The organism is Catellatospora sp. NPDC049609 (assembly GCF_040675365.1).
Taxonomy (GTDB): Bacteria; Actinomycetota; Actinomycetes; order Mycobacteriales; family Micromonosporaceae; genus Catellatospora.
Genome location: NZ_JBFAOU010000020.1, coordinates 1 through 57435 on the forward strand (window position 1 = coordinate 1; position 57435 = coordinate 57435).

Genomic DNA, 57435 nt, shown 5'->3' on the forward strand with positions numbered 1-57435 from the left:
CCCGGCGCGGCGTGGCCCGGCGCGGCGTGGCCCGGCGCGGCGTGGCCCGGCGCGGAAGGCGTGGGAGGTGGGTTGGGTCAGGCGGTGGCGGGGGTGTCCCAGTCGATGCGGTGGTCGAACTGCCAGGCCATCTTCTCCGGCTTGGCCAGCAGCTTCATCGCCGTCGGCAGCAGCAGGTCGCGTAGCACCCGCGCGATGGGCCCGGCGGCCTTGTCGCTGTTGGTACGCGCCGCTGCGGCGATGATCTTCTCCACCCGCTCCCGGCGCAGCCCTTCGTACACGGTGAACGCCTGCTCGGCGGGCAGGTCGCGCAGGCAGCGGGCGAGCTGCACCGCGCTTTCGGCGGCCAGCGACGCGCCCTGCCCGGACGACGGCGACGTGGCGTGCGCGGCGTCGCCGACCAGCACCATCCGCCCACGATGCCAGGTCGGCACGCGCGGGATGTCCTCCATGCCGCCGATGGCGACGAACTCCGACAGGTCGGCCTTGCGCAGGATGTCGAGCACGGGCATCCGGTCGTCGGCGAACGCGGCGGTGAGCACCCGCAGCCACTCGGCCGGGCTGGTCCGGTTGGCCTCCGACCAGGACATCGGTCTGGGGTGCGGGAGGTTGGCGAACCAGCCGCAGCGCCCGTCGTCGAAGACCTGGTAGCCGAAGAACGCCCGCTTGCCGAACATCATGTACATGGCGTCGCCCGTGGACGGCAGGCCGGTGTCGTCGGACCAGCAGCCGAAGCCGATCAGCCCGGTGTAACGCGGCTGCGGCGCGGCCGGGTCGATGATCGTACGCACCGTGGAGCGGATGCCGTCGGCACCGATGAGCACATCGGCCTCGGCGGAGGTGCCGTCGGCGAAGTGCGCCCGCACCCCGGTCGGGGAGCCCTGCGGGCCGAGGTGCTCGGCCGAGACCAGGCGCTTGCCGTGCGCGACGGCGATCCCGCGGCGCGCCGCCTCGGCGTAGAGCGCTCGGTAGAGGTCGGGCCGCATCACGAACCGCTGCGGCTCCATGCCACTCGGGCCGCCGAACGCGGCCAGCCGCTTGCCGGTCCAGCTGTGGATCACGATGGTGTCCATGGGTAGCCCGACGGCGCGCACCGCGTCGTCGGCGCCGATCACCGACAGGGCCCGCAGCCCGTTGGGCGCGATGCTCAGGCCGCCGCCGACGCCTTCGGCGGTGCTGTCGTACGCCTCGTACACCGTCGCCTCGATGCCCGCCTGCCGCAGGGCCATCGCGGCGACCGGGCCGGCGATGCCGCCGCCCACGACCAGGGCGGTCTTCACCTTCGTCATTGTGTTCTCCCAGGGGTCATTCCGCCGGTCACGGTTGACCGGCGCCGGTATGGACTCGTGCGCGTCCGAACCGCCCAGGGGGAACCCGGCTATCCTTGCGGTTGCCACCTCTCGTGGCCGGTCCCTGGTGGTTCGGTGCGAGGGTCGAGGTCTCCGGCGGGGTGTTGGCGCACCGCGCCGGAGACCGTCTCTGTTCGGGGCTACTGCGGGTGCAGCCCCCTCTCCATCAGCTCCGCCAGCTCGGGCGGCACCTTGCCGGTCTCGCTGAACGCCTGCCAGTCCGCCAGGCCGGGGAACTCGCCGCTGGTCAGCTCGCCGAGCAGCCCGCGCACGAAGGCCGTCTCGGCCCCGGCCACGGCCAGCTCGTACTCCTCCTCGACCAGGAACAGCCGGGGCACCTCGCGGGCGGCCTCGGTGAGCGCGGCGCGCTTGTCGGCCAGCTCCCGTTCGAGCACGGTCAGCCGCTGGGCCAGCAGCTCGGCGGCCTCGCCCGGCGACAGCACCGCCATCACCGACAGCCCGGCCGTGAACCGGGACTGCTCCGGCTCCGGGGTGGAGATCAGCTCGCGCACCCAGTCCACCAGCTCGGCCCGGCCCGCCTCGGTGATCGTGTAGACCGTGCGCTCCGGGCGGGCGCCCTGGCGGACGGTGTCGGTCGCCTCGACCAGGCCGTGCTTCTCCAGGTTCTGCACGACCGTGTAGAGCGAACCCCACTTGATCTTCATGTTGCGGTCCTTGCCGTGCTCTTTCAGGACCGAGGCCATCTGGTACGGGTGCATCGGCTGCTGGACGAGCGCGGACAGCACCGCCAGCGCCATCAGGTTGCCCACCGCGCGCCGCTTCGCCACTGCCCCCTCCTCTGCCGCTACTTAGTCAGACTTGACTACTCGCAAACGAGTATACGCATCCGAACGAGCCGTCCGCCAGCACGTCCGGAAAGCGCCCTGCCGGCGGCCGGACGCCGCATCGCCCGTCCGCTAGCCTCCGGGCATGCGGCTTCTGATCCTCGGCGGCACGCGGTTCCTGGGACGGGCCGTGGCCGCCGGCGCCGTGGCCCGCGGCTGGCGGGTGACCGCCCTGCACCGGGGCACGGCCGCCCCGCCCGCCCAGGTCGAGTCGCTGCTCGGCGACCGCACCGACGCGGCTGGTCCGGTCGTGGCCGAGGCTGCCCGGCGGCGGTGGGACCTCGTGCTGGACACCTGGGACGGCCCGCCGGAGGTCGTCGACCGTGCCGCGACCGCGCTCGCCGCGTCGGCCGGCCGTTACGTGTACGTCTCCAGCCGCTCGGTCTACCGCGACCTGTCGGCGCCCGGCCTCGTCGAGGAGTCCGCGCTGGTGGCCGCGCCGCCGGCCGGCACCGCACCGGAGCGGGCGACGTTCGGGCAGCTGAAGGCCGGCGCGGAGCGGCGGGTGCGGGCCGCGTTCGGCGAGCGCGCCCTGATCGTCCGGCCCGGCCTGGTGCTGGGCCCCCGTGAGCATCCCGAGCGCCTCGTCTGGTGGCTGCGGCGCCTCGCCCGCGGCGGCGACGTCCCCGTGCCCGGTCCGCCCGGCCTGCCTGTGCAGTACGTCGACGTGCGTGACCTGGCCCGCTGGCTGCTGGACGCCGCGGCCGCCGGGCGGGGCGGCACGTTCAACGCGGTGAGCCCGCCCGGCCACACCACGATGGGCGCGCTGCTGGCGTCCTGCCGGGACGCGACCGGCTCGGGCGCGCGGCTGCGCTGGGTGCCGCCCGGCGCGGTCCTGGCGGCCGGCGTGCTGCCCTGGTCGGAGCTGCCGATCTGGATACCGGAGGGGTCGCCGGTGCGCGGCCTGCACGAGACCGCCGCCGACCGGGCGTACGCGGCCGGCCTGCGCTGCCGCCCGATCGCCGAGACGGTCGCCGACACCTGGGCGTGGCTGCGCCCGAGCGCCCACGACGGCCCCGCGGGCCTCGGCCCCGACCGGGAAGCTGAGCTCCTCCGCCACGCTTGCTGACCCGCCCATCCTGTGCGCGGCATCTTCCAGGTGGAGCCGCGGTGGTCGAAGGCGGACACGACCTGATGGAGCGCGAACGGATACACCTGCGCGGGGAAGAGCCGACAGGACGCTGCGCGCAGTCGGCCGGGTCGTGGCAGGCGGGTCAGCGCAGCGCGCGCTCCCAGACGGCGCGGTGCTCGTCGAGGTAGGCGGCGGTGTCGCGCCAGTAGGGGCCGTCCTCGGTGAAGATCCGCGCCCAGGGCTGCCGGTTCTCCCGCGCGCCGGTCTCCAGCAGGTCGTACATGGCGCGGGCGCGGCGGCCGAGGGTGGCGGCCAGCGCCGGGCCGTCGGCGGGTTCGAGGCGGTAGCCGTCGGTGAACGCGCGCAGGCGGGCGGCCGCGCCGGCCGGGTCGCGCTCCGGCCGCAGCCCGGCCATGCTCTGCGCGGCGTACGCCAGATCCCACCGGCGGGAGGCGGGCGCGGCGGCGTCCCAGTCGATGAGCACCCAGCCCCGCTCGGCGCGGACCAGGTTCCACGGCGCGACGTCGTTGTGGCAGACCAGGTCGGCGCCCTCGGCAGGGATCGCGGTCTCCCAGCGGGCTCCCGGCGGCGGCGCGAACGAGGCCGCGGCGTCGTGCAGGTCGCGCAGCATCCGGCCGATCTCCCCCAGCTCCGCCGGGGTGAACGTGCCGGTGTGGTCGCACAGCTCGCCGCGCACGTACTCCAGCACCTGGCGGCCCTGCTCGTCGCGGCCCAGCGGGCGCGGCGCGCCGATGAACCCCGCCTCGTGCAGGTGGAGCAGGAACGCGTCCACGCCCTCGGTCCACGGACCGGACGGCCGCCGCACCGTGTCGCCCACCCGCACCACACCGGCGGTCACGTTGCCGGGCAGCGGCTCCTCGATCAGCATTCCCCGCAGGCTAGTGCAAGGGCGGGGACAGCGCGGTGCGGGACGTGATGCGCTAGCCCACCGGCCCGTCGCCGTACCAGGTCGCGGCGGTGTCGTGGCGGAGGGCGGCGCGCTCGGCGGCCGTGCAGCCGGCGAAGACCGCCTCGTACGCCTCGTACGCGTGGGCGAAGCCGCCGCGCAGGCGCTCGATGGGCAGGTCCGAGCCGAGCATGCAGCGCTGCGGCCCGAACGCGTCCAGTGCGGACAGCAGCCACGGCCGCACCCGGTCGGCCGTCCAGTCGCCGAAGACGGTGCCGAGCGCGTCGATGCGGGTGGCGGTGTTCGGCGCCGCCGCCACCTCCCGCAGCGCCGCGGCGTGGGTGCGCAGCCCGGCCTCGGTCAGGTCGCCGGGCCAGCCGAGGTGGTCGACCACGACGCGCACCCGCGGCAGCTCGCGGGCCAGCCGGGCCACCTCGCCGAGCTGGTCGCCGGAGCACTCGACGGTGAGCGTGAGGCCGTGCTCGGCCAGCCCCGCCAGGTGTGCCTTGACCTGGGCGTCGTCGGCTGGCGCCGTCCCGCCGGCGAGCGCCGCGACCAGGCGCACCCGCACCCCGGCGGCGCGGTCCAGCTCGGCGAAGCTGCGGACGAAGGCGGGCCAGCCGGCCGAGGCTGGGTCGGCGAGGGTGACCAGCCACAGCTCGACGTCGTGCCCCTCAGCCTGGTGCTGGGCCCAGGCGGCCGCGTGCAGCGGGTCGGCGGCGCCGGCGTCGGACCAGACCACGCCGCGCACCTGGTGCCCGGCGGTCTCGGCGAGGTAGTCGGCGAGCCGGTACACCTCCGGCAGGCCGTCGTAGTCGCCGAGCATGCCGCGCAGCATGGTGCGGTCGGCGAGCCAGAACACCGGGTCGTCGCGCTGGTCCCAGAGGTGGACGTTGCAGTCCATGATCGGCCCCACCGGACGACGGTACCGACCGGGTGGCCGCGACCGGGACGGACACGCGAATCGACTCCTGGATTTCGACATGGCACGTGCAATTTCTGCGTGATGCGTTGACAGCAATCGCTTCACAGGTGCAAATTTGTGACTGCTTCGAAACATCGGTGCTTTCCGAAGTCCCGTGCTCCGCCTCCCCTCCGGGGCCGCTCACCCGCGCCAGGGGTTTCCGCCGTCCGTCCCCGACGAGGAGACTCTCCATGCCCCTCGCGTCACCGTCCCTGCATCCACCCCTGGCCAGGCTGCTGCGCCTGCTCGTGATCGCCGTGCTGGTCGCGGCCGGGCTCGCCGCCACGCCGCAGCGCGCCGACGCGGCGCCGTACTCGGTGCTGGTCTTCTCCAAGACCGCAGGGTTCCGCCACGACTCGATCCCGGCCGGTGTCACGGCCATCCGCAACCTCGGCACGGCCAACGGGTTCACCGTCGACGCCACCGAGGACGCGACCGTGTTCACCGACACGAACCTGGCCAAGTACGCGACCGTGGTGTTCCTGTCCACCACCGGCGACGTGCTGGACGCCAACCAGCAGGCCGCGTTCGAGCGCTACATCCGGGCCGGCGGCGGCTACGCGGGCGTGCACGCCGCCGCGGACACCGAGTACGGCTGGGCCTGGTACGGCAGCCTGGTCGGCGCGTACTTCTCCAGCCACCCGGCCGAGCAGACCGCCACGGTCAAGGTCGAGGACCCGGCGCACCCGTCCACGGCGCACCTGAGCCCGACCTGGTCGCGCCTGGACGAGTGGTACTCGTTCCAGACGAATCCTCGGACGAATGCGCACGTGCTGGCGAGCCTGGACGAGCGCAGCTACGCCCCGGGCGGCTCGGCGATGGGCGCCGACCACCCGGTCGCCTGGTGCAAGCCGTACGACGGCGGCCGCTCCTGGTACACCGCGCTCGGGCACACCATCGCGTCCTACAGCGACACGGCCTTCCTCAACCACCTGCTCGGCGGCATCCGCACCGCCGCCGGGCAGGTCGCCGGCGACTGCACCGCCACGCGGCCGCAGAGCTTCCAGAAGGTCACGCTGGACAGCAACACCAACAACCCGATGGAGCTGGACGTGGCCCCCGACGGCCGCGTGTTCTACATCGAGCGCGACGGCCGCCTGCAGATCATCAAGCCGAGCACCGGCACCACGGTGACCGCGGCGACCCTGCCGGTGTTCACCGGCAACGAGGACGGCCTGCTCGGCATGCGCCTGGACCCGGCCTTCGCGAGCAACGGCTTCATCTACCTGTACTACTCCCCCACCAGCGGCTCGGCCCGCAACCAGCTCTCGCGGTTCACCGTCACCGGCGACACCGTCAACCTGGCCACCGAGAAGGTGCTGCTCCAGGTCGCGACGCAGCGCAACACCTGCTGCCACGCGGGCGGCTCGATGACGTTCGACGCGGCAGGCAACCTCTACCTGGCCACCGGCGACAACACCAACCCGTTCGAGTCCAACAGCTACTCGCCGCTGGACGAGCGGGCCGGCCGGTCCGACTTCGACGCGCAGAAGAGCTCGGCCAACACCAACGACCTGCGCGGCAAGGTGCTGCGGATCAAGCCGCAGGCCGACGGCACGTACACCGTGCCGGCGGGCAACCTGTTCGCGCCGGGCACGGCGCTGACCCGGCCCGAGATCTACGCGATGGGCTTTCGCAACCCGTTCCGCATCGGCACCGACCCGGCGACCAGCACGCTGTACGTCGCCGACTACGGCCCCGACGCGGGCGCAGCCGACCCCAACCGCGGCCCCGAGGGCACCGTGGAGTGGAACATCGTCGGGCAGGCGGGCAACTACGGCTGGCCGTACTGCGCCGGCGCGAACTACGCCTACAACGACTACACGTTCCCGTCCGGCCCGAGCGGGCCGAAGTTCAACTGCGCGGCGCCGGTGAACAACTCGCCGAACAACACCGGCCTGACCAACCTGCCCCTGGCGCTGCCCGCCACGGTGGACTACGACTACGGCGGCAACCCGCTGTTCCCGGAGATCGGCGGCGGCGGCGCCCCGATGGGCGGGCCGGTCTACCGCTACAGCGCCGCGTCGGCCTCGGACCGCAAGTGGCCCGCGTACTACGACGGCAAGGCGATCTTCGGCGAGTGGAACCAGAACAAGCTCTACACCATGCAGGTCACCCCGAACGGCAAGGCGCTGGTCGACATCAACCAGCTGTTCTCCTCCATGAGCTTCCTGCGCCCGATGGACATGGAGTTCGGCCCGGACGGCGCGCTCTACCTCATCGAGTGGGGCACCGGCTTCGGCGGCAACAACGCCGACTCCGGCGTCTACCGCATCGACTACACCGCGGGCGACCAGAACCCGATCGCGGTCGCGACCGGCACCCCGACCTCGGGCGGCGTGCCGCTGACCGTGCAGTTCTCCAGCGCCGGGTCGCGCGACCCGGCCGGGCAGCCCATCACGTACGCGTGGACGTTCGGCGACGGCGGCACCTCGACCGCGGCCAACCCGTCGCACACGTACACGGCCGCGGGCAGCTACACCGCCCAGCTCACGGTGCGCGACCCCGGCGGGCGCAGCGCCGTGGCCAACGTCCCGATCACCGTGGGCAACACGGCGCCGACGGTGACGCTGACCGCGCCCGCCGACGGCGGCTTCTTCGCCTGGGGCGACCCGATCCGGTACACCGTCAGCGTCACCGACCCGGAGGACGGGGCGATCAACTGCTCGCGGGTGACGTTGCAGTACTACCTGGGCCACGACGCCCACGCGCACCCGTTGCAGTCGTACAGCGGCTGCACGGGCGTCGTGCAGACGTCGATGGGCACCGGGCACGGTGACGACGCGGACATCTTCGGCGTCATCGAGGCCGTGTACACCGACCTCGGCGGGCCCGGCGGCGGCGGGGCGCAGACCGGGCGGGCCACCATCAAGCTGCAGCCCAAGCACAAGCAGGCCGAGTTCTTCAACACCACCGGCCGGGCGCCCGGCGCGATCGGCGGCGGCGACCCGGGCGTGCAGCGGGAGACCACCTCCGACCCGCTGGGCGGCTTCCAGAACATCGGCTTCATCGAGGACGGCGACTACTGGTCGTACACCCCGGCCAACCTGCGCAACATCACCGCGGCCCGGTTCCGGGTGGCCTCGCCCGGCGACGGCGGCCGGATCGAGGTCCGCACCGGCGCGCCGGACGGCCCGCTGGTCGGCACCGCGACGTTCGGCGGCACCGGCGGCTGGCAGACCTACGCCGACGCCACCGCCACCCTGTCCACCAGCACCGTGTCCGGCCCGCTCTACCTGGTCGCGAAGAACCCGGTCGGCAACAGCGGCCAGGGCTCGATCTTCAACGTGAACTGGGTGGACTTCCTCGGGCAGGGCGTCGCCGACGGCTCGCAGCTGCAGGTCACGCCGGGCAGCCTGGCGTTCGGCTCCGCCGCGGTCGGCTCCACCACGGCGGCGCAGACCGTCACGGTGAGCAACCCCGGCTCGACCGCCGCCGCGATCACCTCGATCAGCGTCAGCGGGCCGTACACGCAGACCAGCACCTGCACCAGCTCGCTGGCGGCGGGCGCGTCCTGCACGGTCAGCGTGCGCTTCGCGCCGACCGCGGCCGGGGCGCAGCACGGCGCCCTGTCGGTGGCGAACTCCACCACGCCGCAGCCGCTGGCGGTAACGCTGACCGGCACCGGCGTCGACGGCAGCACCAACCTCGCCATCGGCGCGTCGATGTCGGCCTCCACCAGCAACGGCGGCTTCCCCGCCTCGGCCGCCAACGACAACAACACGGGCAGCTACTGGGAGTCCAACAACAACGCGTTCCCGCAGTGGCTGCAGGCGGATCTGGGCAGCGCCAAGCAGGTCAGCTCGGTGACGCTCAAGCTGCCGCCGTCGTCGGCGTGGGGTGCGCGCACCCAGACGCTGAGCATCACCGGCAGCACCGACGGCAGCACCTTCAGCACGCTGAAGGCGTCGGCCGGCTACCTGTTCGACCCGGCCACCGGCAACACGGCCACCGCGACGTTCACCGCGGCGTCGGTGCGCTACCTGCGCGTCACCGTCACGGCGAACACCGGCTGGCCGGCCGCGCAGGTGTCCGAGCTGCAGATCTTCGGTGGCGGCAACCCGCCGGGGTCGGCGACGCTGACCCCGAACCCGACCTCGGTCGCGTTCGGCAACCAGAACGTGAACACGACCAGCGGCGGCCGGACCGTCACCGTGACCAACACCGGCACCGCGACGGCGAGCATCTCCGCGGTCGCCGCGTCGAGCCAGTTCGCGCAGACGAACAACTGCGGCGCGACGCTGGCGGCCGGGGCGAGCTGCACGGTCACGGTCACCTTCACGCCCACCTCGGCGGGCGCGAAGACCGGCACGCTCACGGTGAGCAGCAACGCCACCAACCCGTCCCTGACCGTCAACCTGACCGGCACCGGCACGACCGTGCAGCAGCCGGCCACGCTGGCGGCCAACCCGGCGAGCATCGCGTTCCCCAACACGGCCGTCGGGGGCTCGGTGACGCGGACGACGCAGCTCAGCAACACGGGCGGGACCACCGCCTCGATCTCGTCGGTCACCGTGTCCGGCACCGGGTTCAGCCTGTCGGCCAACGGCTGCGGGGCGTCCCTGGCCGCCGGGGCGAGCTGCACCGTCACCGTCGCCTTCAACCCCGCCTCGGCGGGTGCGAAGACCGGCACCCTGACGGTGTCCAGCAGCGCGTCCAACCCGACGCTGACCGTCGGGCTGACCGGCACCGGCACCACCGCGACCCCCGTCAACCTGGCGCTGAACAAGCCCGTCACCGCCGGTCACGTGCAGAACTACGTGCCCGGCAACGCTGTCGACGGTGACGCGAACTCGTACTGGGAGAGCCCCAACAACGCGTTCCCGCAGGCGATCACGGTCGACCTGGGCAGCACCTCGGCGCTGACCACGGTCGTGCTCAAACTGCCCGCGGCGTGGGGTGCCCGCACCCAGACGCTGTCCGTGCTGGGCAGCACGAACGGGTCCACCTACAGCACGGTCGTGGCGTCGGCGGCGTACCAGTTCAACCCGTCGGCCAACACCGTGACGATCAGCCTGCCCGCCGGCACGTCGGCGCGGTACGTCCGGCTGAACTTCACGGCCAACACCGGCTGGCCCGCCGGGCAGCTGTCGGACTTCCAGGTCATCGGGACGCCCGGCGCGTAACGGGCTGCGCCATCGGTCTTCTCGCCCTGCGCGAAGGGGTGAGGACCGCGTCGCGAGCGGACGGACAGGACCGAACGCGGCGTCATGAGGCCGGGCAGGTGTGCCGGGATTACCCGGACACCTGCCCGGTCGGCCTATGCCCCCGGACCTGGCGTGGCCATAGGAAGGAGGGCACCGACCCAGGGAGGCCTCCGCAGTGGAACCGTTCAGCTTCGTGCTCAGTGTGCTCGCCGGTCCCGCGATCCAGGCACTGTTCACCGGCGGCGCGCTCGACGCGAAGGACTGGTCCGGGGTGATCGGCTCGGTGCTGCAGGCGCTGACGGCGGAGCGGCCCACCACCGAGCAGACGCTGGCGCGGATCGAGCAGTCGATCGCGAACGACCGGGCCGCCGCCTCCGGCGACCTGCTGCGCGCGGGCCTGGACTTCCTCGAGGAGGCGCGGGCCGACTGGTGCCCGCCCGACCACCGCGACCGGCTGCTGCACGAGGCGCTCAACCGGTTCCGGGACGCCTCCACCAAGGCCGTCGACCCGCGCTCGGAGGTGCTCGCGCACTGGCACATCGCCCTGGTGTGGATGCTGAACCGGTCGGTGCCGGGCGCGCTGGCCAGCCTCGACCGCGCGCGGCGCGCGGCACTGCACGGCGCACTGGCGGCCCGCGACGACTGGACCCACCCGGGCGAGCAGAGGTTCGTCGACGCGCTGCAGCAGTCGCTCACCGGTGCCGAGCGGACCTGGCTCAGGCTGGTGGGGATGGGCATGGAGGACCGCCGCGAGGCCGCCGGCCGGCAGCTGCGCCGGCAGCTGGGCGCCGTGCTGGCCGAGGCGCTGGAGCTGGTCGCGATGGTGCAGGCCACCTACGCCGCCATCGGGCGTCCCGCCGCCGAGTGCGCGGCACCGGCCCTGCTGAAGGAGCTTCCGGCCAGCGGTGACTTCACGGACTTCCCGGAGATCGGAGTCTCGCTGGCCGCGGGTGGCGCCCCGCACCTGGTGTTCGGGTACCACCTGGCCGTCCACGAGGTGCGGGTCGCCGACCTCAGCGCGCTGCGCCCGAACGGCCGCTGGCGGGTCGACGTCGAGTGCACGGTCGGCGCGCCCGGCGGCGCCGAGCCCGTGCAGGTCGAGCTGATCCGGCTGGGGGCGGGCGGCCCGCCACAGCCCCCGGGCCCGCTCGCCTACCAGCGGGCGACCGTCGAGGAGCTGCGCCCGCTGCCCGAGCCGCGCCTGCTGCCCGGCGGCCAGGCCGCCGCCGGGCACAGCGTGGTGCGTCTGCCGGACGGCACACACCGGCGGGGCTGGCTGCGGCTGGAGAACGTGCAGCAGCCGGAGGCGATCGGCTTCCGGCTCCGGCCGTACGGCCGCCGCAACGAGCACGACCAGGGCCTGCTGGCGGTGTACGCCCTGCGCTGACGCCACGGCCGCCCGCATGTGGTGCGCGGGGCAGGCCGATCAGGCGGCCACGCCGGTCAGGACGTCTCGTCGGCCGCGCCCTGCCCGGACACCGCGTCCACCAGGTAGACCTGCTCACCGGCGCGGGGGTCGCGGGCGTGCAGGACGTGGCACAGCGGTGACGCGGGGCCGCCGAGGTCGACCACGGTCGCCGCGGCGCCGAGCACGGCCCGTTCCAGGCGCGGCGGCGTGCTCAGGTCGATCCTGGTCACCACGCCGGGCGTCACCCATACCGGCACGCCCGCCAGCAGCCCGGACAGTTGCAGGTGGAAGTGGCCACAGAGGATCGCGCGCACGTCGGAGCCGCGTACGGCCGCGGCGAGCGCGGCCCCGTCGCGCAGGTTCACCCGGTCCATGATCAGCGAGGTGGGCACGGCGAGCGGCGGGTGGTGCAGCACGACGACCGACCCGGCCGGGGCGGGCTCGGCCAGCACCTGCCGCAGCCAGGCGAGCTGCGCCGGGCCCAGCTCGCCGTGCACCTCGCCGGGCACCAGGCTGTCCAGGGTGATCACGCGCAGCCCGCCGACGTGGCTGACGGCGGCGCAGGTGCCGCCGGGCATGGCCTGCCCCCGGTCGGTGCCGTCGGCGGCGAGGTGCCCCGACCCGAAGACCTCGGTGAACGCCGCGCGGGTGTCGTGGTTGCCGGTGCAGTAGACGTGCGGGATGCCGCGCTCGGCGCAGAAGCGGCCGACCTGGTCGCGGACGCCCGCGCAGCCCTCGGCGGAGCCGTCGTCGGCGAGGTCGCCGCTCACCACGACCAGGTCCAGGGCGGGCACGTGGCGGGCGTCGTGCAGCAGGCCGGCCAGGGCGGCTTCGGCGTCGACGGCGGGGTGGCGCAGGTGGGTGTCGGACAGGTGCAGGATGCGGTGGCGGTCGGTCACGGGCGCGGCTCCTCGTCTCGGTGAGGAACGCCCAGGCGGTCGACGTCCCGACCGTCACTCCCCGGTGGTGCTCCACCCGCGCCAGTCGTGTGCGCTCAAGGTACGCCCGGCGCCGATCGCGGGCAACGCGGTTCCCTTCCGGCCGCCCATGGCTCAGGATGGTGCGGTGCGGATGACGTGGCGCACCGCCCTGGGCGGGCTGGCGGGACTGGTCGCGGCGGTGGCGTGGGCGCTCGCGTCCGCGCGGTACATGCCGATCATGCAGCCGACGGGCTTCTGGCTCACCGACGACGGCATGTCCTATCCCAACATCGCCTCCAACAACACGTACTGGCCCCGGGAGATCCGGCACCTGGCCATCCTGCTGGCCTTCGCCGCGGTGGTGCTGGTCGTCGGCTGGTCGGGCCGGGTGCTGGCCGTCGGCGCGCTCGCCTCGCTGGGGTGGCTCGCCGCGGACCTGGCGCTGGACCGGGCCGACGTGTCGGGCTGGTCCGCGGTGGCCGCGCTCGCCGCCGGTGCCGTGCTCCTCACCGCCGCGACGGCCGCCCTCGCCGGCCGGCTGGCCCGCGGCGAGCAGGGCTCCGCCGTGGTCCGGCACGTGGTCGCCGGGACCGCCGCGCTGCTGGCCGTGGCATGCCTGGTCGTGGTCACCCCGTGGGACTCGCCGGCCACGCCGGTCGAGATCCGGACCGAGGCGGAGCTGACCGCCGTCAAGTCGGTGCTGGCCGTGCTGTTCGCGGCGATCGCGGCGGTGGTGGTGGGACGGCCTGCCCGCAACACCGCGCTGGCGCTGGGCGCCGCGGGCGTGGCCACCGTCGCGGGTGCGATCGCCGTGGCCGACGACATGGGCCCGCTGTTCGGGCAGGTCGTGCCCCTCGCCGTCATCGCCTCGATGATCGCGGTGGCGGCGCCGCGGGTGCACGGCGCGTTCCCGCTGCTCGGGCTGACCGTGCTCGGGGTGTTCGCCGTGTTCGCCTCGGTCGCGGTGCTGTTCGTGTTCGGCATGCTGGTGGGCGGGACGATGACGGAGCTGGCGGGCAACCCGCCGGTCAACGGCGCCGACTCCGACATCGCGCTGGGGCCGGCGGCGCTGGGCATCGGCGTGGCGCTGTCGCTGTTCTCGTACCTGGTGACCATGCGGCCCGCGCCGCAGGACGCCCCGGTCGGCCCGGTCCCGGCCGGCCCGGCACCGGCGGATCCCGCCTCGGCCCGGTGACACCACCGCGACGGCGACGACACCGCGACGGTGACACGCCACGGTGACACCGTCACCGGCGGCATCGCTGCCGATACGCTCGGCGCACCGACACGGCGAGGAGAGCGAAGTGATCCGCTGGACGTACGCGTTCATCGACCGGCCCGCCGGCCTGTTCACCGAGGCCGCGTCGTTCTGGTCGAAGGCGACCGGCACCCATCTGACCGCCCGCCGCGGCGAGCGCGCCGAGTTCGCCACGCTGCTGCCGATCGGCGCCGACCCGTGCCTGAAGGTGCAGGCCGTCGGCGACGGCGGCGGTGCGCACCTCGACTTCGCCGTCGACGACGTCGCGGCCCTGGCCGGGCGGGCGCGGGAGCTCGGGGCCGCGGTCGTCGGCGAGCACGCGACGTTCACCGTGCTGCGCTCGCCCGGCGGCCTGCCGTTCTGCGCGGTGCCGTGGCAGGACGAGTTCCGCCGCCCCATGGCGCAGGCCGCGCCCGACGGCGCGCTCAGCCGCCTGGACCAGGTGTGCGTCGACGTCGGCCCGGACGCGTACGACGCCGAGGTGTCGTTCTGGGGCGAGCTGACCGGCTGGGGCGCGTACCCGGGCTCGCGGCCGGAGTTCCACGTCGTGGAGCAGCCCGCCGAGCTGCCGGTGCGCATCCTGCTGCAGCGGCTGCGCGAGCAGCGCCCCACCTCGGCGCACCTCGACCTGGCCTGCTCGGAGATCGAGGGCGTACGCGCCTGGCACGAGAAGCTCGGCGCGACCCACGTGGCCGACGGCGCGCGCTGGGTGGTGATGCGCGACCCGGCCGGCGGCGTCTACTGCCTGACCGCGCGCGACCCGAAGACCGGCGGCCTGCCCGGACGGTGATCGGCGGGGTGGCGCTGCGGGCCATGCGGTATCTTTGGCGGTTCGAGCACAAAAAAGAACGGCACGCTAAAGCGGCTGCCGTTCAGGGCTTCGATTATAGACACGAAGGAGCCGGGTTTGTCAAGCGCCGCCACTGACGACCACCACGACGAGATCGAACGCGAGCAGCAGTACGTCTCCGTCCTCTACGACCGGCTGGACGGCCTGCGCGAGCGTGCCTCGCAGCAGCTGTCGCAGGCGCTGCTGCAGACCGGCGGCACCCTGCAGGAGCGCTCGCAGCGGGACTCGACGATCGCCCTGTACACCGACCGGGTGGCCTCGCTGGGCGCGGTGGAGAGCGGCCTGTGCTTCGGCCGGCTCGACCTGACCGACGGCGTCGCCCGCTACATCGGGCGCATCGGCATCTTCTCCGAGGTCGAGGACGCCGAGCCGCTGCTGGTGGACTGGCGCGCCCCCGCATCCCGGCCGTTCTACCTGGCCACCGCCGCGTCGCCGCAGGACGTACGCCGCCGGCGGCACATCCGCAGCAGCGGGCGCACGGTGACCGCGCTCGACGACGAGGTGCTCGACCTCGCCGACGCGGCCGCCGCGCCGCCCCACCACGAGGGGCTGACCAGCGAGGCGGCGCTGTTCGCGGCGATGGACGCCGGGCGCACCGGCCGGATGCGCGACATCGTCGAGACCATCCAGGCCGAGCAGGACCGGATCATCCGCGCGGACCTGGGCGGCGTGCTGGTGGTGCAGGGCGGCCCCGGCACCGGCAAGACGGCCGTCGCGCTGCACCGGGCGGCGTACCTGCTCTACACGTACCGCCAGGAGCTGTCGACCCGCGCGGTGCTGGTGGTCGGCCCCAACGCCACGTTCCTGAAGTACATCTCCCAGGTGCTGCCGTCGCTGGCCGAGACCGGCGTGGTGCTGCGCACCGTCGGCGGCCTGTTTCCCGGCGTCACCGCGACCGGCGTCGAGCCGGACGCGGCCGCCGAGGTCAAGGGCCGTGCCGCGATGGTCGACGTGCTGGCCGCCGCGGTGCGCGAACGGCAGCGGGTGCCCGACGTCGCGCTGGAGGTCGTCTTCGACTCCGAGCCGCTGCTGCTGGACCGGGCCGTCTGCGAGGACGCCCGCGCCGAGGCCCGGCGCAGCGGCAAGCCGCACAACCTGGCCCGCGAGCTGTTCGACATCGAGATCATCCACGCGCTGTCGCGGCAGGTGGCCGAGCGCATCGGCACCGACCCGTACGCCGACGACCCGCTGGGCGGCGACGACGCGCCGGGCGACCCGCAGCTGCTCGACGAGGCCGACCTGGCCGAGGTGCGCCGGGAGCTGTCCACCGACCCGAACGTGCAGACCGCGCTGGACTGGCTGTGGCCGATCCTGACGCCGCAGCGGCTGCTGGCCGATCTCTACGCCAGTGACGAGCGCCTGGCCAAGGCCGCACCCGAGCTGACCGAGGCCGAGCGCGCCCTGCTGCGCCGCGAGCGCGGTGCCGCCTGGACGCCGGCCGACGCGCCGCTGCTCGACGAGGCCGCCGAGCTGCTGGGCGAGGACGACCGCGACGCCGAGCTGATGGCCGAACGCCGCCGCCGGCAGCGGCTGGCGTACGCCGAGGGCGCGCTGGAGATCCTGCACGGCTCCCGCTCCATCGACCTCGAGGACGAGATCGACCCCGAGATCCTGTCCGCGTTCGACGTGCTCGGCGCGCTGGAGCTGGGCGAGCGGCACGAGGAGACGGCGCGGCTGACCGCCGCCGAGCGGGCCGCCGCCGACCGGCGCTGGGCGTTCGGGCACGTGATCGTCGACGAGGCGCAGGAGCTGTCGCCGATGGCGTGGCGGCTGCTGATGCGCCGCTGCCCGAGCCGGTCGATGACGGTCGTCGGCGACGTCGCGCAGACCGGCGACCCGGCCGGGACCACCTCCTGGGAGCAGGTGCTCGACCCGTACGTGCCGCGCCGCTGGCGGCTGACCGAGCTGACGGTCAACTACCGCACCCCGGCGGAGATCATGGACCTGGCCGGGCAGGTGCTCAAGAGCATCGACCCGGAGCTGCAGCCGCCGCGCTCGGTGCGCCACAGCGGCCACGCCCCGCAGCTGTCCGAGGTGGACGCCGCCGCGCTCACCGAGCGGCTGGCCGAGGTGGTGCGCGCGGAGGCGGCGCTGCTGGGCGACGGCACGCTGGGCGTGCTGGTGCCCGCCGGGCGGGTCGAGGAGCTCGGCGCGGTGGTCGCGGGGGCGGTGCCGCAGACCCGGATCGGGCAGGCCGAGCTGACCGAGGCGGTGACGGTGCTGTCGGTACGCCAGGCCAAGGGCCTGGAGTTCGACTCGGTGGTCATCGTGGACCCGGGCGGCATCGTCGCCGAGTCCCCGCGCGGGCACAGCGACCTGTACGTGGCCCTGACCCGCCCCACCCAGCGGCTCACCGTCCTGCACCACGGCGACCTGTCCCACTGGTGACGTCCGCCATCCGGCGGGGGCGCGGCCCGGCACGCGCTCCCGCCGGCCGGCGGATGTACACCGGCGACGCCCTCTGCCACGCTGCCCTCAACCGATCCGGGAGGTCATCGTGGCGGAGTCGCCGTCCCTCGCAGCCAAGGTCGTGCGCGTGCTCGGCATCGTGGCGCACCTCGTGCTGCTGCCGTACTACCTGGCCAGCGGCCTGGTCGCGCCGCTGTGGGCGGTGATCCTGCTGTTGGCGGTGTGGGCGGCGCTGCTGTTCACCGCGATCCACCTGTGGTCCGCCCGGCCGTTCCTGGTGCCGCTGGTCCCGATCGCGGCCGTGGCCATCTGGTTCGCCGCGATCAGCGCGGGCGAGACCTGGCTCGGCTGGACCGCCTGACGCCGCTGCGCGGCCACCGCCTCGGCGCGCGACGCTGTCGCGTTAGGAAGGGCACCTTCTTATACACATAGCGTTAAGAAGGTGCCCTTCCTTTCGCTTTCGACGGCATCGCGACAGAGGGGAGCCGAACGGGCGGGGGCTTTGCCAACCTGAGGGCGACGTGATGCCGCGGCCTTGCCCGGGGCGGCGGCGGGCGTCGGGAAGGGAGTCGGCGATGAGCCCCACCAGCGCCCGTCCGGCCACCGCCCGGCAGCCGGGGGTACGCATCCTCGGGCCGATCGAGGTGGCCGGGGCCGACGGACCGGCGGCGCTGTCCGGCGCGCGCCAGCGGGCGCTGCTCGCGGTGCTGGCGATGAACGCGGGCACGGTCGTGCACCAGCCGCGGCTCATCGACGCGCTGTGGGGCTGGGATCCGCCGCGCACCGCCGTGAAGACCCTGCACAGCCACATCGCGCGAGTGCGGCAGGCCTTGGAGGCGTGCGGGCTGCCGGACACCCTGCACACCCGGCACGCCGGGTACGTGCTGGACATCCCGGTGCAGTCGGTCGACGCGCACCTGTTCGAGTCCATCGTGGCCTCGGCGCGGCGCCACCTCGGCGACAGCGCACCCGAGCAGGCCGCCCGGGAGCTGCGCGAGGGCCTGGCGCTGTGGCGCGGGGACGCGCTGGTCGACGGCGAGCCCACCGGCTGGGCCGCCGCCGAGGCCGCCCGGCTCAACGAGGTGCGCCTGTGCGCGGTCGAGGAGCTGTGGGACGCCGAACTGCGGCTGGGCCGCCACCACGCCGCGGTCGGCGAGCTGGAGCGGCTGCTGGTGACGCACCCGCACCGGGAGCGCCTGGTCGGGCTGTCCATGCTGGCCCTCTACCGGTGCGGCCGGGCCGCCGACGCGCTGGAGGCGTACCGGCGGCTGCGCGCGCACCTGGCCGACGAGCTGGGCACCGACCCCGGCCAGGAGCTGCAGCGCCTGCACACCGCGATCCTGCGCGAGGACCCGTCCCTGGCGCCCGCCGGACCCGCCCACGGCCCTGGTTCCGGCTCCGGTTCTGGCTCCGGCTCCGCGAGCGGGGTCGGGTCGGCCGGTGCCGGGCACCGCGGGCCCACCGTGACATCGCGAGGGCGGCGCCCGGCGGCAGGATCGGGCGCGGCCACGTCCGCTGCGGGCACGGCGGGCGGGTACGCCGAGCCGGTGCCCGCGGAGCTGCCCAGCCCTGCCGGGCACTTCACCGGGCGCGAAGGAGCCCTGTCCACCCTGGACGAGCTGCTGTCCCAGCTGGGGCCGCAGCCGCGCATCGCGTTCGTGGCGGGGCCGGCCGGCATGGGCAAGTCGGCGCTGGCCGTGCAGTGGGCGCATACCGCCGCCGGGCACTTCCCCGACGGGCAGCTGTTCGTGGACCTGGCCGGGCACGACCCGGCGCACGCGCTCACCCCCGCCGACGCGCTGGCCCGCGTGCTGACCAGCCTCGGCGTGCCGGCCGGGCGCATCCCGGCCGAGACCTCGGCCCGGTCGGCGCTCTACCGCACCCTGCTGCGCGAGCGCCGGGTGCTGGTGGTGCTCGACGACGCGGGCGGGGCCGAGCAGGTGCTGCCGCTGGTGCCGCCGACCCCGTCGAGCCTGCTGCTGGTGACCAGCCGCAGCCAGCCCACCGCGCTGAGCACCCACCACGCGGTGCACGCGGTCGGCCTGGACGCGCTCGACCGGCACGAGGCCGTCGCGCTGCTCGCCGAGGTGATCGGCCGCGCCCGGGTCGAGCGTGAACCCGCCGACGCCGCCCGCCTGGCCGAGCTGTGCGGCGGGATGCCGCTGGCGCTGCGCATCGCCGCGGCCAAGCTCACCGCGCGCCCCGGCCGCACCCTCGCCGAGCTGACCGCCGAGCTGGCGTGCGAGGACCGGCTGGACGGGCTGTCGGTGGCCGGGGACAACCGCAGCGTGCGTACGGTGTTCGCCTCGGCGTACCGGGCGCTGCCTGCCCCGGCGGCGCGGCTGTTCCGGCTGCTCGGGCTGCATCCCGGCCCGTCGTTCACGGCGCACCTGGCGGCGGCCGCGGGCGGGGTCACGCCCGCCGCCGCCCGGCGCGTGCTGGACGAGCTGGTCGCCGCGCACCTGGTGGGCGAGGTCGGGCCGGACCGGTTCCGCTGCCACGACCTGCTGCGCCTCTACGCCCGCGAGTGCGCGCTGGCCGAGGAGCCGCCCGCGGCCCGCGACGAGGCCCTGGCCCGCATCGTCGACTGGTACACCGCCGTCGCCGACGCCGCCAACCGCCTGGTCGACCCCGGCCGCGACCGGGTCACCCCGGTGCTGGCCCACCCGCCCGCGGTGCTGCCGTTCCCCGCCGACCACCACGCCGCGCTGGACTTCCTCGACCGCGAGCGCGCGGGACTGCTGGCGGTGGTCCGCCACGCCGCCGAGCAGGGCCGCGACACGGCCGCGTGGCAGCTGACGTACCTGCTGACCGGGTTCTTCGACTCGCGCGGGCACTGGGAGGAGCGGGTCGAGCTGTGCCGGTGGGGTGTCGCCGCGGCGGCCCGCACCGGCGACCCCGCCGCCGAGGGCCTGATGCGCAGCGGCCTCGGCGTCGCCCTGATCATGACGCGCCGCTTCGACGAGGCGCTGGACGTGCTGCACTCGTCGCTGACGCTGATGCGCCGCTGCGGCGACGTGCGCGGCGAGGGCCACGTGCACAACAACATCGCGGTGGCCGGCGCCGGGCTGCGCCGCTACGACGACGCGGTGCAGGCGTACCAGCAGGCCCTGGTCCTGCACACGTCGATCGGCAACGCGCTCGGGATCGCGCTGGCGCTCAACAACATCGGCGACGCGTACGTCCGGATGGGACGCGCCGAGCTCGGCGCCGAGTACCTGTCCCGCGCCCTGGCGGCGGGCCGCGAGCTGCCCAACGCCCGCCTGGAGGCGGCCGCGCTGAGCGGCCTCGGCCAGGCCCACCTGGCCCTGGCCGACTACGACGCGGCGCTGTCGCACCTGGGCGCGGCGCTGGCCGTACGCCGGCACAGCGGCGACCGCCGCCACGAGGCCGCCACCCGCAACTGGATCGGCGTGGCGCACCTGCGCCGCGGCGACCGCGCGGCCGCGCTCGACCAGTTCGGGCAGGCGCTGGCGCTGAGCCAGGAGATCGCCGACCGGCACCTGGAGGCGACCGCGCTGGCCAACATCGGCCGCACGCACCTGCGCCATGACGACACCGTCGCGGCGGGCGGCTACCTGCGGCTGGCGCAGGCGGTGCGCACCCGCGCGCCGGACACCTACGAGGCCGCCGAACTGGCCCGCGACCTGGGCGACCTGGCCCACCGCACCGGCGACCCGGCGACCGCGCAGGAGCAGTGGCAGCTGGCCGTGGACCTGTTCCGCAAGGCCGACGCCCTCGACGAGGCCGACCGCCTCGCCGCGACGTTCACCTCCGCCACGCGCCACCTGCGCGGTGCAGGCCCCGCCCGAGCGGCCGGCAAGGGCGGGACCTGCACTCCCTGAGGAGGGTCGGTGCTACGACGCGTCGCGGACGGTCACCTTCGCGGTGGCCTGGATGCGGCCCTCGCGGTCGAGGTACTCGATCAGGAAGGCCTCCTCGCCCTCCAGCTCGCTGTCCCCCTCGACGAAGACCAGCAGGTGGTAGGTGGCTTCCTTGTAGACCGGCAGGACGCCGTCGCGCAGCGGGCGGTAGTCGGCCGGGGCCAGCGCGGTGCCGTCGGCGGTGCGGAACGCCACCGTGAACCCTCCCCTGGGCACGGTGCCCTTGACGTCGAAGGGAACGGTGCACCAGTCCTTCTCCCAGCAGATCGCGTCGCGGTAGATGACCGCGCAGTCCTTGCCGCACGGCATCTGGGCCGCCGCCGCGGGCTGCGGCAGCAGCACGATCGTCGCCAACAGTGCCAGAGCTGAGGCGCTGAGCCAGCGCGCGAAGCGTGTCATGCCCGGCACGCTAGGCCGGGCGGGTTGTGGAAAGGTTGTGTGCCTGGCCACCGGCCCTGCGGCCGGCGGCCAGGCACCTCGCGCGGATCAGTAGAGCAGGCTCCAGCCGTTGACGTTGCCGCTCTCGCCCTTGACCGTGTCCTCCACGACCAGCGCCCATTCGCCCGGCTCGACGACGCCGCCCAGCTTGACCTGGAACACCTCGGTCACATCGGCCTCCCGGTCCTCCCGGTTGGGCGCCTTGAGCAGGTACTCCTTGCCCGCCGGCGAGACCAGCCAGATGCGCAGGTCACCGCGGCGCGGGTGGATGATGTTCACGCCCACCTCGATGGTCTCCAGGGTGCCCTTCTCCTGGATCTTGTGGAGCCACTTGTACGGGCCCGGGTCCGGGATCGGGTTGCGCGGCCACTCCTCCCAGACCAGGTCCCAGATCGGGATGGTCAGGCACTGCCACAGCAGCGACGGGCCGACGCCGACCGCGCTCCACGCCCGCGCGACGCTGCGGTACGTGGTGCCGCACTTGCCGTACAGCTCGGCCGCGGCCGCCAGGGTGTCGGCCCGGGCGTCGGCGAACGACTCGTCGGCGGTGAAGTAGTTCGCCAGCGCGTGGTACCAGATCTTCGCGGCCTTCGTCCGGCCGATGCCGACGATGTCGGCGCCGTTGCAGGTGGTGCTGCTGCCGTAGAAGGTGTTCCCGCTGCCCTGGGCCAGCAGGAAGAAGAAGTGGTTGCCCACGCCCGAGGAGTAGTGCACGTCGAGGTTGCCGACGCCGGGGTAGTAGCAGTCGGCCGAGGCACCGTCCAGCGACGGCTGGTTCATGTACCGCAGCGGCTCGCCGTTGCCGAACAGGTCCAGCTCCTCGCCGATCCTGTAGTCCGCCGGGTCGTTGCTGTTGGCGGCGTAGAACTCGGCCATGGTGCCGAAGATGTCGCTGGTGGTCTCGTTGAGACCGCCCGACTCGCCGCTGTAGATCAGGCCGCTCGGCGGGATCTCGGCCTGGGTCACGCCGTGCGTCATCTCGTGGCCCACGACGTCGAGCGCGACCAGCGGGTGGGCGTTGTCGACGCCGTCGCCGTACTGCATCACCTTCTGGCTCAGGCTCCAGCTGGCGTTGACCCACTCGTCGCCGCGGTGCACGCGTGACTCGACGCCGGTGCCGTCGCCGAAGATGCCGTTGCGGCCGTGCCGGTACTTGAAGTAGTCCCACGCGTTGGCCGCGCCGTAGTGCACGTCCACCGCCGCGGTCTGCGTGGTCAGCGGGTTGCCGTCGCCCCAGATGTTGTTGACGTCGGTGAACGTGGTGCAGGCGCCTGACATCGCGTTGTTCATGTTGCAGGTGCGGGAGTTGCCGCGCAGCGGGTCGATGGTCCGGTAGAGCAGCAGCGCCGACCCCGTGGTGCTGAGGCTGACCGTGCCGCTGTAGACGCTGTGGCCGGTGCCGGTCGCGGTGTGCTCGTCCGGCAGGGCTCGCAGCACCCGGCCCTCGGTCGCGTCGACGGTGGCGTCGGCCAGGCCCTCGGCCAGCGTCACCGGCAGCTGCCAGGCCAGCCGGCCGGTGCCGCCCGCCGCGTCGACGAGCAGCTTCGGGGTGCCGACCTCGATGGCCCGCAGCTGCTCCTTCGCCTTGGCGGCCGCCTCGTCCGCGCTGATCTTCGGCGCGGTGTCGACGGCGAGCGGCTTGTCCAGCCCCACGGAGAACCCGTCGAGGGCGCCCTGCGGGGTGAGGTGCACGACGAAGTCGCCGCCGGTCACCGGCAGGCCCTTGAACGACCGGGTGAACCGCACGTGCGCGAACCCGGTCTCGGCGATGCCGGCCTTCCACACCTCGTACCGGTCGCCCTCGGCGGTGCGTACCGCCTCCGGGTTCTGCTTGATGTAGTCCAGGGCGCGGGCGATCGCCGCGTCCTCGGGCGTGCCCGCCGCCTGCGCGGTGGTGGTGGACAGCGCCACCGCGCCGCTGCACAGCAGCACCGCGGCGAGCACCATGGAGATGCGTCTCATCTCGACCTTCCTTCCGTGACTGCGATGTGCCCACAGGGGTACGCGGGCGCGGCTGTCACGGGGTTGTGGAAGGGTTGTGCCGCAGGTGGTGCGGCACCTGCCGGTGCCGTCGTCAGGGGCACGGCGAAGGGGACCCGGATCCGGGCCCCCTTCGCTCCGCACGGATGTGGACGCGCTACCAGGTGACGGTGCTGCCCCGAGCGATCTTGGTGATGCCCGCCCGGGACGTCGTGCCCTCGGCGCGGTAGGTCCAGCCGAAGTTCAGGTTGCCCTGGCACTCGACCTCGTCCGACCCGTAGCCGCCGAGCGTCATCGAAGAGGTGGTGCAGGTGACCAGTGAGCCGTTCTGCCGCTTGGACAGCGAGTAGCTGAACGACACCGCGCTCGGCGAGGTGTTCTCAAGGTAGAGCACGTAGGTCGCCTTGTTGGGCGACGGCCAGTTCGTGATCATGCAGGCCTCGAAGTCGATGACTCCGTTCGAGACCCAGCCGGAGCAGAAGTAGCCGCTGGGACCGGCCGCTGCCGGAGCCGCGCCGAGCCCCATGGACGAGACCGCGACGGCCAGCACCGCCGCGGTCCGGACAAGCCAACGTTTGAGCACGTCATTCTCCCTCGTGAGCCGCAAGGATGCAGGCTAACAAGCATCCGAATGTCTCACTGCCCCGTATTCGATCATGACAGTCGGCCGGCATCCCGTCCCCGCGTCGTCGGCCGACGTCACGGCCTGCGCCGCCTGCGGGCCGTGTTCCGCCGGCGCGGGCGGGCTGGCATGATCCTCGCCATGACTGACGACGCCGCCGACTCGTACGGCCACATCCGCCTCGCCGTAGTCGAGCCCGACGGCGAGCTCGTCACCGAGGTACTGCCCGCGCGGTCGCTGCCCGGCGGCCTGGTCGAGCTGCTCGGCAGCCCCGGCGTGGTGACCGGCGCGGCCGCGGGCGACGTCGTGGTGCTGCAGTCCAGCGGTTTCCAGGTGGTGCGCCGCGGGCCGAACGACAGCGTGCAGGTGTACGCCGACCCGCCGCTCGACGACCATGCGATGGCCTGGCTGGCCAAGGCCTTCGAGTCGCTCGGCGGCTACGTCGAGGCCCCGCCGCAGCGGCAGTTCGCGGTGGTCACCGTGCCGAGCACGGCCGGGCGCGAGACCGTCGAGGCGGTCATGGCCGAGGCCGGCGAGCACATCCCCGGCATGGAGTGGCAGTTCGGCACGGACTGACCGGGAGTCCGGCGCGCACCTCACCCCTGCCCGACGGCGGGCGCGGCGCGCTGCCCGGACACCCCCGGCGCGGGGTCGGTCAGCCGCCCACCTCGGCGAGCTGCTTGAGCGCCGCCGCGGTCGAGTCGGGGTGCGCGTCGAGCAGCGGCGGGCGCACCGCGGCGGTGGGGATGCGGCCCTGCGCGTGCAGCGCCGCCTTGACCACGGTCGGGTTCGGCTCGGCGAACAGCGCCTTCGACAGCGGCGCGAGCCGGTGGCCCAGCGCCCGCGCCCGGATCGCGTCACCGGCCCGCCAGGCCTCGATGAGCTGCGCGAACTGTGCCGTGGCGAGGTGGGCCGAGGCCAGGATGCCGCCGTGCGCGCCCAGCGCCAGCAGCGGCGAGATGAACGTGTCGTCGCCGCCGAGCACGGCGAAGTGCGGCGGCGGGTCGGCCAGCAGCGCGACCGTGTCCTCGTTGAGGCCGCCGACGGCGTACTTCACCCCGGCCACGCCGGGGATCGCGGCCAGCCGCCGCAGCGCGTCCACGGACAGGTACTGCCCCGTGCGGTACGGGATGTCGTAGGCGACCAGCGGCACGGGGCTCGCCGCGGCCAGCCGGGCGAAGTGGGCCACCACCCCGGCCTCGCCGGGCCGCACGAACGGCGGCACCACCGTCAGCGCCGCCACCACCTCGGGGATCTCGACGAGCGAGGCCAGGGCGTCGGCGGTGGCCGCGCCGACGATCAGCGGGGCGGAGCGCTCGCGGCACACCCGCGCCACGGTGTCGACGACGGCGCGCTTCTCCGGCTCGGTCAGCGAGCCCGGCTCGCCGGTGGTGCCGAGCGCGACCAGCCCGGTCGCGCCCTCGTCGAGGCTCTCCCGGGCGAGGCGCTCCAGCGCGTCGAGCGCCGGCGCACCGCCCCTGCCGAACGGGGTGACCAGTGGGATCCAGAGACCATGCAACGTCGTCATGCCCTCATGCTCCCGGCGCGGATCCGGAAGGACCAGCTCCGATTCCTGAAGTGATCCGTAAGTCGAGCTTCCGTATGCTGGGCCGATGCTCGACGTACGCCGCCTGCGGCTGCTGCGCGACCTGGCCCGGCTCGGCACCATCGCCGCCGTGGCGCAGGCCCACACCTACTCCCCCTCGGCCGTGTCGCAGCAGCTCGCGGCGCTGCAACGGGAGGCGGGCGTGCCGCTGCTGGAACGCACCGGGCGCGGCGTGACGCTCACCCCGGCCGGCACGGCGCTGGTGCGGCACGCCGAGACCGTGCTGGCCGCGCTGGAGGCGGCGGCGGCGACGCTCGCCGCGGCCCGCAGCGGCCTGCACGGCACCGTCCGGATCGGCGCGTTCCCGACCGCCGTACGCACGCTGCTGCCCGCGGCGCTGGTCGCGCTCGGGCGGGAGCACCCGGCGCTGGACCTGATGGTCACCGAGCTGGACCCGGTCGACATGCCCGACGCGCTGCGCGACCGCAGGCTGGACGTGGCGCTGCTGCACGACTACGACCTGGCGCCGGCCACGCCCGACCCGACGGTGGAGTCCGAGCCGCTGCTGGACGAGACGGTCTTCCTCGCGCTGCCCGGCGACCATCCCGTCGCCGGGGACCCGATCGGCGGGGTCGAGCACAGCGACTGGATCGTCAGCGCACCCGGCACGCTGTGCCACACCGTCGCGCTGCGCACCTGCCAGGCGGCGGGCTACCAGCCGCGGGTGCGCCATCACGCCGACGACTTCACCGCGGTGCTGGCCCTGGTCGCGGCCGGGCAGGGGGTGGCCCTGGTGCCGCAGCTCGGCGCCGTCCAGCCGCCGCCCGGCGTGCGCCTGGTGCCGCTGCCCTCGCGCCGGCGCACCCGGCTGGCGTACCGCCGCGGCTCGGCCGGCCACCCCGCTGTCGCCGCCTGCACCGCCGCCGTCCGCACCGCCACCACCACCTACCTCGCCTCCCTCCACTGACCTCCGCCGCCCCGCCCCCGCAAGATCGCCCGACTTGCCTGGCACCTGTGCGTATCTTGGGACCTCATTCGCCCATCTGCCAGGCAAGTCGGACGATCTCGGGGGCCGGGACGGGCGGGGCGTAGCGTGGGGGCGTGCGACTGGTGATCATGGCGGACACGCACGTGCCGAAGCGGGCCAAGGACCTGCCCGCCGCGCTGTGGGCGGCGGTCGACGAGGCCGACGTGGTCGTCCACGCCGGAGACTGGGTCGACGTGGCCCTGCTCGACGCGCTGGAGGCCCGCTCGCGCCGCCTCGTCGCGGTGTACGGCAACAACGACGGCCCGGCACTGCGCGCCCGGCTGCCCGAGGTCGCCCGCGCCGAGCTGGCCGGGCTGCGCCTGGCGGTGGTCCACGAGACCGGGCCGGCGGGCGGGCGCGAGCGGCGTTGCGCGGCGTCGTTCCCGGACACCGACGTGCTGGTGTTCGGCCACTCGCACATCCCGTGGGACAGCACCGCGCCGAACGGCCTGCGGCTGCTGAACCCGGGCTCGCCGACCGACCGGCGGCGACAGCCGCAGCACACCTTTATGACGGCGTGGGTCCTGAACGGCCGCCTCGACGGGGTCGAGCTGCGAGCGCTGCCGCCCATACATGTAAAGAATTCTTGACACAGCGTCGCACGAGGGCCTACCGTGAGGCTGTCAAGAATTCTTTACATGGTGGTGCGCGTCGACCCGCCGCCGCCCCGCGCGAGAGGATGCCGTCATGACCCCCGAGGCCGACTCCGAGCGCGTGCCCATGACCTTCGAAGAGCGCAACACCTGGTGCGCGCTGATCCTCGTCCCGGTCAGCACCCTGGCCTACTTCGCCGTGGTGATCCCGCGGCTGCTGCGCCAGCCGGCCGCCGAGGTGGCCTGGGTCGGGCCGATGCTGTGGTCGATCGGCGCCGTCATCGTCGGCACCATCGTCGGCTCCATCGCGGCGGCGATCGCCACCCGCGATGTCAAGGCCGAGACGGACGTACGCGACCGCGAGATCAGCCGGCACGGCGACCGGCTCGCGCAGGCGATCATGGGGTTCGGCGCCGCCGCGGTGCTGGTGCTCGCGATGCTGCGGGCCGACCAGTTCTGGATCGGCAACGCCCTGTTCCTCATCGGCGCGGTCGGCACCACCTGGGGCGCGGTCGCCAAGATCCGCGCCTATCGCGGGGCGTTCCATGGTTAAGCCCACCCGCGTCACCAACTCCATCCGCGCCCTGCGCGCCGCGCACGGCGACCTGACCCAGGCCGCGCTCGCCGAGCGGATCGGCGTCACCCGGCAGACCGTCATCGCCATCGAGCAGGGCAGATACTCGCCGTCACTGGAGATGGCGTTCCAGATCGCCCGGGTCTTCGGGGTGCCCCTCGACGACGTGTTCCAGTACCCGGACGACGCGGAGTAACAGTCCCCCACCTCACGGTCCACGTGCCCGCGGCACGCGGCCTCCCCTCACCGTGCCCGGAGACGGGCCAAGGAGACGCCATGTCCGACCCCCGGAAACTCGCCCGCCTCGCCGGGCTGCTCTACCTGGCCGTGGCCGGGTTCGGCGGGTTCGCCGAGCTGTACGCGCGCGGCACCGTCCACGTGCCCGGCGACGCCGCCGCCACCGCCGCCAACATCGCCGCGCACGAGACGCTGTTCCGCCTCGGCCTGGCCGCCGACATCGTGATGGCGACCTCGTTCCTGCTGCTCGGGCTCACCCTCTACCGGCTGCTGCACTCCGCGCACCGCCGCGCCGCGACCGCGCTGCTGGTGCTGGTCGCGGCGGGTGCCACGGCCATCCTGGCCAACCTGGCGTTCCACGCGGGGGCGCTGCTCGTCGCGACCGGACCCGCGTACGCGAACAGCGGTGACACGCTCGTCCTGCTGCTGCTCGACCTGCACCGCGACGGGTACGTGCTCGGCGGGATCCTGTTCGGGCTGTGGCTGCTGCCGATGGGGTACGTCGCCTGGCGCTCGCCGCTGTTCCCGACCGCGCTCGGCGTGCTGCTGGTGGTGGCCGTGGTGACGTGGCTCGCCGATCCGGTGCTGGCGTTCGCGCTGCCGGACCTGCCGGGCCTGGTCCGCGACCTGGTGTCAGTGCCGACCACGGTGGGCGAGCTGAGCCTGCTGCTGTACCTGCTGATCGTCGGCGTGCGCCGGGTCGGCGTTCAGCCGTTGGACCAGGTGCGGGTGGACAGCACGAGCCGATAGCCGTCCGGGTCCGCGACGGTGACGCCCCAGCGGTCCCAGTACGGCCCCTGCGACACGCGCCGCCCGCCGGCCGCGACGAGCCGGTCCACCCAGGCCTCGTCCACCGGCCCGGCGAGGTAGAGCACGAACAGGTCCTCGTCGGTCGGGGTCGGCGGCGCGTTGAGATTCGCCCCGCCGACCAGTTCCAGATGCCACGCGGCGCCGGGCAGCCCGACCATCAGCAGGTCGTGCTCGCCCGGCGCCTGCGCCCTCGCCCGGTAGAGCACCGACAGCCCGAGGCCGCCGACATAGAAAGCCTCGGCGGCGGACAGGTCACGGGAGGGCCGGGCCAGGCGCAGGTGGGCCCGCGGGTCGATCGTCATGCCGCCCATGCTGCAACCTCGACCTCGGTTGAGGTCAAGGTCAGTGCGGGATCGGGCGGCGCGCCCGGGTGCGGTCCAGGCCGTCGCGGTACTCCTCGATGGCCAGCGCGACCTCCATCGGGGTCCGCGTGCGCTCCAGGCTGTCCAGGTAGTGCACGTGGCGGGCCAGGCCGTCCAGGTCGGCGGCGAAGTACATCGCCATCAGCGGGTTGACGAACAGCTCGGTGCCGCCGGTGCGCGCGGTGGTGTGCACGTCGCCGAAGTCGCCGCGCAGCGCCGAGGCCACCTGCGTGTTCACGATGCTGGCGTGCAGCGGTGTCTCCCGCGCCGCGTGCGCGACCGCGTCCAGGTACGCCGTCGCCTCGGCGCTGCCCGGCGGGATGGAGAAGGCGCCGAGGTACGCCCCGGCGCGCTGCAGCGCGGCGAGGTTCTCCAGCACGTGCGCGTGGCACACGCCGTGGTGGGAGTCGATGCCGAAGCCGAGGCTGAGCACCAGCTTGACCGGCACGTCCAGCCCGGCGACGGCGGCGAGGCTGGTCATGTCCTCCTCGGGCGTGCCGAGCCCGGCCTCGTCGCCGCGCATCAGGATGTCGGTGCCGCCGTCGGCGAGCACGACCGCGTCGATCCCGAGGGAGGCGACCAGCGCCCGGTACGCGGCGCGCAGCGGGCGCACACCGGTCCGCGCGAAGGCGTACACGACGGGATCGTGGCCCTGCCCGGCCAGCCACCGGGCCAGCGTGCGCTCGGGGAAGTAGCGGTCGTTGCCGGCACTGTCCGGCCGCACCGCGGCCAGTCCGGTGCGCACCCACGCCGCCGGGTGCAGCTGCCCGAGCTCGCTGACGGCGAAGCTCGCCAGGGTGACCCGGGTGCCCGCGTTGCGCAGCGCGAGAGCCAGCGGCAGCCCCGCGTACACGTCGAAGCCGCCGCCCGCGCCCGCGATCAGCACGTGCCGCGCGTCGCGGAGCCGCCGCGAGACCGGGGGTTCGAACAGCGCATGCATGGCTCGGAACGGTAGCCGCTCGCGCGGCCCCCGGCAGCTGCTTATCGCCCGGGACGACCCCGCGGTCACCTAACATGAAATGTGATCTAAAGGGACGAAGGCGGATCTGATGGACGCACTCCGGACGGCCGGCGCGAAGGCGTGGGCGATCGTCGGCATCGTGCTCGCCGTCGTCGCCGCCGTCGTGCTCATACTTCTGCTCAAACCCTTGGTGATCGCGCTGCTGGGGGCGCTGGTCGTGTCCCTGGCGCTGTCGCCCGGCGTCGACGCGCTGGCCCGGCGCGGGCTCAAGCGCGGGCTGGGCGCCGGGCTGGGCGTGCTGCTGCTGATCGGCCTGGGCCTGCTCGTGGTGTTCCTGGTCGTGACCGGCCTGGCCAGCCAGTGGACCGAGCTGATCGCGTCGCTGAACAAGGCGGTGGCCGACCTGCACCAGTGGCTGACCTCGGCCGGGCTGGTCGGCTCGATCGCGGAGTCCGCCCGCGACTCGCTGAAGAGCCGCAGCTCGACGCTGCTGTCCGGGATCGCCCCGGCGCTGGGCAACCTGGCGGGCACCACCGCGAGCCTGTTCATCGGCGGGTTCGTCTTCCTGTTCACCACGTTCTTCATGCTCAAGGACGGCCCGCAGATGGCGCGCGCGGCGCAGCCGTGGATCCCGCTCGGGCGGCCCTGGATGGACCAGGTGGGGCGGATCATCCGCGGCTACGTGGTGGGCCTGACGCTGCTGGGGGCGTTCAACGCCGCCGTGGTGGGGCTCGGCGCGCTCCTGCTGGGCGTGCCGCTCATCGGCACACTGCTGGTCATCACGCTGCTCGGCAACTACGTGCCCTACCTGGGCGCCTGGGTCGCCGGGGCGTACGCGGTGCTCATCGCGCTGGCGTCGGGCGGCCCGAAGACCGCGGTGATCATGATCATCGTGGTGTTCCTGGCCAACGGCACGCTGCAGACCCTGCTGCAGCCCTTCGCCTACGGCGCCGCCCTGCGCATGCGGCCGCTGACGATCCTGCTCTCCACCGTCGTGGGCGGACTGCTCGCCGGCATCATCGGCGTCATGATCGCCGCCCCCGTCGCGGCGATAGTCCAGCACACGGTGCAGCTGCTCCGCACTCCCCGACCCGCCGTGGCCGGCGTACCCGCCGACCAGGATCCCGACGATCTTGCGCGAGCTGTTGACGATAAGCCCGAATAGCGCGTGTCGTACCCACAGTCCACGCAAGATCGCCGGGTGAGGGGGGTCAGTAGGTCAGGCCGAAGCCGTAGGGGAACAGGGGGGTCTTCTCGTCGCCCTTGTTCACGGGTTCCTGGTCGGGGGTGGTGGGCCAGGACATGGGGAGTTTGCCGGTGGGTGGGTGGGCGCCGAAGAGGACGTCGGCCACGCCGGCGCCCTCGGTGCCGGGGAGCCAGGCGGCGAGCAGGGCCTTCCACCGGGGGAGGCGGGCGGTGACGTCCATGGGGCGGCCGGAGACGAGGACCACGACGACGGGTACGCCGGAGGCGCGGAGGCGGTCGAGGGTCTCCAGGTCGGACTGGTCCAGGGTCACGCCGTCGGGGCGGTCGCCCTCGTACTCGGCGTACGGGGCCTCGCCGACCACCGCGATGGCGACGCCGTAGCCGCGGTCCAGGCCGGTGCCGTCGGCGCTGTAGGTGACCGTGGTGGCCGGGTCGACCGTGTCCTTGATGCCCTGCAGGATCGTGGTGCCGTCGGTGATGGCGCCCGGCTCGCCCTGCCAGGTGAGCGTCCAGCCGCCGGACTGGCGGCCGATGTCGTCGGCGTGGCGGCCGGCCACGAACACCTTCGGCGTCTTCGGCGACAGCGGCAGGATGCCGTCGTTCTTCAGCAGCACCTGCGACTGGCGTACGGCCTGGCGGGCCAGGTCCCGGTGGGCCTGCGCGCCGACCTTGTCGAACTGGGTGCGGTCGGCCATCGGGTGCTCGAACATGCCCAGCTCGAACTTCTTGGTCAGGATGCGCCGGTTGGCGTCGTCGATGCGGCTGACCGGCACGGTGCCCGCGTTGACCTCGTCGCGCAGCACGGCGATGAACTCGCGCCAGCGCTCCGGCACCATCACCATGTCGATGCCCGCGTTGATCGCGGTGCTGACCTCGGCCGGAGTGAACTGGTCGCGGACGCCGTCGATCTGGTCGATGGCGTTCCAGTCGGACACGACGAAGCCGGTGAAGCCCAGCTCGCCCTTGAGCACGTCGGTGATCAGGTACCGGTGGCCGTGCAGCTTGACGCCGTTGAACGAGCTGAAGGAGATCATCACCGAGCCGACCCCGGCCTTGACCGCGGCCTGGAACGGCGGCAGGTGAATCTTGCGCAGCTCCTCCTCGGCGATCTGGGCGTCGCCCTGGTCCTTGCCGCCCTTGGTGGCGCCGTCGCCGACGTAGTGCTTCGCGGTGGCGAGCACCGAGTTGGGGCCGCCCAGCCGCTCGCCCTGCAGGCCGGTCACGATGGTGGTCATCGAGGACGCGATCTCGGGGTCCTCGCCGAACGACTCGTACGTGCGGCCCCACCGGATGTCCCGGGCCACGCACAGGCACGGCGCGAAGTCCCAGTCCAGACCGGTCGCGGTGACCTCGATCGCGACGGTCTCACCGATGCGGCGCACCAGCCCCGGATCGCGGGTGGCGCCCAGGCCGATGTTGTGCGGGAAGATCGTGGCGCCCTTGACGTTGTTGTGGCCGTGCACCGCGTCCACCCCGTAGATCATCGGGATGCGCAGGCGGGTGGCCAGGGCCTCGGTCTGGAACGCGTCGTACATGTCGGCCCAGCCCTGCGGCGTGTTGTCGGCCGGCACCGAGCCGCCGCCGGACAGCAGCGAGCCCAGGGCGTACGAGGTGACCTCCCCCGCGCCGACCTCCTTGCGCTCGGCCTGCGTCATCTGGCCGAGCTTCTCGTCCAGGGTCATCCGGCCCAGCAGGTCGTCGACCCGCTCGGCGACCGGGCGGGACGCGTCCAGATAGGGCGCGTCGGGGTCGAAGCCGCCGCTGTCGTCGTCGCGGAGGAAGAAGTAGACGCCACCGGCGGCGAGCAGCACCAGGGCGAGCCCGGCGGCGATCAGCCAGCGGGTTGGACGGCGGGGCGGTGGCGGCGGGGCGATCGGCGGGGCGGACAGGGTGGTGGTCATCGAGCCTCTCCTGCTGTGGTCTCGTCGCATGGCGAACCGGCCGCGAGTGCCCCTCATCGCGGTCGATGGCACCCGCCAGCCAACACGGCCCGTGCTCCGGTGTCAACGAGATCCTGAAACATAATGCGCCTCAGGTGAAACACATGATGTAACAGAATCGTGGGGCGCGGCGCTGCGCCGACCGCGAGTGGCATCGTCACCCTGTCCTACGCGCCACGCACCCCCGCCGGTGGCCCCCAGACGGAATCCCACCGATGCCGAAGCCACCGCGGGGGCCGGGGATGATCGCGGGTTTCGGTCCGAATCTGGGTTCTGGCCACACCTTTCGACCAGAACTGGCGATCATCCCCGCTCGCCGGAGTCGGGGCAGGTCTGACCGACCTCGCCGGAACACGCAGGGTCGACGGCCGGCCCACCCGCCAAGATCGCGACGATCTTGCGTGAACTGTTAGGGATATGCCGGATTCGGGCGTGTCGTCCCCACCGTACGCGCAAGATCGACGGGGAGGGGCGGGCGGGGGTCAGCGCCACCAGGGGCGGCGGCGTTGGGTGGCGAGGGCTTGGGCGGGGGCGGTGAGGTCGGCGAGGTGAAGTTCGAGGTGGCGGAGGTGTTCGCCGACCCAGCGGCGGCGCAGGCGCTGGGGCGGGGTGCCGCCGGGGATGGCGGCGGAGACCTCGCTCGGGTCGGGCGACGGGGGCACGAGCGGGGGCGGGACGGGGCCCGTGGGGCGGCCGACCTGGGCGGCCAGGCCCGCGTAGAAGGCGGCGAGCGCGTCGGCGTGGCGGACCAGCGCGTCGCAGTTGGGGTCGGGTGAGGCGTCGCGCGGGGTGAGGTCGTCGAGCGCGTCGGCGGTCAGCCGCAGCCGGACCCCCGCGATCACCAGCCGCCACAGGTCCTGCCGGTTCATGCGCTTGGAACCGGGCTCGGCCAGGTAGCCGCGCAGGGCGTCCTCCAGCCGGAACCCGGCCGAGGCCGCCCGTGCCGCCCGCGCGGGCGGCACGGGGCGCAGGCCCAGCGACCAGGACACCGCCTCGGACAGGCGTACGCCGCCGTCGCGGTACAGCTCCGCGACGTCGTCGCGCACCAGGTCGCCCGCGCCGCGCGGCCACACCAGCAGCCCCGCGACCAGGCTGACCAGGCAGCCGATCACCACGTCCTGCAGCCGGATCAGGCCCAGCGTCCAGCCGGTCGGCGCGAGGATGTCGTAGAGCACCAGGATCACCACGGTGAACCCGGCCTGCCCCACCACGTCGGGCAGGATGCCGGGGGCGTACGCGACCACGAAGATCGCCACCACCAGCGCGGCCCAGTGCGCCTCCGGCGACCTGCCCAGCGCGGGCAGCAGCGCCGCGCCGACGGCCACCCCGGCCGCGGTGCCGAGGATCGCCTTCACCGCCATGGTGCCCGTCGACGCGGCGCTGGTGCGCAGCACGCTCAGCGCGCCCAGCAGCACCCAGAACCCGCTGCGCACGTCGCTGAGCTGCACGATCAGCACGGCGACGGAGAGGGCGAGCGCGCCGCGCAGCGCGTTGACGAACCACACCGAGCGCAGGTTGGCGTTGCGCAGCACGATGCCGGCCACTCCGGACAGCGTCACCAGCCGGGCCAGCGGCGGCCGGTCCGGCCGGGCCAGGCCGTACCAGCGGCGCACGCTGCTGCCGGCGGTGAGTGGATCGGCGCCCCGGGTGGCGATGAGCACGTCGGTGGCGAAGGCGTGCACGCAGTTGGCGGTGGTCTGGCCGTAGAAGGCGACCACGAGCTCCATGTCGCCGACCTCGGCGCGGTCGGCCCGGGTCAGCTGCGCCACGCTGTCGGCGCGGGACAGCTCCAGCGCGGCCAGGTCCGGGTCGACCTGCTCGCCGCGCAGCACCGCCGCGGCCTGGCGCAGCACCCGCGCCGACGCCTCCAGCGGGGCGCGCTGGCCCGGCGGCGCGTCGCGCAGGTCGCCGCAGCGTTCGATGCCGTCGGCGACCAGGCCCTTGCACCACTCCAGCTGGTTGACCGCGCCCGCCATCGCCTGGTCGGCGATGACCAGCCCGCTCGGCCGGTACGGCGCCGACACGAACAGCGTCATCATCCGGTGCGTGGCGTCGACGACCGCGGCGCGCAGCTCGGGCAGGGCGGCCCGGAGCGCGCCCGCCTCCAGCAGGTCGGCGAGCCCGGTCGCCAGCGTGGCGGTCGCCAGGCGCAGCTCGCGACCTGCCGAGCGGGGCGCGGTCAGCACCACGGCCAGGCCGCCGATGAGCGTGGCCAGCGTCCAACCTGCCACCCGGTCCCCGATGACGTGCGCCGGGGCGGCCGCCGAGGCGGCGAGCATGTACGGCAGCATCGCCGCCGCCGCGCCCGAGGCGTCGTTGGGCCCGATCACGGCGGCGAAGTACGACGTGAACGCGACCAGCGCGGTCGCCACCGTCGCAGCCGCCACGTTCGAGCTGACCAGCGTGCCGATCACGATCAGCACCGCGCCCGCGGCGGTCAGCATCAGGTGCGCCACCGCCCGGTCGCGCCGGGTGCCGCCGAACGCGGCCAGCACCAGGCTCGCGAAGCCGCCGAACGCCGCGAACGTGGCGATCTGCGGCTGGCGCAGGACCAGCAGGCAGAACGCGAACACGGCCGGGACCAGGACCGCCGCCCGCACCGCCCGGATCAGTGCCGCCCCCGACCACAGCCTGCGCCACCGCGACCCGCCCGACGCGGCCGCCGGCCCGGTGCCGGACGCGGCGGGCGGCCCGGTGGGGTGGCCCGCCCCCGGCCCCGGCCGGTAGCCCCCCGGCTGGTCGTTCCGCTCGATCACGCCATCAGCGTCCCCCGGATCGGCCCCGGGCGCGGCCGGTTCCGCCCGAGCCGGACCGGCGCTGATGACGAAGCTCCGGCCGCTGCTCCACCGCCTGGCGGCGGCGCCGGTGCGGCTGGCACCGGGCGAGCCGCGCCGTCACCTCCGCACCCGGGTCCGGCGGGGTGCCGGGTCAGCCGCGCACGAGCGGGGTGACCTCCTGGGCGGCGAAGGCCACGAAGCCCTCCGGGTCGGGATCGTCCGGGGTGGGCTGCAGCACGACGGTGTCGGCGCCCGCGGCCGCCCAGGCGCGCACCGCCTCCGCCACGGCCTGCGCGCCGCCGGCCACGCCGTGGCCGTCCATGGTGTCGTATCCCCAGCGCACGCGCTCGGCCTCCAGGCGGGCCGCCGCGTCGGGGCCGGTCGCGGCGTGCAGGTACACCACGATCCGGTGGTGGTCGGTGCGCCCGGCCCGGGCCCGGCCCTCGTCGATCAGCCCGCGCGCCCGGCGGACCTGCGCCACGGTGCTGCCGCCGGTGAGGACGGTGCCGTCGGCGAGCTCCCCGGCCAGCCGCAGCGTCCGGTCCCCGGTCGCCCCGGACAGCAGCTCGGGCATCGCCGGCGGCGGCCAGTCCAGGGCCACTCCGTCCAGGCGCACGTAGCGGCCCTCGGTGGTGACCCGCTGCCCCGACAGCAGGGCCCGCAGCGCGGTCAGGTGCTCGCGCAGCAGCGTGAGCGGCGACTCGGCCCGCGCGCCGACCTGGCCCATCCAGTCCTGCACGCCGTGCCCGACGGCGACGCGCGCCCGCCCGGGGAACAGCCGGTGCACGGTCGCCAGCTCCATCGCGGTGATCGCGACGTTGCGCAGCGGCACCGGCAGCAGGCCCACGCCCACGGTCAGCCGCTCGGTCCAGGCCAGCGCCGCCACGGCCGTGGTGATGCCGCTCTCCAGGAAGCAGTCCTCCCACAGCCACAACTCGTCCAGTCCGGCCTGGTCGGCGGCCTGCGCCACCGCCCGCAGCCGCTCCGGCGGCAGCTGCGGCACGAACACCGCACCCACCCTGGTCGTCGTCTGAGCATCCGATCCGGTCACGTGATCATGCTGCCGTACGCCACGGCCCGCCGCCAACCACCTCCGTGGACTGCCGGGCCGCCGCCTCCTCGGCGGTGCGGGCCTCGTCGATCAGCGCCACGCCGCCGCCCCCGAGGCGCAGCTCGCGATGCAGGTCGACGGGGCGCTCGCCCCGGGCCACCGGGTGTTCGGCCTCGGGGGACGAGCAGCGGATCAGCAGCTCACCGTCGGCCACGGCGTCGCCCGCGGTCAGCGCCGTCAACCGCCCCGCCTCGACGACCGCCGCCAGCGCGGTCACCGTGAGCCGCACGGTCAGCGACGCGGTCAATGTGCTCACGGTCCGGCCGCCGACGACCACGTCCACGTCGGCCTCGTACTCCCAGGGCATGGTGAAGCTGCGGATGCTCACCTCGCGCCGCAGCCCCGGCTGGGCGTGGGTCTCGCGGGCGGCGGCCAGCAGCGCCGAACGGGTGCGCCACGCGCCCACCAGCACGTCACTGATCTCGATGTCCAGCAGCTGTGACACCTTCGCCATGACGGCGCGGGCCAGCGCGGCGGCGGGCGCCTGCGGCTGATCGGTCACCAGGCCCGCCCCGGCGAGCCGCTCGGCAGCCTGCTCGACCTCGCGGGCGGCGGCACCGGCCTCCCCGGGCAGCAGCTCCCCGAACAGGATGTCGCGGACGGTGGTCACACGTCCTCCCGGTACGCGTCGGTGCGGTAGCGGGTGCGCACGGTCCGCACCACGATCTCGACTCCGGCCGGCGGTGCCGTCCGGCGGCGGGCACGCCGCACCGCGAGCAGCGCCAGCAGTACCAGCAGCACGAGCAGGCCGCCGCCGACCGCCAGCGCCTTGTTCCGGGTGGCGCCGCGGTCCGGGAGCAGGTCGTCCACCGGCCCGTCCGGGGCGGCCACGGGGAACAGGCAGACCGGGGTGAGGCGCATCCGCACGGGTGTGGCGCCGCCCAGGGCTGCCGCGCTGACGCGTACCGTCCAGGTCGCGTTCGCGGACGGCCCGTTCTCGACCACGAGAAACGGCCGGGGCGGCGCGGTGTCCGCGGCCTGGAAGCCGCCGCCGGAGGCCAGCGAGCCAGGCGGGCAGTACGAGGTGGCGGTGCCCTCGAGCGGCACCACGCACACGTTCGCGGCGATGCCCGGCACGCACTCGCCCGCGAGAGTGTCCAGGTTGAACGGGACGTCCTCCAGCACGACCGGCTGCACCGGCCCGCTGAGGCACACCACGTAGACCGTCATCCAGCCCGTCGCCCGCAGCGGGGCCTGCACGCGGGACAGCTCCGCGTCGACGGCCCAGCCGCGCTCGCCCACCGGGTGGCTGCCGCTCACCGCGGCCGCGCCCAGCCGGGCCTGCCACGGCGCCGCGTAGCCGCCGCCGGACCGCACCATGCCGGACGGGCACTCGGCCCGCGGCGCGGCGACCGCACCGGCGGCGGGCGGGCTCGCGAACGCGGCCGCCGTGACCTCGCCGCCGGCCAGGCAGGTGGCGCTGACGCGCAGGGTGCCGCCGCGCTGCGCGACGCCGAGCACGCTGACGGTCCAGGCCCGGGGCTGCGAGCCGCCGGCGGCCGGCGCGCCCTGCGCGTCCGAGGGGTGGCTGGCGATGACCCGAGCCTCGCGGTCCGCGCCGCCGTGCCCGCCGCTGAGCAGCTGCTCGCCGGGCGCGCAGGGCACGGTGAACGTCCACGGGCCGGGGCCCGGTCCTAACTGGACGGTGCGGCTGCGTACGGTCGGCGTGCCGAGATCGGCCCGCGCCGCGACGACGGGTGCGGCGGCGTGGGCGACCCCCGCCGAGCCCGGCGGGCCGGCGGCAGTCGGCGCCGAGACCGCAGGGACGGCGGCGGCGTGGGCGGGCGGCGCGGCAACGGCCATCACCGCCGCCGCGAGCAGCGGCAGCGTGGCGCACAGGGGTGCGAGCGGTCGCATCGTGACCAGGGTCGCATGCGGACAGTGCCCGTGCTGTCCCCCGGACGACAGCCCGCCGGGCGACGCGAGGCCGACCAGGGCACCTTCCTCGACGTATGGCGCGAAGCAGGTGCCCATCCTTTCACGACGGCCAGCGGCGGAGGGTGGGGAGGGCGGCCAGGGCGGCGGCGAGGCGGAGCAGGGCGGCGACGATCCAGGGGGCGAGCAGGCCCCACCAGGTGGCGGTGAGGCCGCCGAGGTACGCGCCGAGCGGCTGGGCACCCCAGGTGACCATCAGGCCGACGCTGCTCACCCGGCCGAGCAGGGCGGCCGGGACGGTGCGCTGGCGCAGCGAGCCGGCCGCGACGTTCCACAGGGACGCGCCGAACGAGGTGACGAACGCCAGCACGGCCATGGTCGGGACGTCGCGGGCCAGCCCGGCCACCGCCAGCATCGCCAGCGGCGTGGCGAACAGGGTGCCGGTGACCGCGCGGCGGCCGCCCAGCCGCGCCACGAGGCGCGGGGCGAGCAGGCCGCCGGTGATGCCGCCCAGTGCCATCAGGCTGAGCACGACGCCGTAGCCGACCTCGCCGACGCCGAGCACCTGCTGCGCGAAGAGCACGAACGTGGCCATGGCCAGGAAGTTCGCGAGGTTGGCCACCCCGGACAGCAGCGACAGCGTACGCAGCAGCCGGTGCGCGGCCAGCCAGCGCACGCCCTCGGCGATCCCGGCCCGCAGCGGCGCCCGCGCGGCGGGCGGGGTCGCGGCGCGGATCCGCCAGACCAGCACGGCGGAGGCGGCGAAGGTGAGCGCGTCGACCCAGAACGGCAGGGCGGTGGCGACGGTGAACAGCAGCGCGCCCAGCGGCGGGCCGAGGAACTGCCTGGTGGTGAACATGGCCGCGTTGTGCCGGCCGTTGGCCGCCTCCAGGTGCGCGGCGGGCACCACGGCGGGCACGAGTTTCTGGAAGCTGATGTGGGCGACCGTCTCGGCCAGCCCGACGGCGAACGCGACGGCGTAGAGCAGCGCCATGCCGTCCGCGCGCGCGGTCACGGCGACGGCCAGCGCGGCGACCAGCGCGGCCTGCGCGGTCTGGGCGAGCGCCATGGTGCGGCGGGCGTCGTGGCGGTCGGCGAGCGCACCGACCGGCAGGGCGGCCAGCAGCCAGGGCAGGGTGCCGCAGACGGTGACGCCCGCGATGAGGCGGGGGTCGGCGGTCATCGTCGTGGCGAGCAGGGGCAGCGCGGCCAGGAACGCGCCGTCGCCGAGCATCGACACGGTCCCGGCGCCGAGCAGCAGCCGCCAGTCCCGGCCCGGCCCGGCCGGGACGCCGGTGCTGGTGGCGGTGAGGGTGGAGGTCATGCGCGCATGGTCGGCCGGGCGGCCGGGGCAGCGCCACGATTAAGTCGTGGCTAAATTCGGGCCATGGCGACGGTGATTCGGATGGGCGGCCCCGAGATGGCACGGGTCCGGTTCGCGCTGTCCCCGCTCTACGAGACGGTGATGGCGCTGGACACGCTGCTGCGTCCCGGGGTGCACGCGGTGCACCTGCCCTGGGCCGCCAGGATGAAGTGGGCGCTGGAGGAGGTGCCGCACCTGCGCCTGCTGACCGACCTGCTGCACGACGACGCCGTGAAGCCGTCGTTCCTGATGCCGCCCCCGGACTCGCGGCTGCCCGATCTGGAGCACGAGCTGCGGCGGGTCGCCGCGACGCCGTCCGCGCGGGTGCGGGCCGACATCGCCGAACTGCACCGGGCGCGGCTCGGCCCGCTGCGGCAGCTCGCCGACGATCCGCGCAGCGGCCTGCGGGCGGTCGTGGAGGCGCTGCGGGCGTGCCACGAGGCACTGGTCGCGCCGTACTGGACGCGCATCCGCCGGGTCCTGGAGGCCGACATCGTCCACCGGGCGTCCCGGCTCGCCGAGAGCGGCGTCGAGGGCCTGTTCACCAGCCTGCACGACGAGGTGCGCTGGGCCGACGGCGTGCTGGCCGTGCACCACCGGCGGCCGCCGCTGGATCCGGAGCCGCTGACGCTGCGCGGCCACGGGCTGGTGCTGTGCCCGAGCGTGTTCTGCTGGCCGCGGGTCGCCGTCGGCACCCGGCCGGTCGGCGACGGCACGCTGCGCTACCCCGCGCGCGGGGTGGCCGCGCTGTGGCACGAGCCGGAGCCCGCCCCCGCCGCGCTGGCCGGCCTGCTCGGCCGCACCCGCGCCGCGCTGCTGGTGGCGCTGGCCCGGCCCGCGACCACCGGCGATCTGGCCGGCCGCCTGGAGATCACCCCGGCGGCGGTGTCCCAGCACCTGAATGTGCTGCGCGCGGCCGGGTTGGTGGCCACCCAGCGCGACAGCCGCGTGGTGCTGCACCTGCGCACCGAGCGCGGCGACGGCCTGGTCGCCTGACCCGCCGAGCGGTGGCGGCACCAGGACGCACCCGGGCTGGGACGTGGGCACCTCCCGGACTGAGCTGGTGTCGCGGCACCACGAGTCCGGCTCGCGGACCGGGACGTGGGCACCTCCGCACCTGTCGCAGCACGAACCCGTCCGGCCCGCGGTCCGCGTCGGCGTCGCGGATCGCGGGCCGGAGCCCGCCGGGACGGGCGGTCAGGAGGCCCAGACCTCGAACTCCGAGCACTGGCCCGCGGGCCAGCCGGTGTTGCCGGTGAAGTTGAGCCGGACGTAGCGGGTGGACGTGGCCGGGAAGGTGATCGTCACGGTGTTGCCGGCGGCCGGGTTGAAGCTGTATCCGGCCGAGGCGACGATCGTGCTGAACGACGATCCGGTGGCGCTGCCCTGCACGGACAGGGTCTGGGTGCGGGCGGCCCAGGCCGCGGGCGGCGGCAGCTTGAGCACGATCCGGCTGATCGTGGTCGCCGCGCCGAGGTCGACCTGCAACCACTGCGGGAAGGCGCTGTTGGCGCTCTCCCAGTACGAGTCGGCGTTGCCGTCGACCGTGTTGCCCGGACCGTAGTTCTGCGTGTAGCTGCTGGCCGTGGCGGGCTTGTTGCGGGCGAGGTTGGACGCGGGGGCGGCGCTGGTGGTGGCGGTGGCGGTGTTGGACGGCGACGAGGTGTTGCCCGCCGCGTCCTGCGCGGTGACGGTGAAGCTGTAGGTCGTCGACGGGCTGAGCCCCGTCACCGTGTACGACGTGCCGGTCGCGCCCGCGACCACGTTGCCCGCCTGGCGCACCTGGTATCCGGTGACGCCGACGTTGTCGGTGGACGCCTGCCAGGACAGCGACACGCTGCCGGCGGTCTGCCCGGTGACGGTGAGGTTGCCCGGAGCGCTGGGCGCCTGCGTGTCACCCTGTGGCGCGGTGCCGTACACCTCGAGCCCCGAGCACTGCGCCGCCGGCCAGCCCGTGTTCGCGGTGATGTTGATCCGCACGTAGCGCACCGTCGCCGCGGGGAAGGTGATGGTCACCGTGTTGCCCGACGCGGGGTTGAAGGTGCGCCCGGCCGAGGCCGACAGCGTGCCGAACGTGGACCCGTTGGTGCTGCCCTGCACCGACAGCGTCTCGGTGCGGGTCTCCCAGCCGGCGGGCAGCTTCAGCACCACCCGGCTGACGGTGGCGGCCGCGCCGAGGTCGACCTGCAGCCACTGCGGGAAGGCGTTGTTGACGCTCTCCCAGTACGTCGCCGGGTTGGCGTCGACCGCGTTGGCCGGGACGAAGCTCGCGTTGGTGCTGCTGGCCGTGGCCGGCTTGTTGAGCGCCAGGTTGGTGTCGACCGGCGGCTGGCCGCCGACCACCGGCTGGGTGGGCCGCACCGCCGTCAGCGGGAGCTGCCCCTTGAGCATCCGCCCGCCGTCGGCGGTGATGCGCAGGTAGTAGTCCGACGAGCAGACCGTGCCGTCCTCGTCGAGGGTGACGATGCCGGAGTTGGTCGGCACCTGCGAGGCGTTCTCGGCCGTCTTGGCGATCTGGTTGCCCTCGTTGTACTCGTCGAACATCGAGACGTAGAGGCCCTGCGCGCCGACGCGGATCATGTTGTACAGGTGCCGCCAGTAGAAGTCGCCGTGGTAGCGGTGGTGCGAGGACAGGTCGCCGGGCATCACGCAGGGCTGGTAGTCGATGCCCCGGTTGTTGCACTCGGCCTGGTCGGGCACGTTGACGTTGGTGTAGAACCAGTCGAGCCCGGCCAGGTCGCCGGTGCGGCCGACCATCCACGGGGAGATCATGTTGAAGGCCGTGTACACGTCGAAGAAGCCGGGCCGGGAGTCGTTGATGCCCTGCCGCCAGTAGGTGGGCACGCCGCCGATGACGTAGCAGCCCTGCGCCTTGAACCAGTTGATGACCTCCAGGCACGGCGCGGGCGCGAACGGGCGGCCCGGGTCGTTGAAGCCGAAGCCCCAGATGCACACGACCGGCTTGCCGTTCTGGCGCGCGTACGCGGGCGAGGAGGTGTACGCCGACATCTTGGTGGTCCAGTCGGTCTTGAGCTCCGACTGCATGTTGGCCCAGTTGGTGACGTCGTACATGAGGTAGAACTTGCGGCCGTACGCCTCGGCGGCGGTGCGCACCTTGGCCGCCATCGCGTCACGGGTCGGGCCCTCGCCGCCGAACGGGTTGAACCGCTGCAGCGCCGCGGTGTCGCAGCCGTGCTGCTGCATCCACTGGAAGTGCAGGTTCACCGTGGACTGGTCGTACGACGAGAACAGCTTCGCGGGCTGGCCGCTGCCCAGGTTCGCGTACGCCGTCTGGTACTGCGCCGGGTAGTCGCGCATGTCCGGCCAGGACACGATCGCGTTGTTGCTCGGCGAGGGCGGCTGCCCCCAGTTGTTGCTCCAGTGCCACCAGCCGTTGATCGGGGCGCCGTCGCCGGTGCAGGCGAACCAGCCCTGGTAGCCGACCGAGATCTTGCCGACGACGTCGCCGGGCGGGCTGGCCGCGGCGGCCGGGGCGGCTGCCGCGAGTCCTCCCGCGACCGCGCCGCCGGTGGCGGCCAGCGCGGACCCGGACGCCACGGAGGTGACGAACCTCCGCCGGGTTACTGCCATTGCGCACTCCCTTCCTGCACAGCCGGAGGGTGGCGTGGCGTGGGAGCGAGACACCCTCCGGCACCGGACATCCGATGTCCGGCAGCGAACGGGCGGCGAGCGGGACCGCGTCCCCGGGCGGGGATTGGCAAAACCCTATGCTCACGCAACGGGGGCGGCAAGATGTCGACGAAACATTTCCAAAATACGATTGGAACACCCGATCTTTCGCGCGAACGACTGCAATCAGCTTGCACTGGCCGCATCGGACGGTCCGCGCGGCCGACCACGGCACACGGACAAGGCTTCGTCCACGCCGGTGGGGCAGCGTGGACGAAGCCTTGGTGAGAGCAGGCGTCAGCCGAGCGGCTGGACCCGGGCCGGAGCCAGGCTGGTGTAGAAGCAGCCCGTGGTGGGCAGGCTGGTCGCGGCGGGCGGGGTGACCCCGTCGTACAGCGCCAGCAGGAAGTTCTGCGGGCAGCGGCGGGTGCTGCCGGTGCGGATGCCGAAGTGCAGGTGCGGGCCGGTCGAGTTGCCGGTGTTGCCGGTCAGCCCGAGCTGCTGTCCGGGCACGACGGTCGCGCCGCCCGCCACCGACCACGCGGAGAAGTGGCAGTAGGTGTAGACCGCGCCGTCCGCGCCGGTCAGGTTCACGCCCCGGCCGCAGGAGGCGTCGTCGATGATCACCACGGTGCCGGAGCGCACCGCGTACGCCGGGGTCCCGGTGCCGACCGGCAGGTCGATCGCGGGGTAGTCGTGGTGCGGGTCGTCGTACTCGCTGCGCGGCAGCGCGCTCCTGGCCAGCGGCATCGAGAACGCGGAGCCGCCGCCGCCGGACGTGATGCGGACGGCGTCGGCGACGATGAGGCCGGTGCCGTTGGTCCAGCGGCTCACCCCGACCACGTTGCGGGTGCCGGCGGCGAGGTTGAAGCTGCCCAGGCTCACCCAGCGGCCGCCGTTGGCGCGCTGGTCGACCACGACCGTCTGGTTGCCCGACGCGGTGGCCACGACGAACGGCGTGGCGTCGTTGTAGCCGGCGTCGGCCGGATACCACACCTCGACGGTGTGCGCTCCGGCCGCGGCGACGGTGGCGCTGAACCAGGCCGCGTCGCTGCCGGTGGTGTTGGGCGTGGCGAACCGGTAGTCCGCGCCGTAGCGCTGGGCCGACCAGGCCGAGGTGCCCCAGTTGGTGCTGGCGGTGAAGGCGCCGGCGGTCGCGTTGTCCACGATCACGGTGGCGGCGGCGGCCGGTGCGGCGGGGCCGAGCAGGACGAGCGCAGCGGCCGCGAGCCCTGCGCTCGCCGAGCGCAGGGCAAGGGGGAGTTTCACTATCCCTCCACGGGGGTCAGGGGGAGGTGCGTGAAACTATTCAACCAACATCGATTGCAGACTGAAAGACTCTTACATAGATCGATTACGAAGTGGACGGCGCGAGCAGCGCCTCTATCCGCTCCGCCGGGTACGGCGTCGTGATCTCCCCGGCGAACAGCGCCCAGTAGAAGTCGTTCAGCACCGCCGCGACCGGCGCGTGCCGCACGATCATGTCGGCGACCTCGGCGCTCACCCCCTGCGGCCGCTCGCCCGCTGCGTATCGGCGCACATGGGCGTTGCGCTCCACCGGGCCGCCCTCGGCCGGCACCGCCACCCCGACGACCCAGCGGACCAGCCAGTTCACCAGCGTCATCCGCGCGTACGCCGCGTCGTGGGTGGCGTTGCGCTCCAGGAACTCCCGCTCGGCCGCCGACAGGTCGAACCGCTCGGAGACGGCCAAGCCCAGATCGCCCAGGTAGACCCGCTCGCCGTCGGTGAGCAGGTTGCCCAGGTGCCCGTCGAAGTGGTGCAGCCCCGCGGCCTGCAGCCCGGCCACCGCGTCCAGCAGCCCGCGCTCCAGCATCCGGCAGGCCGCCGCCAGCTCGTCCCCGCCCGCCGCGACCGGCCCGGCCAGCCACTCGCCGAGCTGGTGCGGCACGTGCTCGACGAACAGCACCAGGCTCGCCGGAGCCGAGGCCAGCGCCTTGAGGCGGCGGCGCACCTGCGGCGAGCCGCCCCAGAACGCCACCTCCTCGTCCACCTCGGGGCGGATGTACCCGGCGGGCGGGGGGCCCGACAGCACCCGCCAGTGGTGCAGCATGGGGAACGCCTCGCTGCCGCCGGCCACCACCGCGGCGGTGGTCATCAGGTTGGCCCGCAGCTCGCGCCAGGCCCCGAAGCCCGGCGAGGCGACACCGTACTGGCAGTGCGGGGGCAGGTCGAACAGGTTGGCGGTGGACCGGACGTGCTCGGGCAGCAGCTCCGGCTCGGTGAGCGGGATCCGCTTGACGAACACCCGCGCCCCGGCGACCGTCAGCCCCGTGGTGACCCCGCCGATGCCCGTGCCGGTGACCCCGGCCGCGGCCACCCGCGCGGCCAGCTCGTCGTCGCCGAGCAGCGCCAGCTCCGCCGCGGCCAGGCGGTGATCCGCCAGCCGCCGGTCGCGTGCCGTGCCGTCACGGTGGTGCTCCACTGCCATGTTCTCTCCCGTCGCCGTGACCGGGAGACTACCGGCCGATGATCACTACCGCTCGTCGGCGAAGGCCTGGCCGCGCTCGGCCAGCGTCTCCCGCAGGATCCGGATCGCCTTCGGCCCGACTCCGTGCAGCTTGAGCAGATCCTTGGCGCGCAACGCCGGGAACTGCGACAGCCTGGTGTAGCCGGCCTGGGCGAAAGCCCCGGTCGCCGGCCTGCCGATGCCGCGCGGGAGTGCGTCGTCGTCTTCGCTCACCGCCCGATGCTAACCAACGGGCCCGACACCGGTTGGTCGCAACAGCGCCCCGGCCGGTCGCGGGCGCGGCGATGATGGGGGCGTGGACACCATGGCCGCCTGGGAGGTCGCGCACCCGGGGCCCGTCGCCACCCGGCCGCTGCGGGCGGTGCGCCGCCCGGTGCCCGAGCCGGCCGCCGACGAGTTGCTGGTACGCGTGCGCGCCTGCGCCGTCTGCCGCACCGACCTGCACGTGGCCGAGGGCGACCTGCCGCCCCACCGCAGCCCGGTGATCCCGGGGCACCAGGTGGTCGGCGAGGTCGCCGCCGTGGGCACGGCGGTGGCGGGTTGGGCCACCGGCGACCGGGCGGGCATCGCCTGGCTGCGCCACACCGACGGCACCTGCCCGTACTGCCGCCGTGGGCAGGAGAACCTGTGCCCGGCCTCCCGCTACACGGGCTGGGACGCCGACGGCGGCTACGCCGAGTACGCGGTCGTCCCCGCCGCCTACGCCTACCGCCTGCCCGGCGGGTACGACGACGCGCACCTGGCGCCGCTGCTGTGCGCGGGCATCATCGGGTACCGCGCGCTGCGCCGCGCCGAGCTGCCGCCCGGCGGCCGGCTCGGCATCTACGGCTTCGGTGCCTCGGCACACCTGACCGCGCAGATCGCCCTCGCCCAGGGCGCGACGGTGTACGTGATGACCCGCTCGGCCGCCGCCCGCGAGCTGGGCCTGAGCCTGGGCGCGGCCTGGGCGGGCGGGGCGGACGAGCCGCCGCCGGAGCCGCTGGACGCGGCGATCCTGTTCGCGCCGGTCGGCGACCTGGTGCCGCCGGCCCTGTCCGCGCTGGACCGGGGCGGCACGCTGGCCGTGGCGGGCATCCACCTCACCGACATCCCGGTGCTGAACTACGAGCGGCACCTGTTCCAGGAGCGGCAGCTGCGCAGCGTGGCCGCGAACACCCGCGACGACGGGCGCGAGTTCCTGGCCCTGGCCGCGGTGCACCCGCTGGCGGTGACCGTCACGCCGTACCCGCTCGACCGGGCCGACGAGGCCCTCGCCGACCTCGCGGCGGACCGCGTCGAGGGGGCGGCGGTGCTCCTCCCCTGACCGGGAGCCGAGAAATTGCAGAGCTACGCAAACATCAGACCATAGAGCCGTAAAATTCTTGCACTAGCACCGTCGATTTCCTACGCTGGCACGCGTGTCAGACGTGATCGCACAAGCCACGGGGCTCGTCAAGACCTACCCGCCGCGCGACCGGCGCTCCTCCCCCTTCACCGCCGTCGACGGCATCGACTTCACCCTGCACCGGGGCGAGGCCTTCGGCTTCCTCGGACCGAACGGCGCGGGCAAGTCCTCCACCATGCGGATGATCGCCTGCGTCTCCCAGCCCACCGCCGGGACGCTGCGCGTGCTCGGCCTGGACCCGGCCACCGACGGCCGCCGCATCCGCGCCCGCATCGGCGTCGTGCCGCAGGACGACGCCCTCGACGCCGAGCTCAGCGTCCGGGAGAACCTGCTCATCTACGGCCGCTACTTCGGGCTGTCCCCGCAGGTCGTCGCCGAGCGCACCACCGGCCTGCTCGACTTCGCCCAGCTGTCCGAACGCGCCGGCGAGCGCGTCGACGCGCTGTCGGGCGGGATGCGGCGGCGGCTCACCATCGCCCGGTCGCTGATCAACGAACCCGAGATCCTGCTGCTGGACGAGCCCACCACCGGGCTGGACCCGCAGGCCCGGCACGTGCTGTGGGACCGGCTGTTCCGGCTCAAGCAGCAGGGCGTCACCCTGGTGCTCACCACCCACTACATGGACGAGGCCGAGCAGCTGTGCGACCGGCTCGTGGTGATGGACGGTGGCCGCATCGTCGCCATGGGCTCCCCCGCCGAGCTGATCGCCGCCCACTCCACTCGCGAGGTGCTGGAGCTGCGGTTCGGCATCGGCGAGCAGGCCGCCGCCGTGGAGAAGCTGCGCCAGGCCCGCTCCGGCGACCGCATCGAGGAGCTGCCCGACCGGTTGCTGTGGTACACCGCCGAGGGCGACGCCGCGCTGGCCGCCGCGCACGCGCTCGGCCTGACCCCGGTCACGGCGCTGGTGCGCCGGGCGAGCCTGGAGGACGTCTTCCTCGCGCTGACCGGCCGGACGCTGGTGGACTGATGACGACCACCGCCGTCTCGCGGGGCATGGCCCTGCGCTTCTACCGCTACTGCTGGCTGCACTACCGCCGCAACTGGAAGGGCACCATCGTCATCAGCGTGGCCAACCCGCTGCTGTTCCTGGTCGCCATCGGCGCCGGGCTGGGCACCCTGGTGAGCTCGGACAACCAGACCCTCGGCGGGGTCGGTTACCTGGCGTTCTTCGCCCCCGGCATGCTCGCCGCCGCGTCCATGCAGAACGGCATGATCGAGTCGGCGTTCCCGGTCAGCCACCACCGCATGCCGGGCAACGCGTACCCGGTCGCGGTGGCGACGCCGCTGGAGCCGGTCGACGTGCTGCACGGGCACGCGCTGTTCATGGCCGTCAAGGTGGCCATCGGGGCGACCGCGTTCTGTGCGGTCATGTTCGCCTTCGGGGTCGCCGCCTCGCCGCTGGCCGTGCTGGCGCTGCCCGCCGCGACGCTGACCGGGTTCGCCTTCGCGATGCCGGTGGCCGCGTGGGCCGTCACCCTGCCCGACGTCCGGCCGGTGCAGACGCTGTTCAAGTGGGTGGTGATGCCGCTGTACCTGTTCTCCGGCACGTTCTTCGCCACCGCGCAGCTGCCCGAGGTGCTGCAGCACCTGGTCGCGCTCACGCCGCTGTGGCACGGGGTCGAGCTGTGCCGCGCGCTCACCCTCGGCACGGCGACCTGGGCGGGCAGCCTCGTGCACACCGGGTACCTGTCCGCCATGGCGCTCGCCGGCTACCTCGTGGCCCGGCGCACCTTCCACCGCCACCTGCATCCGTGAGGGGGACTGTGATGCCCGCAGCACACCTGATCGTCCTGCGGCACCTGTGGGTGCTGCGCAAGGGCCGGCCGTGGAACCTCGCCGTCAACGGTATCTTCGAGCCCTTCCTCTACCTGATCTCGATCGGCGTCGGCATCGGCCAGCTCATCGACGGCGACGGCGGCGCGGCCGGCTACGCCGCGTTCGTCGCCCCGGCGCTGCTGGCCACCTCCGCCATGAACAGTGCGATCAGCGAGACCACCGGGTCGGTGTGGTGGCGGCTGCGCTTCGAGAAGTTCTACGACGCCATCGTCACCACCCCGCTGACCGTGCGCGACGTCGCGTACGGCGAGATCGCCGCGTCGGTGCTGCGCAGCACCCTGTCCGCCGGGTGCTTCCTGGCCGTGATCGCCGCGTTCGGGATGGTCCGCTCGTGGTGGGCGCTGCTGGCGCTGCCCGCCTGCGTGCTCGTCGCGTACGCCTTCTCGGCGGCGGGCATGGCCGCGATCACCGTGATCCGCGAGTTCCACCACCACCAGTACCTGCAGCTGGTGATGCTGCCGATGTTCCTGTTCGCGACGACGTTCTACCCGCTGTCGGTCTACCCGGAGGTGCTGCGGCCGGTGGTCGCCGCCCTCCCGCTCTACCAGAGCATCGAGCTGCTGCGCGGCCTGACGACCGGCGAGCTCGGCCCCGGCATGCTCGCCGCCGTGGCGTACCTGCTGATCATGGGCCTGGCCGGCGGCTGGATCGCGTCGCGGCGGCTGTCCCGCATGCTGCTGCCCTGAACCGGACGAAGCTCCGCCCCGGCCGTCGGACGGCCGGGGCGGAGCTTCGCTCATGCGGGAGGACGGGTCAGTTCGGGATGCCCTTGCCCTTGCTGCCCCGGACCGACTTGGAGATCTTCTTGTCCCACGAGACGGCGCACCGCACCGCGTGGTCGCCCGACTTCCAGTCCGACTCGTTGCGGACCGAGGCGATGCCGGCGTAGTACCGCGCCTGGCTCGCGCTCACGCCCAGGAACTTGCCCTTCAGCGCCTGGCACCCGGCGTGGATGGTGTTCCACTGCCGCTCGGACGTCGGGTAGGGGGCCGTGGCCGCGGCCCGGAACACGCCCACGTACTCGGCGTGGTGCGGCTTGCTGCAGGGCACGTCCTCCATCTGCGCGATGTCGTCGCCCTGCTCGTGCACGACGACGCACCCGGCCAGCAGCGCCGCCGGGACCGCGCCCTTCAGGCTGCCCGTGCGGGTGGCGAAGCTGCTGTCGTCGTCGTAGGTCTTGATCTCGCTGACCTCGCACCGGAACCAGCGGGCGCCGCTCTCCCAGGTGTCCGTGCGCGGGGTCGACACCCGCAGCTCCAAGCGCGCGTCGCCCCACGGGCGGCCCAGGTACGCCTTGGCCTTGGTGTCGCACTCGGCCAGCGCGGCCGCCTTCTGCTTGGGGCCGGGATAGGCGTCAGCGGTGAACCTGCCCACGTGCACGACCTCGCCGTAGTGCGTCTCGGCGCAGTCCACGACCGGCGCGGACCGCATCGCCACCTCGACGGGCGCGCCGCCCAGGCACTCGCCGACCTGGGGTTCCCAGCCGGTGGCCGCGGCCATCGGCGCCCAGTCGTCCACCAGCTTGCCGTCCGCCTGCTCCGGCAGCCCGGGCGCGCAGCCCGTCAGCGCCAGGTTCGTCAGCAGTGCGGCCAGCACAGTGCCGGCCAAGAGGCGTCCCCGCATCGCCCATCCTCCCAGGTCGTAGCCTGGGCGATGGTATGCGATCTTGAAGCGGTCCGGATCACCCGAACGGCCAGGAAGGCGGCCGGTTGTGGTCATCCATCGACGGGTCTAACATCGCTCGCGGGAGCTGGGCACGCTACCGCGAAAGGCGCCAACCGGATGCACGGGCATGCATCGATCGAGACCGGTTGGCCGCGACGGCTCGCACCCGCCTGCTCCGGCAACGCGACCGCGCCGCGACCACGCGGCGCTCTCCGCAGGTCGCGCTGAGAACGCAGGGTACGCAGCCTCTCGATCACCACGGCCGGGCTCCGCCCGGCACCGTCCCCATTCCTCGGGAGAACCCATGCCCACACGTACCCGCAGGCGCCTGGCGGTCCTCGCCGGCGCCACCACCGCCGCCCTCACGGCAGGAGTGATCACCGCGGTCAGCGCCCAGGCCGCGGCCGGCTGCCGCGTCGACTACGCCGTCACCAACCAGTGGGGCGGCGGCTTCGGCGCCAACGTCACCATCACCAACCTCGGCGACCCGGTCAACGGCTGGACCCTGACCTGGAGCTTCACCGCGGGCCAGGTCATCAGCCAGCTCTGGGGCGGCACCCACACGCAGTCCGGGGCCGCCGTCTCCGTCCGCGACGCCGGCTACAACGCCCCGATCGCCACCAACGCGAGCACCTCGTTCGGCTTCAACGCCTCGTGGAACAACGCGTCGAACCCGGCGCCGAGCAGCTTCGCGCTCAACGGCACGACCTGCACCGGCAGCCCGGTGCCGACCTCCGGTCCGCCGTCGCCGACGGCCAGTGCCCCGCCGAGCCCCTCTGCCTCGCCGTCGGCTCCGCCGTCGCCGTCCGCCCCGCCCTCGCCGAGCCCGTCCGGGCCGCCGCCGTCCGGGGCCAAGCAGATGGAGGACCTCGACCGCGGCCTGGTCAGCGTCCGCTCCGGCAGCGGCAACCTGGTGTCCTGGCGCCTGCTGGGCACCGAGTCGTACAGCACCGGGTTCAACGTGTACCGGGGCGGCACGAAGGTGACCGCCTCCCCCATCACCAACTCGACGAACTACCTGGACAACGGTGCCGCCGCCGACGCGTCGTACACGGTGCGCGCCGTCGTCAACGGCACCGAGCAGGCCGCGTCGGGCGGGTCGCTGCGCTTCACCGGCGGCAACTACCTCGACGTGCCGATCTCGGCGCCCGCGAGCGGCTACTCCGCCAACGACGCCTCCGTGGGCGACCTCGACGGCGACGGGCAGTACGAGATCGTGCTCAAGTGGGACCCGGACAACGCCAAGGACAACTCGCAGTCCGGGGTCACCGGCAACGTCTACGTCGACGCGTACCGGCTCAACGGCACCCGCCTGTGGCGCATCGACCTGGGCCGCAACATCCGGGCCGGTGCCCACTACACCCAGTTCCAGGTGTACGACTACGACGGCGACGGCCGCGCCGAGGTGGCCATGAAGACCGCCGACGCGACCCGCGACGGCGTCGGCGCCGTCATCGGCAACGCGAGCGCCGACCACCGCAACTCCTCCGGCTACATCCTGGCCGGGCCGGAGTACCTGACCATGTTCAACGGCCTCACCGGCGCGGCGATGTCGACCGTCAACTACGAGCCGCCCCGCGGCACGGTCTCGTCCTGGGGCGACAGCTACGGCAACCGGGTCGACCGGTTCCTGGCGGGCACGGCGTACCTCGACGGCGTCCGCCCGTCACTGATCATGTCGCGCGGGTACTACACCCGCTCGGTGATCGTGGCCTGGGACTTCCGCAACGGCAGCCTGACCCGTCGCTGGACGTTCGACTCCAACAGCGCGGGCAGCCAGTACGCCGGGCAGGGCAACCACCAGCTGTCCATCGGAGACGTGGACGCCGACGGCCGCGACGAGATCATCTTCGGCGCGATGACGATCAACGACAACGGCCAGCCGCTCTGGAACACCAACCGCGGCCACGGCGACGCCCTGCACGTCGGCGACCTCGTGCCGAACCGTGCCGGGCTCGAAGTGTTCAAGGTCAGCGAGTCGACCAGCCAGCCCGGCTCCTGGCTCGCCGACGCGCGTACCGGCCAGATCCTGTGGAGCACCGCGTCCGGGGCCGACAACGGCCGCGGCGTCGCCGGGGACATCTGGGCCGGCAGCCCCGGCGCCGAAGCCTGGTCGGCCTCGGACACCACGCTGCGCAACGCCGCCAACGGCGCCTCCCTCGGCCGCGAACCCAGCTCGATCAACTTCCTGATCTGGTGGGACGGCGACCCGGTGCGCGAGCTGCTCGACCAGACCCGGATCGACAAGTACGGCACCGGCGGCGACACCCGCCTGCTCACCGGCAGCAACGTCGCCTCCAACAACGGCACCAAGGCGACCCCGGCACTGTCGGCCGACCTGCTCGGCGACTGGCGCGAGGAGGTCATCTGGCGGACCAGCGACAACACCGCGCTGCGCATCTACGCCACCACGAACACCACCGACCGCCGCATCCACACCCTGATGCACGACCCGATGTACCGGGTCGCCATCGCCTGGCAGAACACCGCCTACAACCAGCCGCCCCACCCGAGCTTCTTCATCGGCGACGGCATGAGCACCCCGAACCTACCCAACATCTACGTCAGGTGATCTCCGTGACGGCCTGAGTTCACGATCAGGCCGTGGCTGGGCCGTCAGGGCCGTTCTCGCCGAACATCTCACGGATGGCACGGCGGATGCGGCCAGACGAAACCCCGGCGGGGATGGTCTCCCCGCCGGGGTTTGCCGTGTCGATCAGTTGGCGGGCACCACGTCGGTGGGCCGCTCCACCTTCACCTCGATGCCGTAGTCGAACAGCTCGAGCGTTGCGGTGAACGTGCCGGTGTCGAGCCGGCCTTTCGCCGTCGTCTGCCAGGTGCTGGAGAACGCCACCTTGGCAATCCGGCCGGCGGCGTCGAGCGTGATGTCACCCCACGTGGTGCTCGGTCCATCCGTCCCCTGCGTGGTGTACTCGAAGTGCAGGGTGCCGTCAGGGTTGTCCGTCGTGACAGCGTCCGCCTTCTTCAGCGCCTTGAAGAGCGCTCCCGGGTCGGGTCCCGCAGAACCCAGGACGGTTGCCGGGCCGCCGTAGAGGGACAGCCGGTCGTACTTGCCTGGGTACTGGCCGTACCGCCCATAGGTTTCGCCGGCGCGGTCCGGCGGCAGCGGGCTCAGGGGCGGTTCGCCCCCCACGTAGCGCGTGCCGTCGATCAGCAGCTCGACCATCACCACGTCGTCCTTCGGCAGCCGGACGTACCCGGTGGCGGTCCTCGGGTCGAATGCACCCTCGTAGGTCAGCCCGCCCTGCCCCTGCGCGGCACCGGTCGTCAGCCGCATCCGGTAGCTGATGTCGTCACTGGCCGCAGCAGCGGCCGCCAGCCGCATCGACGCGGGCGCAGCCTGCACCGCAGACGGGTGCTGCGCGTCCTTGCCGGGCGCGGCGCCGGTGCCCAGCGTGAGGCCGGCGGTCAGCAGGCCCGCGAGTCCGGTCACGCCGAGCGCGTACCCGATGCGGATGGTGGTGGTGCGCCGCCGGTGACGGCGCGTGGCACGACCCAGGACGTCGCTGGCGAGCGTTATCCCGTCGACCTTGTGGTGCATGCTCTGCAGCAGACGTTCTTCCAGATCAGCGTTCATCGTGCAGTCCTGTTCGCAGTGGTGGGGTAGCTGATGTCCCAGGTCGCGGTCAGTTCGCGGAGTCGGGACAGTCCCCGCGAGGCGGTCGACTTGACGGTGCCGACGGAACATCCGAGCGCCTCGGCGGCCTCGGTCTCGCTGAGCTGCTCCCAGTAGCGCAAGACCAGCACGGTGCGCTGCCTGGGGGAGAGCTGAGCCAGCGCCCCGCTCAGCGCGTCCCGCAGATCCAGGGAGTCGGTGGCATCAGGCTGTCCCGGGGGCTCGTATTCGACGAACACCTCGGGCCGGCGCCGGCGGCGTCGCCACTGGTCGATCGCCAGGTGGTACATCGTCCGGCGCAGATACCGCTCGTGGTCTTCGCGCACCCGTCCCCACGAACGCATCAGCCGTTCGAGGGCCGCCTGCAGCAGGTCCTCGCCCGCCGCCCGGCTTCCGGTCAGCAGAACCGCGGTGCCCAGCAGGGCACTACCCCGTTCGGCAACCAGCGTTTCCAGCCCATCGAAGCGTTGGCTCCACAACATCGCGCTCCTTTCGTCGCGGACAAGACGACGGCAGGTTGCCGAAGGTTGACGGATCGGCGAGGAGTTCTCAACGGGGAGGGAAGCGCTGGGCCAGGCTGCTTTCGTCGTGCCGCTGAACGGACGCAGGTGGCGGGGTTCGGAAGCAGGCCGCGACCACACCGGCCGGGTGATCACCACTATGAGGATCATTTATTGCCTGATTTTGTGATCATTTTTGGCACGTCAGGCGGGCCAGGGCCCGTTGCACGAATAGATCTTCCTTTGCGATGATCACGGTTTGGCGCGAGGAGATGGCGGACCGGCAATGAGCCATGAGCCGAAGGCGTGGTACGGCGCCAGAACCTTCTATAGATGGGTTACCTGGGAAAACCGGCCCTTCGAGGAGCGTGTCGTGCTGTTGCGAGCAAGCTCCCTCGACGAGGCCATCGAACTGGCCGAGCGGGAGTCGGCCGAGTACGCCAGGGAGCACGACTTCGAAGTCCTCGACATGGTGCAGGCATACCGGATCTCCGACGGCGACGAGGAGGTCGGCGCGGGTACGGAGGTGTTCTCCGTACTGCATGCACTCGACCTCTCAGCCGACGCGTTTCTCGACCGCTACGACTCAGGACCGGCCCACACTCAGATCAGTGAGTGACGTCGATCGCGAGGTTCGGTCCGACGGCAGGGCGTGGACGCCGACGCTCGACCATGCTCACCTTCACCGCCATGCCCGCCGCGCAAGTCGGTCTCGACTTGCGATGATCACGGTGTGGCACAAGGGGACATGACGGATGGGCGGTCGCCGGGCGCGCCGGCTGTTCAGGACCGGCCGAGCAGCCCGGCCAGCGCGGGGTCGCCCTGCGCGAAGCCGGGCTCGCCGTAGCCGGTGACCCTGATCCGGTAGCACCCGTCGAGCTCGACATAGGTGGTCGGGTTGTTGTTCTGCACCGACCGCAGCACCGCGATCCGATCGGCGTGTTCGTAGCACGGCGCGACGGGCCCGGCCGCCAGCAGCGCCTGCTCGACCGCCGCCCGGCGGTCCTCCGCCAGCACCCTGCCGTACACGAGGTCCCCGCCGTCCTGCCGCGCCTCGAAGACGCACAGGCGGATCTCCTGCCCGGCCGGGAACGGGCGCGCGAGCGTCCCGCTGTCAGGCGCCGGCCTACCCGTGGCGTCCCACGCGAACATGTCCTTCCAGTTCCGGTCGCAGCCGGACACGGTGTCCTCCGGCGACTCGACCACACGGATCGGCCAGACCGACATCGTGGTGAGCCTCATCGCGGCGATGGCCGTGCCCACCTCGCCCCGTGGCTTGTCGCACCGGTCGAGCGGGATTCCCGGCCGCGTCCACCGCCCTTCGGCGTCGAGCATCGCCAGCCAGGGGGCCGGCACCAGGTCGGTACGGCAGCCGCCGCCGGTCTTCGGCTCGTCCGGCAGGCGCAGCGCGGTGACGAGAGGGCCGATGTCCGGGCCCTGGCGTTCCCGCAGCACCAGCTCCTCGCCGCCGCCGGTCCGGGGCTGGGGCACGACCTCGCAGATGACGACGGCGACCGGCCGGGCGTCGGCGGTGAGCCGGGCAAACGCGGCCGCCTCCCGCGCCGGCACCGCGAAGCCGTCCTGGCTCCGGCCCGGCACCGCCTCATCGCACGAGGTCCAGCCCAGCGGGTCGGCGGTCGCGCCGGGCTCGACGGGCGTGACGGGCGGTCCGGTGAGCGCCCGCGCCCCACCGGCAGCCAGCCCCACGGCCAGGATCAGGGCGAGGGCGCCGGTGCCGAGCAGGCGCCGCCGCCGTCGGCCGACCCGCCTGCCCACCTCGCCGACCCGGTCCTCGGGCGCGGTCAGCGGCGGCACGGCACCCGTCAGCAGGAGCCGGATGTGCTCGTCCTCGTGTGCCAT

At 73.6% G+C, this 57435-nt stretch carries 47 protein-coding genes and 1 riboswitch; of the genes, 22 read left to right on the top strand and 25 right to left on the bottom strand.

Annotation, left to right across the window (positions count from 1 at the left end; genetic code table 11):
• Window positions 1-77: 77 nt before the first annotated feature.
• Both AB0J67_RS08605 and AB0J67_RS08610 read right to left on the bottom strand, forming a co-directional pair.
• A complete protein-coding gene (locus AB0J67_RS08605) occupies window positions 78-1289 on the bottom strand; it encodes an FAD-dependent monooxygenase (protein WP_363478156.1) in 1212 nt (403 codons plus the stop codon).
• A gap of 200 nt (window positions 1290-1489) precedes the next feature.
• Window positions 1490-2137 carry a PadR family transcriptional regulator gene (locus tag AB0J67_RS08610; RefSeq protein WP_363478159.1) on the bottom strand — a complete coding sequence of 216 codons (648 nt, stop codon included), beginning with the start codon at window positions 2135-2137 and terminating at the stop codon, window positions 1490-1492.
• Between the two features lie 142 nt (window positions 2138-2279).
• Here AB0J67_RS08610 and AB0J67_RS08615 point away from each other — a divergent pair, with 142 nt between their 5' ends.
• Entirely contained in the window at window positions 2280-3263 is a 984-nt protein-coding gene (locus AB0J67_RS08615) for an NAD-dependent epimerase/dehydratase family protein (RefSeq protein WP_363478162.1), read from the top strand.
• Between the two features lie 145 nt (window positions 3264-3408).
• Here the strand turns inward: AB0J67_RS08615 and AB0J67_RS08620 are convergent, their stop codons facing one another.
• Both AB0J67_RS08620 and AB0J67_RS08625 read right to left on the bottom strand, forming a co-directional pair.
• Window positions 3409-4155, bottom strand: a complete 747-nt coding sequence (locus AB0J67_RS08620; protein ID WP_363478165.1) for a phosphotransferase — start codon at window positions 4153-4155, stop codon at window positions 3409-3411.
• 52 nt (window positions 4156-4207) lie between these two features.
• On the bottom strand, window positions 4208-5089 hold the full coding sequence (locus tag AB0J67_RS08625; protein WP_363478168.1) for an amidohydrolase family protein: 882 nt from the start codon (window positions 5087-5089) through the stop codon (window positions 4208-4210).
• A gap of 239 nt (window positions 5090-5328) precedes the next feature.
• On the opposite strand from AB0J67_RS08625, the gene AB0J67_RS08630 reads away from it, so the two are divergent.
• Entirely contained in the window at window positions 5329-10263 is a 4935-nt protein-coding gene (locus AB0J67_RS08630; RefSeq protein WP_363478171.1) for a ThuA domain-containing protein, read from the top strand.
• A 196-nt stretch (window positions 10264-10459) separates the two neighbouring features.
• On the top strand, window positions 10460-11671 hold the full coding sequence (locus tag AB0J67_RS08635; protein ID WP_363478174.1) for a hypothetical protein: 1212 nt from the start codon (window positions 10460-10462) through the stop codon (window positions 11669-11671).
• Between the two features lie 56 nt (window positions 11672-11727).
• On the opposite strand, the gene AB0J67_RS08640 is transcribed toward AB0J67_RS08635, so the two are convergent.
• Window positions 11728-12591 (bottom strand): metallophosphoesterase, encoded by an 864-nt coding sequence (locus AB0J67_RS08640; RefSeq protein ID WP_363478177.1) that lies wholly within the window; start codon window positions 12589-12591, stop codon window positions 11728-11730.
• Window positions 12592-12613: 22 nt separating this feature from the next.
• Window positions 12614-12690: riboswitch (ZMP/ZTP riboswitch) on the bottom strand.
• 73 nt (window positions 12691-12763) lie between these two features.
• On the opposite strand from AB0J67_RS08640, the gene AB0J67_RS08645 reads away from it, so the two are divergent.
• From AB0J67_RS08645 to AB0J67_RS08665, 5 genes are all read left to right on the top strand, one after another.
• Complete coding sequence (locus tag AB0J67_RS08645) at window positions 12764-13807, top strand: hypothetical protein (protein ID WP_363478179.1); 1044 nt, start codon at window positions 12764-12766, stop codon at window positions 13805-13807.
• A 109-nt stretch (window positions 13808-13916) separates the two neighbouring features.
• On the top strand, window positions 13917-14660 hold the full coding sequence (locus AB0J67_RS08650; protein ID WP_363478182.1) for a VOC family protein: 744 nt from the start codon (window positions 13917-13919) through the stop codon (window positions 14658-14660).
• 117 nt (window positions 14661-14777) lie between these two features.
• Window positions 14778-17108 carry an AAA family ATPase gene (locus AB0J67_RS08655; RefSeq protein ID WP_363478185.1) on the top strand — a complete coding sequence of 777 codons (2331 nt, stop codon included), beginning with the start codon at window positions 14778-14780 and terminating at the stop codon, window positions 17106-17108.
• 109 nt (window positions 17109-17217) lie between these two features.
• A complete protein-coding gene (locus AB0J67_RS08660; protein WP_363478188.1) occupies window positions 17218-17490 on the top strand; it encodes a hypothetical protein in 273 nt (90 codons plus the stop codon).
• Between the two features lie 214 nt (window positions 17491-17704).
• The gene (locus AB0J67_RS08665) at window positions 17705-20974 is read left to right on the top strand and encodes a BTAD domain-containing putative transcriptional regulator (protein WP_363478191.1); all 3270 of its coding nucleotides are present in this window, start codon (window positions 17705-17707) and stop codon (window positions 20972-20974) included.
• 12 nt (window positions 20975-20986) lie between these two features.
• Here AB0J67_RS08665 and AB0J67_RS08670 read toward each other — a convergent pair whose 3' ends face one another.
• The 3 genes from AB0J67_RS08670 to AB0J67_RS08680 all read right to left on the bottom strand — a co-directional run bounded on the left by AB0J67_RS08670 (window position 20987) and on the right by AB0J67_RS08680 (window position 24014).
• Complete coding sequence (locus AB0J67_RS08670; RefSeq protein ID WP_363478194.1) at window positions 20987-21412, bottom strand: hypothetical protein; 426 nt, start codon at window positions 21410-21412, stop codon at window positions 20987-20989.
• An 87-nt stretch (window positions 21413-21499) separates the two neighbouring features.
• Entirely contained in the window at window positions 21500-23413 is a 1914-nt protein-coding gene (locus AB0J67_RS08675; protein ID WP_363478197.1) for a M4 family metallopeptidase, read from the bottom strand.
• 175 nt (window positions 23414-23588) lie between these two features.
• Window positions 23589-24014: a hypothetical protein gene (locus tag AB0J67_RS08680; RefSeq protein WP_363478200.1), complete on the bottom strand. Its 426-nt coding sequence runs from the start codon at window positions 24012-24014 to the stop codon at window positions 23589-23591.
• Window positions 24015-24194: 180 nt separating this feature from the next.
• Between AB0J67_RS08680 and AB0J67_RS08685 the strand changes: the two genes are divergently transcribed.
• Complete coding sequence (locus AB0J67_RS08685) at window positions 24195-24629, top strand: DUF4265 domain-containing protein (RefSeq protein WP_363478203.1); 435 nt, start codon at window positions 24195-24197, stop codon at window positions 24627-24629.
• 79 nt (window positions 24630-24708) lie between these two features.
• Here AB0J67_RS08685 and AB0J67_RS08690 read toward each other — a convergent pair whose 3' ends face one another.
• Window positions 24709-25581, bottom strand: a complete 873-nt coding sequence (locus AB0J67_RS08690) for a dihydrodipicolinate synthase family protein (RefSeq protein WP_363478206.1) — start codon at window positions 25579-25581, stop codon at window positions 24709-24711.
• 85 nt (window positions 25582-25666) lie between these two features.
• On the opposite strand from AB0J67_RS08690, the gene AB0J67_RS08695 reads away from it, so the two are divergent.
• From AB0J67_RS08695 to AB0J67_RS08715, 5 genes are all read left to right on the top strand, one after another.
• A complete protein-coding gene (locus tag AB0J67_RS08695) occupies window positions 25667-26566 on the top strand; it encodes a LysR family transcriptional regulator (protein WP_363478209.1) in 900 nt (299 codons plus the stop codon).
• A gap of 134 nt (window positions 26567-26700) precedes the next feature.
• On the top strand, window positions 26701-27216 hold the full coding sequence (locus tag AB0J67_RS08700; RefSeq protein ID WP_363478212.1) for a metallophosphoesterase: 516 nt from the start codon (window positions 26701-26703) through the stop codon (window positions 27214-27216).
• Window positions 27217-27313: 97 nt separating this feature from the next.
• Window positions 27314-27772: a hypothetical protein gene (locus AB0J67_RS08705; protein WP_363478215.1), complete on the top strand. Its 459-nt coding sequence runs from the start codon at window positions 27314-27316 to the stop codon at window positions 27770-27772.
• On the top strand, window positions 27765-27989 hold the full coding sequence (locus AB0J67_RS08710; protein WP_363478218.1) for a helix-turn-helix transcriptional regulator: 225 nt from the start codon (window positions 27765-27767) through the stop codon (window positions 27987-27989). Before AB0J67_RS08705 ends, AB0J67_RS08710 begins: the two co-directional genes overlap by 8 nt.
• Before the next feature lie 80 nt (window positions 27990-28069).
• Window positions 28070-28780, top strand: a complete 711-nt coding sequence (locus AB0J67_RS08715) for a DUF4386 domain-containing protein (RefSeq protein WP_363478221.1) — start codon at window positions 28070-28072, stop codon at window positions 28778-28780.
• On the opposite strand, the gene AB0J67_RS08720 is transcribed toward AB0J67_RS08715, so the two are convergent.
• Entirely contained in the window at window positions 28738-29142 is a 405-nt protein-coding gene (locus tag AB0J67_RS08720; protein WP_363478224.1) for a VOC family protein, read from the bottom strand. The genes AB0J67_RS08715 and AB0J67_RS08720 overlap by 43 nt on opposite strands.
• Before the next feature lie 40 nt (window positions 29143-29182).
• Entirely contained in the window at window positions 29183-30142 is a 960-nt protein-coding gene (locus AB0J67_RS08725) for a DUF1152 domain-containing protein (RefSeq protein WP_363478227.1), read from the bottom strand.
• 109 nt (window positions 30143-30251) lie between these two features.
• Between AB0J67_RS08725 and AB0J67_RS08730 the strand changes: the two genes are divergently transcribed.
• Window positions 30252-31328 carry an AI-2E family transporter gene (locus AB0J67_RS08730; RefSeq protein WP_363478230.1) on the top strand — a complete coding sequence of 359 codons (1077 nt, stop codon included), beginning with the start codon at window positions 30252-30254 and terminating at the stop codon, window positions 31326-31328.
• 46 nt (window positions 31329-31374) lie between these two features.
• Here the strand turns inward: AB0J67_RS08730 and AB0J67_RS08735 are convergent, their stop codons facing one another.
• From AB0J67_RS08735 to AB0J67_RS08760, 6 genes are all read right to left on the bottom strand, one after another.
• Window positions 31375-33270 (bottom strand): glycoside hydrolase family 3 N-terminal domain-containing protein, encoded by a 1896-nt coding sequence (locus AB0J67_RS08735; protein WP_363478232.1) that lies wholly within the window; start codon window positions 33268-33270, stop codon window positions 31375-31377.
• 521 nt (window positions 33271-33791) lie between these two features.
• Complete coding sequence (locus tag AB0J67_RS08740; RefSeq protein ID WP_363478235.1) at window positions 33792-36065, bottom strand: FUSC family protein; 2274 nt, start codon at window positions 36063-36065, stop codon at window positions 33792-33794.
• Between the two features lie 172 nt (window positions 36066-36237).
• Window positions 36238-37137 (bottom strand): LLM class flavin-dependent oxidoreductase, encoded by a 900-nt coding sequence (locus tag AB0J67_RS08745; protein WP_363478238.1) that lies wholly within the window; start codon window positions 37135-37137, stop codon window positions 36238-36240.
• Window positions 37138-37141: 4 nt separating this feature from the next.
• Entirely contained in the window at window positions 37142-37807 is a 666-nt protein-coding gene (locus tag AB0J67_RS08750) for a hypothetical protein (protein WP_363478241.1), read from the bottom strand.
• Window positions 37804-39054, bottom strand: a complete 1251-nt coding sequence (locus AB0J67_RS08755; protein WP_363478244.1) for a hypothetical protein — start codon at window positions 39052-39054, stop codon at window positions 37804-37806. Before AB0J67_RS08755 ends, AB0J67_RS08750 begins: the two co-directional genes overlap by 4 nt.
• A 121-nt stretch (window positions 39055-39175) precedes the next feature.
• Entirely contained in the window at window positions 39176-40396 is a 1221-nt protein-coding gene (locus AB0J67_RS08760) for an MFS transporter (protein WP_363478247.1), read from the bottom strand.
• A 63-nt stretch (window positions 40397-40459) separates the two neighbouring features.
• Between AB0J67_RS08760 and AB0J67_RS08765 the strand changes: the two genes are divergently transcribed.
• Complete coding sequence (locus AB0J67_RS08765) at window positions 40460-41431, top strand: DUF5937 family protein (protein ID WP_363478250.1); 972 nt, start codon at window positions 40460-40462, stop codon at window positions 41429-41431.
• A gap of 201 nt (window positions 41432-41632) precedes the next feature.
• Here the strand turns inward: AB0J67_RS08765 and AB0J67_RS08770 are convergent, their stop codons facing one another.
• The 4 genes from AB0J67_RS08770 to AB0J67_RS08785 all read right to left on the bottom strand — a co-directional run bounded on the left by AB0J67_RS08770 (window position 41633) and on the right by AB0J67_RS08785 (window position 46766).
• Window positions 41633-44026, bottom strand: coding sequence for a discoidin domain-containing protein (locus tag AB0J67_RS08770; RefSeq protein WP_363478253.1), 2394 nt, complete (start codon window positions 44024-44026; stop codon window positions 41633-41635).
• Between the two features lie 336 nt (window positions 44027-44362).
• Window positions 44363-45334 carry a peptidoglycan DD-metalloendopeptidase family protein gene (locus tag AB0J67_RS08775; protein WP_363478256.1) on the bottom strand — a complete coding sequence of 324 codons (972 nt, stop codon included), beginning with the start codon at window positions 45332-45334 and terminating at the stop codon, window positions 44363-44365.
• A gap of 85 nt (window positions 45335-45419) precedes the next feature.
• The gene (locus tag AB0J67_RS08780) at window positions 45420-46514 is read right to left on the bottom strand and encodes a serine/threonine protein phosphatase (RefSeq protein WP_363478259.1); all 1095 of its coding nucleotides are present in this window, start codon (window positions 46512-46514) and stop codon (window positions 45420-45422) included.
• Window positions 46515-46559: 45 nt separating this feature from the next.
• Window positions 46560-46766: a DNA-binding protein gene (locus tag AB0J67_RS08785; protein ID WP_363478262.1), complete on the bottom strand. Its 207-nt coding sequence runs from the start codon at window positions 46764-46766 to the stop codon at window positions 46560-46562.
• Between the two features lie 91 nt (window positions 46767-46857).
• On the opposite strand from AB0J67_RS08785, the gene AB0J67_RS08790 reads away from it, so the two are divergent.
• The 4 genes from AB0J67_RS08790 (at window position 46858) to AB0J67_RS08805 (ending at window position 50459) form a co-directional block, all read left to right on the top strand.
• A complete protein-coding gene (locus tag AB0J67_RS08790) occupies window positions 46858-47856 on the top strand; it encodes a zinc-dependent alcohol dehydrogenase family protein (protein ID WP_363478336.1) in 999 nt (332 codons plus the stop codon).
• A 106-nt stretch (window positions 47857-47962) separates the two neighbouring features.
• Window positions 47963-48904 carry an ABC transporter ATP-binding protein gene (locus tag AB0J67_RS08795; protein WP_363478339.1) on the top strand — a complete coding sequence of 314 codons (942 nt, stop codon included), beginning with the start codon at window positions 47963-47965 and terminating at the stop codon, window positions 48902-48904.
• The gene (locus tag AB0J67_RS08800; protein WP_363478265.1) at window positions 48904-49692 is read left to right on the top strand and encodes an ABC transporter permease; all 789 of its coding nucleotides are present in this window, start codon (window positions 48904-48906) and stop codon (window positions 49690-49692) included. The genes AB0J67_RS08795 and AB0J67_RS08800 overlap by 1 nt, the downstream gene beginning before the upstream one ends.
• Window positions 49693-49703: 11 nt before the next feature.
• Window positions 49704-50459, top strand: a complete 756-nt coding sequence (locus AB0J67_RS08805; protein ID WP_363478268.1) for an ABC transporter permease — start codon at window positions 49704-49706, stop codon at window positions 50457-50459.
• A 67-nt stretch (window positions 50460-50526) separates the two neighbouring features.
• On the opposite strand, the gene AB0J67_RS08810 is transcribed toward AB0J67_RS08805, so the two are convergent.
• Window positions 50527-51396: a septum formation family protein gene (locus AB0J67_RS08810; protein WP_363478271.1), complete on the bottom strand. Its 870-nt coding sequence runs from the start codon at window positions 51394-51396 to the stop codon at window positions 50527-50529.
• 346 nt (window positions 51397-51742) lie between these two features.
• Here AB0J67_RS08810 and AB0J67_RS08815 point away from each other — a divergent pair, with 346 nt between their 5' ends.
• Window positions 51743-54010 (top strand): cellulose binding domain-containing protein, encoded by a 2268-nt coding sequence (locus AB0J67_RS08815; protein ID WP_363478274.1) that lies wholly within the window; start codon window positions 51743-51745, stop codon window positions 54008-54010.
• A 144-nt stretch (window positions 54011-54154) separates the two neighbouring features.
• Here AB0J67_RS08815 and AB0J67_RS08820 read toward each other — a convergent pair whose 3' ends face one another.
• Together AB0J67_RS08820 and AB0J67_RS08825 are read right to left on the bottom strand one after the other, a co-directional pair.
• Entirely contained in the window at window positions 54155-55036 is an 882-nt protein-coding gene (locus AB0J67_RS08820; RefSeq protein ID WP_363478276.1) for a hypothetical protein, read from the bottom strand.
• On the bottom strand, window positions 55033-55746 hold the full coding sequence (locus tag AB0J67_RS08825) for a SigE family RNA polymerase sigma factor (RefSeq protein WP_363478279.1): 714 nt from the start codon (window positions 55744-55746) through the stop codon (window positions 55033-55035). Before AB0J67_RS08825 ends, AB0J67_RS08820 begins: the two co-directional genes overlap by 4 nt.
• 115 nt (window positions 55747-55861) lie before the next feature.
• On the opposite strand from AB0J67_RS08825, the gene AB0J67_RS08830 reads away from it, so the two are divergent.
• The gene (locus AB0J67_RS08830; RefSeq protein ID WP_363478282.1) at window positions 55862-56194 is read left to right on the top strand and encodes a hypothetical protein; all 333 of its coding nucleotides are present in this window, start codon (window positions 55862-55864) and stop codon (window positions 56192-56194) included.
• Window positions 56195-56358: 164 nt separating this feature from the next.
• Here AB0J67_RS08830 and AB0J67_RS08835 read toward each other — a convergent pair whose 3' ends face one another.
• Window positions 56359-57435 carry a hypothetical protein gene (locus tag AB0J67_RS08835; protein ID WP_363478285.1) on the bottom strand — a complete coding sequence of 359 codons (1077 nt, stop codon included), beginning with the start codon at window positions 57433-57435 and terminating at the stop codon, window positions 56359-56361.

What these genes read in the sequence shown, in the direction of transcription:
- AB0J67_RS08605 (WP_363478156.1), bottom strand. Translation starts at nt 1,289, where the DNA reads ATGACGAAGGTGAAGACCGCCCTGGTCGTGGGCGGCGGCATCGCCGGC.
- AB0J67_RS08615 (WP_363478162.1), top strand. Translation starts at nt 2,280, where the DNA reads ATGCGGCTTCTGATCCTCGGCGGCACGCGGTTCCTGGGACGGGCCGTG.
- AB0J67_RS08620 (WP_363478165.1), bottom strand. Translation starts at nt 4,155, where the DNA reads ATGCTGATCGAGGAGCCGCTGCCCGGCAACGTGACCGCCGGTGTGGTG.
- AB0J67_RS08630 (WP_363478171.1), top strand. Translation starts at nt 5,329, where the DNA reads ATGCCCCTCGCGTCACCGTCCCTGCATCCACCCCTGGCCAGGCTGCTG.
- AB0J67_RS08645 (WP_363478179.1), top strand. Translation starts at nt 12,764, where the DNA reads ATGACGTGGCGCACCGCCCTGGGCGGGCTGGCGGGACTGGTCGCGGCG.
- AB0J67_RS08665 (WP_363478191.1), top strand. Translation starts at nt 17,705, where the DNA reads ATGAGCCCCACCAGCGCCCGTCCGGCCACCGCCCGGCAGCCGGGGGTA.
- AB0J67_RS08670 (WP_363478194.1), bottom strand. Translation starts at nt 21,412, where the DNA reads ATGACACGCTTCGCGCGCTGGCTCAGCGCCTCAGCTCTGGCACTGTTG.
- AB0J67_RS08675 (WP_363478197.1), bottom strand. Translation starts at nt 23,413, where the DNA reads ATGAGACGCATCTCCATGGTGCTCGCCGCGGTGCTGCTGTGCAGCGGC.
- AB0J67_RS08685 (WP_363478203.1), top strand. Translation starts at nt 24,195, where the DNA reads ATGACTGACGACGCCGCCGACTCGTACGGCCACATCCGCCTCGCCGTA.
- AB0J67_RS08690 (WP_363478206.1), bottom strand. Translation starts at nt 25,581, where the DNA reads ATGACGACGTTGCATGGTCTCTGGATCCCACTGGTCACCCCGTTCGGC.
- AB0J67_RS08695 (WP_363478209.1), top strand. Translation starts at nt 25,667, where the DNA reads ATGCTCGACGTACGCCGCCTGCGGCTGCTGCGCGACCTGGCCCGGCTC.
- AB0J67_RS08705 (WP_363478215.1), top strand. Translation starts at nt 27,314, where the DNA reads ATGACCCCCGAGGCCGACTCCGAGCGCGTGCCCATGACCTTCGAAGAG.
- AB0J67_RS08710 (WP_363478218.1), top strand. Translation starts at nt 27,765, where the DNA reads ATGGTTAAGCCCACCCGCGTCACCAACTCCATCCGCGCCCTGCGCGCC.
- AB0J67_RS08715 (WP_363478221.1), top strand. Translation starts at nt 28,070, where the DNA reads ATGTCCGACCCCCGGAAACTCGCCCGCCTCGCCGGGCTGCTCTACCTG.
- AB0J67_RS08720 (WP_363478224.1), bottom strand. Translation starts at nt 29,142, where the DNA reads ATGACGATCGACCCGCGGGCCCACCTGCGCCTGGCCCGGCCCTCCCGT.
- AB0J67_RS08725 (WP_363478227.1), bottom strand. Translation starts at nt 30,142, where the DNA reads ATGCATGCGCTGTTCGAACCCCCGGTCTCGCGGCGGCTCCGCGACGCG.
- AB0J67_RS08730 (WP_363478230.1), top strand. Translation starts at nt 30,252, where the DNA reads ATGGACGCACTCCGGACGGCCGGCGCGAAGGCGTGGGCGATCGTCGGC.
- AB0J67_RS08735 (WP_363478232.1), bottom strand. Translation starts at nt 33,270, where the DNA reads ATGACCACCACCCTGTCCGCCCCGCCGATCGCCCCGCCGCCACCGCCC.
- AB0J67_RS08755 (WP_363478244.1), bottom strand. Translation starts at nt 39,054, where the DNA reads ATGCGACCGCTCGCACCCCTGTGCGCCACGCTGCCGCTGCTCGCGGCG.
- AB0J67_RS08760 (WP_363478247.1), bottom strand. Translation starts at nt 40,396, where the DNA reads ATGACCTCCACCCTCACCGCCACCAGCACCGGCGTCCCGGCCGGGCCG.
- AB0J67_RS08765 (WP_363478250.1), top strand. Translation starts at nt 40,460, where the DNA reads ATGGCGACGGTGATTCGGATGGGCGGCCCCGAGATGGCACGGGTCCGG.
- AB0J67_RS08770 (WP_363478253.1), bottom strand. Translation starts at nt 44,026, where the DNA reads ATGGCAGTAACCCGGCGGAGGTTCGTCACCTCCGTGGCGTCCGGGTCC.
- AB0J67_RS08780 (WP_363478259.1), bottom strand. Translation starts at nt 46,514, where the DNA reads ATGGCAGTGGAGCACCACCGTGACGGCACGGCACGCGACCGGCGGCTG.
- AB0J67_RS08790 (WP_363478336.1), top strand. Translation starts at nt 46,858, where the DNA reads ATGGCCGCCTGGGAGGTCGCGCACCCGGGGCCCGTCGCCACCCGGCCG.
- AB0J67_RS08800 (WP_363478265.1), top strand. Translation starts at nt 48,904, where the DNA reads ATGACGACCACCGCCGTCTCGCGGGGCATGGCCCTGCGCTTCTACCGC.
- AB0J67_RS08805 (WP_363478268.1), top strand. Translation starts at nt 49,704, where the DNA reads ATGCCCGCAGCACACCTGATCGTCCTGCGGCACCTGTGGGTGCTGCGC.
- AB0J67_RS08810 (WP_363478271.1), bottom strand. Translation starts at nt 51,396, where the DNA reads ATGCGGGGACGCCTCTTGGCCGGCACTGTGCTGGCCGCACTGCTGACG.
- AB0J67_RS08815 (WP_363478274.1), top strand. Translation starts at nt 51,743, where the DNA reads ATGCCCACACGTACCCGCAGGCGCCTGGCGGTCCTCGCCGGCGCCACC.
- AB0J67_RS08820 (WP_363478276.1), bottom strand. Translation starts at nt 55,036, where the DNA reads ATGAACGCTGATCTGGAAGAACGTCTGCTGCAGAGCATGCACCACAAG.
- AB0J67_RS08825 (WP_363478279.1), bottom strand. Translation starts at nt 55,746, where the DNA reads ATGATCCTCATAGTGGTGATCACCCGGCCGGTGTGGTCGCGGCCTGCT.
- AB0J67_RS08830 (WP_363478282.1), top strand. Translation starts at nt 55,862, where the DNA reads ATGAGCCATGAGCCGAAGGCGTGGTACGGCGCCAGAACCTTCTATAGA.
- AB0J67_RS08835 (WP_363478285.1), bottom strand. Translation starts at nt 57,435, where the DNA reads ATGGCACACGAGGACGAGCACATCCGGCTCCTGCTGACGGGTGCCGTG.